We start from the raw sequence: 41,459 nt of genomic DNA, 5'->3' as shown, positions 1-41,459 counted from the left end.
GGCGCAGGTGTGACGGGTGTGGCGGGCGGCGCAGGCTGGGCGGACTGTGCGGAGGTGAAGGGCGGCGCCGGTGCGGCGGGCTGCGCGGGCGGGTGCGGTGCGGCGGGCGGAGCCGATGGCTCGGGCGCGAAGGGCGGGGTCTGCGCGGCCGAGGGCTCGGGTGCGACGGGTGCCGCGGGCGTGACGGGTGCGGTGGGCGTGGCGGGTGCCGCAGGTGCGGCGGGCGTGGCCGATGGCGCGGGCGGCGCGGGCGTGGCCGGGGGTGGGCCGAAGCTGCCCTCGGGCTCGTCGGGGCGGCGGTCCTGAGGCTCGTCGGGACGACGGTCCCCGGTCTCGTCAGGACGGCGGTCCTGGGGCTCGCCTCTGGGCTCGTCACGAGGTCCATCGGTTGCCAACGTCGGCTCCCCCTAGCCGTAGGGCGCACACCTCGATCACGGGTGTGCGCACGGGCCGACGCTCCCCATCCCCACAGGGTCGACCCAACTCCCCTACATTCCGCCAAAGTTGGCGCTGCGTCAATCGCCCGTCACGGGCGGTTTCCGCTCCGGCGCGCGCCGGAGCGGGCCGTCTGCGGGTGTCGGCCACGCCGTACGTCGGTCGACCCCCTCGGCGAGGTCCCCGCCTCTACACTGAGGCCGGGCGGATTCCCGGTGGTGGAAGGGCGGTTGACGGTGCGTAAGACGTGGCTGCTCGCAGGTGTCGCGTTCAGTGGGTCCGTGGGGTTCATGGGGCTGCTCGTCGTCGGGACCTTCGTCGCGGCGGGGAGTCTGGCCGAGCAGTCGGGTGGTGGGGGGAACGTCGGGCTTGCCAAGGGGGCCGTGCCCGCCTCGTACCAGCCGCTGGTGCAGAAGTGGGGGAACCTCTGCAAGGCCATCAACCCGGCCCTGCTCGCCGCCCAGCTGTACCAGGAGAGCGGGTTCAACCCGCGCGCGCAGAGCCCGGCGGCGGCGCAGGGGATAGCGCAGTTCATCCCCGGCACCTGGGCCTCGCACGGGCTCGACGGCGACGGCGACGGCGACCGGGACGTGTGGGACCCCGAGGACGCCATCCCGTCCGCGGCCTCGTACGACTGCAAGCTCGCCAAGTACGTGAAGGACGCGCCGGGCGACCCGACGAAGAACATGCTCGCCGCGTACAACGCGGGTGCCTACGCCGTGATCAAGTACGGCGGGGTGCCCCCCTACACGGAGACGCAGAACTACGTCAAGATCATCACGACCCTGGAGAAGAGTTTCGCCCGGCCCATCGACCGCGTGAATCCCTCGCAGCAGGCGGCGGGCGCCATCTACTACGCGCAGAAGAAGCTCGGCACCGAGTACCTGTGGGGCGGCAACGGAACCGCCGGCCAGGGCGGCCGGTTCGACTGCTCCGGCCTCACCCTGGCCGCGTACCGCAGTGTCGGGATCACCCTGCCGCGCGTGGCCAACGACCAGTACAACGCCGGGCCGCACCCCAAGCGCGAGGAGCTGCTCCCCGGTGACCTGGTGTTCTTCTCGGACGACCTGACCGACTCGCGTGCCATCCGGCACGTGGGGATCTATGTCGGCGGCGGCTACATGATCGACGCCCCCCGGCCCGGCGCGGTGATCCGCTTCGACCCGGTCGATACGCCGGACTACTTCGGAGCCACGCGAGTCACCAAAGATGGCGCAAAAGCGCTCCCCGAGAAGCCGGTGGAGAAGCTCGTGGAGCGGCCCGGAGGGAAGCCCGGGAAGTCTGAGAAGCCGGGGGAGAAGGAGGAGGGTCCGGCCGAGGAGTCGGAGCGGCCCGGGGGGTCGGGAGTGGATCCCGAAGGTGATCCCGCCGAGGAGCCTTCCGGTTCGCCCTCGGGAGGGCCCGCGGCCCGTCCCTCCGGGCGGCCTTCGGACGGGGGCGTCGAGGTCTGACCGGGACCCGCGGCACCGCTCGATCCGGTGCTCGCGGAGGGCACTCCGAAGCGGAGCGGAGGGCGCGCGCACGGCGCGCACGGCGCCCGAGCTGGCTTGAACCCTCCGTTGAAGCAGCCCCCTGAGCTGCGGCGATGAATCTCTCTTCGATAACGTCTGAGTGATCTTTCGGTGGAGAGTGGAACGTATGGAAGGGGACCAGGCGTTCCCTTGTCTGGTACGGCACGTACGCGAAGAACAGCGCCATGGACGACGCGAAGGCAGCGCGGGGAGCACTGAACCAGCGGCACGACTGCACTGACCACGGGGGTTGATGGAAGGGCGCACGACCACGTGCGCTCGCGAGTGAGAAGACAAGGGGCCGCAGCATCATGGCTGGACTCGATGATTCCGGGTCGAACCCCGACGTCAGCCTGCTCTACGACATCAACGGCCTGGCCGAGGACGCCCCCGGCTGGCTCGCGCGGACCATGGAGTTCGTCGGTGAGTACGGACTCCTGCTCGCCCTGGTCCTGCTCGTCGTGTGGTGCTGGTGGGGTGCCCGCCGCCGCCCGGTCCTCGACGACGCGGCCTCGTCCGTCGCCGCCGTCGTGTGGGCGCCGCTCGCCGCCGGGATCGCCGTCCTGGTGAACGTGCCGATAAGAGGCTTCGTGGAACGCCCGCGCCCCTTCGTGGACCACCAGGGTCTCGAAGTCCTCGTCGACGGCAAGACCGACTACTCCTTCGTGAGCGACCACGCGACGCTCGCCATGGCCATCGGCGTCGGCCTCTTCGTCGCCAACCGCAAGTTCGGCGTCGCCGGGATCGCGCTCGCCGTCGCCGAGGGCTTCTGCCGGGTCTTCATGGGCGTGCACTACCCCACCGACGTGGTCGGCGGGTTCGCGCTCGGCACGGCGGTCGCGCTGCTCCTCTCGCCGCTCGCCATGGCCCTGCTCACCCCCGTCACCAAGGCCGTCGCCCGCTCCGGGAAGGCCTCCCGGCTGGTGTGGCGCGGCTCCGGCGAGGTCGAGCCGGTCGCCGCCCTGGCCGAGCAGGAGGCGGCGCCGGGGTCCGACGAGCGGGACCTGGCGGCCTAGGACCTGTCCGATGGGTCGACTCCCGCGACGGCTACAGGGCCTGCGGGAACGAGAAGAACCGCGTCGGGTCGTACGTCTTCTTCAGCTTCTTCAGGCGCGGCGCCGCCTGCCCGTAGTACGCCTCCCGCCAGTTGGTGAGCGTCGGGTCCGCGTAGTTCTGGTACGCCGCCCCGGACGCGTACCGCCGCATCCCGGAGTGGGCCGTGTTCAGCCAGGACTGGGCGGTGCTCCCCGAGGTGCCCGCGCGCCAGGACACGATGTACTGGGCGAGCATCCGCGAGCGGCGGTGGACGAACGCCGTGGCCGTCGGGTCGACGCGGTTGATGGCGCCGCCGAGCGCGGTCAGGGCGATGCTGCCCGCGGTGCCGCGCTCGCCGCGCACGCCCTCGATCTGGTGGAGCAGCGCACGGATGCCCGCGGCGGACAGGGAGCGGTCGAAGAAGTCCGAGCGGGCCGCGTACGTCTCCCGGCCGAGCGCGCCGCTCGGCGTGCGGCCCGGCGTCGAGCCCGGCAGATGGCACTGGGCGTCCGAGGCGAACGACGAGCAGCCCGCGTACACCTCCATCGCCTGCTCGTAGGTGCGCCGCTTCAGCGAGACGCTGCGCGCCGGTGAGCCCACCTTGTCGGCGAGGCGGTCGACGGCGTTCTGCAGCGAGCCGTACGTGCCGAGGGAGAACGCGGCGACGGAGATGGTGGGCGTGCCGCCCGGCACCGCCGCGAGGTGCGCGGAGGACCAGATCTCGTCCGGCTGCGAGGGCCCCCACTCCTGCCAGGCCTTGAGGACGGCGGCGGCCTTCGACCAGGGCCAGGTCAGATACGCGGAGACGGCCTGCGGGGCGGGGTGGGTGCGGAAGGTCAGCTCGGTGACGATGCCGAACTGGCCGTTGCCCGCGCCGCGCAGCGCCCAGAAGAGGTCCTTGTTCTCGCTCTTGCTGGCCCTTATTTGCTTTCCGTCCGCCGTGACGAGGGTCGCGCCGGTGAGGCTGTCGCAGGTCAGGCCGTAGGCGCGGGAGACCACGCCGTGGCCGCCGCCGAGGGTGAGGCCGCTGATGCCGACGGTGGGGCAGGAGCCCGCGGGGATGGTGACGCCCTTCGCGGCGAGCGCGCGGTAGACGTCGATGAGCTTGGCGCCGCCGCCGATGGTGGCGGTGGTGCCGCTGGAGCGGACGCGGTTCAGCTTGGAGACGTCGATGACGAGGCGGCCGGTGCCGGAGGACCAACCGGCGTACGAGTGGCCGCCGTTGCGGATGGACACGGGGGTGTCGTGGGCGCGGGCGTAGGCCAGGGTGGTGCGGATGTCGTCGACGCCCGCGACATAGGCGACGGCGGTCGGCTTCAGGTGGTCGAAGCGGGTGTTGTAGAGCTGGCGGGCGGTGGCCCAGGCGGCCTCGTTCGGGCGGACCAGGGTGCCGTCCAGGTCCCGGGCGAGGGCGGCGAGGCTGGCCGGGGCGGACGCCGCGGCCGTCTTGATCGGCGTGGTGCCGGTGCCGGTGCGCGTCGTCCGCGTCGTGGCGGTGCCGCTCGCCCCGCCGCCGGAGTCCGCGCCGCTGGTGCAGGCGGCGGTGGTGGCCGCCGCGAGCGCGGCGGTCGTCGTTCCGAGGAACGTACGTCGTTGCATGAGGCCCTCCCGTTGCTTCCCGCACAACGAGACGGTGCGGGCGCTTCGGGGGTTCCCGTCGGCGGCCGCCGTGAACGTTCCTGTCGCGGACGCCTCTTGCCCGGGGGCGTCCCGGGCGGGCTACACCGCCTGCGCCAGGTGATCCGCCGCGTCCGTGCGGGCCCTGCTGCGCGCTCTTCGGGCCGGGCCCCGCCAGCCGCAGGTGCACCGGGCGGCGCAGAACGGGCCGTTCTCGACGGTGGAGGTCCGGTGCGGTTCCGGAGGTCGCTGCTCAGCCACGCGACCACGGTACGCCCGTCGGGTGAACCCGCTCCCGCGTGACGACCCCTCGGACCGGTCGTTAAGCGAAACGGCAAGGGCCGGGCGGCCGACGCGGGAAAGGCTGGGGGTCGGCGGGGCGATGGGGCAGCAGCGCGGGCACAGGAGCAGAGCGGCCGCGGCGGGCGCGGCGGCGCTGATGGCGCTGGGTACGGCGTGCGCCGGTGGCGGGGCCGTTGCCAGCGACGACCCGGCGGCGGCCGACCCCGTCGGCACCGTGCGCGCCGCCCCCGACTCCCTGGTGCGCGCCGGGAGTTCCAAGGCGCGCACCGCCATGGAGATGGCCAGTGGTGGCACCCGCGTGACCGTCACGGGCCGGGGCGGGTACGACTTCCGGCGCCGCGTCGGCCGCCTCGACGTCGTCCTTCCGCAGGACCCCGCGGGCAGCCCGGCCGGGCGCAGGCCGCCGGTCACCGAACTGCTCGCGGGCGGCGACCTGTACATGAAGAACCGGGGCGCGGGCGTGCCCGCCGACAAGTGGGTGCACATCGAGACGGCGTCCCTGTCCGACGGGAACCTCGTCACCGGCGGCGCCACCGACCCGTTCGCCGCCGCCGAACTCCTGCGCGGCGCGGGCGAGGTGACGTATGTGGAGCGGACCAGGATCGGCGGCGTCGACGTGCGGCACTACCGCGGTGTGGTGGACCTGGCCCGGGCCGTGCGGACGGCCTCGAAGGAGCACAGGACCGCGCTGCGGACCGCGGTGGAGAAAGGGTTCAGCAAATCCGGGGTGCCGTTCGACGCCTACCTCGACGGGCGCGGGCGGCTGCGTGAGGTGCGCCACCGCTTCCGGGTCGCGGACGCGACGGTGGTGTCGACGACCTCGCTGTACGGGTACGGGGCGCCGGTGCGGGTGCGGCTCCCCGCGGCCGGTGACATCTTCACCGGGAAGATCGCCGAGCGCTGAGCCGTTGCACGGGTGAGGGGTGGAATATGGTCCGTCCGTGCCATGCGCGGTGCGTGGGCCGCTCCCTACTCTAGGAAGCCGATACCGGCACGAGTCTGGTCAGGAAGAGGTGGTGGACGTGGCCCCGATGGGCGGAACGGCAGTTCAGGACCACGTTGCCCTCGCCGAGATCGAGCTGTGCGGAGACCTGATCATCGCGGCGTCCGCCGCGCGCGGTGAGCGGCTCAGCGCCGACCGGATCGACGAGGTGCTCAAGGTCTCCGACGGGGTGGACGGTGGGGTGGGCCGGGACGAATCCCGGCCGTAGGCCCGGTTGCCGTGTCCGCCGCTGCGCGGCGGATTTCCCCCACCCGCCCGCCCTCATTGCCTGCTGCGGGCGGCCGCGCCCGAGCCGAGGTGCCCGGCGCGGGCGCCACCCCGCGTCACCTCAGGTGCGCAGCATCCTCGCGATCGCCTTCGTCGCCTCTTCCACCTTCGCGTCGATCTCGTCGCCGCCCTTGACCGCCGCGTCCGCGACGCAGTGGCGCAGATGTTCCTCCAGGAGCTGCAGGGCGAAGGACTGCAGGGCCTTCGTGCCGGCGGAGACCTGCGTGAGTATGTCGATGCAGTAGACGTCCTCCTCGACCATCCGCTGCAGGCCCCTGATCTGGCCCTCGATGCGGCGCAGCCGCTTGAGGTGCTCGTCCTTCTGCTTGTGGTAGCCGTGCGTCTGGTGGACCTCGCCCGTCGCCGCCGCCTGGTCCTCGCCGGAGGGCGCTTCGGTCGTGGCCGCCGCGGCTGCCTCTGTGGTCGTCATCGCGTCCTCCTGTGCATACCCCTGGTGGGTATAGGGTAGCCGATTCCTCGGGTGGTGTGCTGATCACTGTGCCTGATGGGCGACACTGGGGTCCGGCCGGTTAGCCGTGGCCGGATGATGCGCCTAGCATCAGCCTGACCGCATCCAGAGCATCCCGAGGACCCCACGTGCGATTTCGTCTGACCCCCAGGGAGACGAGCTTCTACGACATGTTCGCCGCATCCGCGGACAACATCGTCACAGGCTCCAAGCTCCTGATGGAACTGCTCGGGGCCGATCCTTCGGCCCGGGCCGAGATCGCAGAGCGTATGCGGGCCGCGGAACACGCGGGGGACGACGCGACGCATGCGATCTTCCACCAGCTGAACTCCTCGTTCATCACGCCGTTCGACCGCGAGGACATCTACTCCCTCGCGTCCTCGCTCGACGACATCATGGACTTCATGGAGGAGGCCGTCGACCTGGTCGTCCTCTACCAGGTGGAGGAGCTCCCCAAGGGCGTGGAGCAGCAGATCGAGGTGCTCGCCCGCGCCGCCGAGCTGACGGCCGAGGCCATGCCGCACCTGCGCACCATGGACAACCTCACCGAATACTGGATCGAGGTCAACCGCCTGGAGAACCAGGCCGACCAGATCCACCGCAAGCTGCTCGCCCACCTCTTCAACGGCAAGTACGACGCCATCGAGGTGCTGAAGCTCAAGCAGATCGTCGATGTGCTGGAAGAGGCGGCCGACGCGTTCGAGCACGTCGCCAACACCGTGGAGACCATCGCGGTCAAGGAGTCCTGAGGCACCTCCATGGACACCTTCGCGTTGGTCGTGACCATTGGCGTCGCGCTCGGTTTCACGTACACGAATGGCTTTCACGACTCCGCGAACGCCATCGCCACCTCCGTCTCCACGCGTGCCCTTACGCCACGCGCGGCGCTCGCCATGGCCGCGGTCATGAATCTCGCCGGTGCCTTCCTCGGCAGCGGCATCGCCAAGACCGTCAGCGAGGGTCTGATCGAGACGCCGCACGGCACCAAGGGGATGTGGATCCTCTTCGCCGGTCTGGTCGGCGCCATCGTCTGGAACCTGATCACCTGGTACTACGGCCTGCCCTCCTCCTCGTCGCACGCGCTGTTCGGCGGTCTGGTGGGCGCGGCGCTCGCGGGCGGCATCGGGGTGATCTGGTCCGGGGTCGTCGAGAAGATCGTCATCCCGATGTTCCTGTCACCCCTGGTCGGTCTGCTGGTCGGCTATCTGGTGATGTGCGCGATCATGTGGATGTTCCGCAAGTCCAACCCGCACAAGGCCAAGCGCGGCTTCCGGATCGCGCAGACCGTCTCGGCGGCCGGCATGGCGCTCGGCCACGGCCTCCAGGACGCCCAGAAGACCATGGGCATCGTGGTGATGGCCCTGGTCATCGCCGATGTCGAGGACGCGGGCGACCCGATCCCGATCTGGGTCAAGATCTCCTGTGCGGTGATGCTGTCCCTCGGTACGTACGCCGGTGGCTGGCGCATCATGCGCACCCTCGGCCGCAAGATCATCGAGCTGGACCCGCCGCAGGGCTTCGCCGCGGAGACCACGGGCGCGGGGATCATGTTCACCACCGCGTTCATGTTCCACGCGCCGATCTCGACCACCCACGTCATCACGTCCGCGATCATGGGCGTCGGTGCGACCAAGCGGGTGAACGCGGTGCGCTGGGGCGTCGCCAAGAACATCATCCTGGGCTGGTTCATCACGATGCCCGCCGCGGCGCTGGTCGCGGCGCTGAGCTTCTGGATCGTGAATCTGGCGTTCCTGTAGGGGCGCGGATGCGGGAGTGCCCCGGTCCGGATCGTGGTGATCCGGGCCGGGGGCACTCGTGTGTACGGGGCTGTTCTCCGCGTACGTCCCTACTTCGCGAAGTACTCGCCGAAGTGGGCGGAGCCGTAGCCGCCGCCGAGGTTGAAGCTCTTGGCGCCGGTGCCGGTCATGCCGCTCGCGTCGGTCTGGAGCTGCCAGGTGCGGCCCACCCAGGTGTCCTCTCCGTTGCCGCCCACGTAGACCTCGGGGGTGCCGTTCTTGTCGCCGTCGACGACGGCGACGGCCTCACCGAAGTGGTCCGACTTCTCCGAGGTGCTGGGGATGCCCTTGGAGTTCTGCGTGAGGACCTTGGCGCCCTCGGTGGTCACGCCGGTCTTGCTGCCGCGCAGCATGGTGACCGAGCCGGACACGGCCGTGGCCGGGTCCGTGGCGGACTCCCAGGACGCGCCGACCACGATGTCGCCGTAGCCGTCCTTGTCCAGGTCGCCGATGGTCACGTCGGTGCCCCAGCGGTCGCCCTTCTCGTTGACGCCGGGGACACCCGGGCTGTCCTGGTCGTAGACGCGGGCGGGCAGGGTCTTGCTCACGCCGTCCGGGCCGCCGTACGTGACGGAGATGCCGCCGTAGTTCTTGACGTCGGACGCCTGCGGGGTGCCGACGAAGTCCTGGTAGCCGTCGCCGTTGAGGTCGCCGAAGGTGCCGGTGTGGCGGGAGTCGAGCGTGCCGCCGGGGACCAGGCCGTCGCGGGTGCCCTTCAGGACGCGGGCCTCGGATTCCCAGTAGGGCCTGCGGATGGAGCCCGTGACCACCACGTCGTCGATGCCGTCGCCGGTCATGTCGCCGATCTCGGCGCCGCCGAGGGAGTACCCGTCCTCGGCCGCGGTGTCCTTGAAGGCGATGTCGGCCGGCTTGCCGGTGGTCCGGCTGATGGGGCCGTACATCATGCCCAGGCCCCACTTGGACTCGCCCTCCCACGGGCCGACCTGGGCGCCGCCGACGATGTCGGCCTTGCCGTCGCCGTTGATGTCGCCGATGCCGTGCCAGGCCGTGCGGAAGGCGGGGGACTCCGTGGAGGTGCCGTCGCCGCCGACGGCCTGGGTGCCGCCGGAGATGCCGTCCTTGCCGCCCCACAGCACGAGCATGTCGCCGCTGTCGCTGACCAGCACGTCGTCGTAGCCGTCGTCGTCGAGGTCGCCGTAGTCGGCCTTGATGCCCCAGCCGTAGCTCGTCTCCTTGGGCTCGCCCGGGACGCCGGGGGTGGCCCGGCTGATCAGCTGCTGCTTGTCGTGCTTCAGGCCCTCGGCGGAGCCGTAGACGATCGAGACGAGCCCGGCCCGCTTGAGGCCGTCGATCTTGGCGCTGGGCGCGCCGATGGCCAGGTCCGGATAGCCGTCGCCGTTGAAGTCGGCGGCGGGCTTGACGGCGGCGGGCTTCGCGGGTGCCGCGGGGGCGGCCTGGGCCGGGGCGGTGATGCTCAGCAGGGCCGCGGCGCAGGCCGCGGCTGTGAGGTAGGTGGTGCTGCGCAAGAGAGGGTCCCCCCAGGGTGTGTGCCGGGCCGGGAACGGATTCCGGCCAGGTCCTGATGCCGAAGTTGACCAACGGGGGGCGCGGATAGTTGTGGTGACGCCGAAGACGGGAGAGGTGGAAAGGGCGGCTGGGGCCGGACGGGAAAGTGATACGGGCCCGCCCCCCGGGAGCCAGGGGGCGGGCCCTTTTCGTCCCTGCGGTGGCACCGCCATGCAGCACCGCGGGGAGTTCTGTCCGGCCGGTGAGGTCTAGCCGAAGCGGCCGGAGATGTAGTCCTCGGTGGCCTGGACCGACGGGTTGGAGAAGATGCGCTCCGTCTCGTCGATCTCGATGAGCTTGCCGGGCTGGCCGACCGCCGCGAGGTTGAAGAAGGCCGTGCGGTCCGAGACGCGCGCCGCCTGCTGCATGTTGTGCGTCACGATGACGATCGTGAAGCGCTCCTTCAGCTCGCCGATCAGGTCCTCGATGGCGAGGGTGGAGATCGGGTCGAGCGCCGAGCACGGCTCGTCCATCAGGAGCACCTGCGGCTCCACGGCGATGGCGCGGGCGATGCACAGACGCTGCTGCTGGCCGCCGGAGAGGCCGGAGCCGGGCTTGTTCAGACGGTCCTTGACCTCGTTCCAGAGGTTGGCGCCCTTGAGGGACTTCTCGACGACGTCGTTCAGCTCGCTCTTCTTGTACGAGCCGTTGAGCTTCAGGCCCGCCGCGACGTTGTCGTAGATCGACATGGTCGGGAAGGGGTTGGGGCGCTGGAAGACCATGCCGATGGTGCGGCGCACGTTCACCGGGTCCACGCCGGAGCCGTACAGGTCGTCGCCGTCGAGGAGCACCTTGCCGTCGACGCGGCCGCCGGGGGTGACCTCGTGCATGCGGTTCAGGGTGCGCAGGAACGTGGACTTGCCGCAGCCGGACGGGCCGATGAAGGCCGTCACGGAGCGCGGCTCCACGGTCATGGAGATGTCTTCGATCGCCTTGTGGGAACCGTAGTAGGCGTTGAGGCCCGATACGTCGATTCGCTTGGCCATGGAGATCACTGCTTCTTTCGAAAGTCTGCTGTCGGTCGCTGGACGGCCCCACTCGGCGGAGCCGATGGGTCGCCTCAGCGACCGGTCTTCGGGGCCTTCCAGCGGGCGATGCCGCGGGCCACGAGGTTGAGGATCATGATGAAGGCGATCAGGGCGAGCGCCGCTGCCCAGGCACGGTCGTAACCGGCGTTCGTGCCGGACGCGTACTGCTGGTAGATGTACAGCGGCAGCGAGCCCTGCGGTCCGTTGAACGGGTCCGTGTTGATGAACGGGTTCGTCCAGACCAGGAGCAGGACGGGCGCGGTCTCGCCCGCGATGCGGGCGACGGCCAGCATGACGCCGGTCGTGATGCCGCCGATCGCGGTGGGCAGGACCACCTTCAGGATGGTGCGCCACTTCGGTACGCCGAGGGCGAGCGATGCCTCGCGCAGCTCGTTCGGGACGAGCTTCAGCATCTCCTCGGTGGAGCGGACGACCACCGGCATCATCAGGATCGACAGCGCCATGGCGCCGGCCCAGCCGGAGAAGTCGAAGCCCAGGATCAGGATCCAGAAGCTGAGGACGAACAGACCGGCGACGATGGACGGGATGCCCGTCATCACGTCGACGAAGAAGGTGACGGCCTTGGCGAGCTTGCCCCGTCCGTACTCGACGAGGTAGATCGCGGTGAGCAGGCCGATCGGCACGGCGATCAGGCAGGCGAGGCCGACCTGCTCCAGGGTGCCGATGATCGCGTGATAGATGCCGCCGCCGGGCTCGTCGTCGGCGACGACGCCCATCGAGTGGCTCAGGAAGTACCCGTCGAAGACCTTCGTGCCGCGCTGGACGGTCTCGAAGATGAGCGAGGCCAGCGGCACGACGGCCAGCAGGAACATGACCCACACCAGCGAGGTGGCCAGGCGGTCCTTGGCCTGCCGGGTGCCTTCGACGGACGCCGCGAGGAAGTACGAGACGCCGACGAACAGGATCGCCGAGATGAGGCCCCACTGGAGGCGGGAGCTGAGGTCGGCCGCGAGGCCGATGCCGCTGCCCACGGCGAGGGAGCCGACGGCGATGACGTAGGGCGCCCAGCGGGGCAGGCGCGCCCGCTGCAGCTCGGACGGGGCGGGCTTGCCGCCGGGGGTACCGGTGGGCTTGACGGTCGTGGTGCTCATGCGTTGGCCCCCGAGTACTCCTTGCGGCGGGCGATGATGAGCCGGGCCGCGCCGTTGACAAGGAGAGTGATGACGAAGAGGACGAGACCGGAGGCGATGAGGGCGTCCCGGCCGTACTCGCTGGCCTCACTGAACTTGCTGGCGATGTTCTGCGCGAACGTGCCGCCGCCGTAGTCGAGCACGGAGGCCTGGATCACGAAGGTCGGGGAGAGCACGGTGGCCACGGCGATCGTCTCGCCGAGCGCGCGGCCGAGGCCCAGCATCGAGGCGGAGATGATGCCGGAGCGGCCGAAGGGGAGCACCGACATGCGGATGACCTCCCAGCGCGTGGCGCCGAGGGCCAGCGCGGCCTCCTCGTGCATCTTCGGGACCTGGAGGAAGACCTCGCGGCTCACGTTGGTGATGATCGGCAGGATCATGATCGCGAGCAGGATGCCGACGGTCATGAGGGAGCGCGGGGCGCCGCCCTGGTACTCGAAGATGCCGGTCCAGCCGAAGTAGTCGTCGAGCCAGCTGTAGAGCCCGGTGAGGTTCGGGGCGACCACGAGGGCGCCCCACAGGCCGTACACGATCGAGGGCACGGCGGCCAGGAGGTCGATCACGAAGGCGATGGGGGCGGCGAGCCTGCGCGGCGCGTAGTGCGAGATGAACAGCGCGATGCCGATGGCCACGGGTACGGCGATCACGAGCGCGATGATCGAGCTCACGATGGTGCCGAAGACCAGGACGGCGATGCCGAAGTAGGGCTTGCCGTCGTGCAGGGCGCCCGCGGGGTCCCACTCGAAGGTGGTGAGGAAGCTGCCCTCGTTGTCCGCGAGCGCGATCGACGCGCGGTAGGCGAGGAAGGCCGCGACGGCGGCCATGATCAGCAGCAGCGTGATGCCGGAGCCCCGGGAGAGCGCGAGGAAGATCCGGTCACCGGGTCGGGTGGCGCCGCGCGCGGCGCGCTTCTGCTCGGTGGTCGTCGGCTTGGCGTCCTCGACGTGCGAGGGCGGGGGAGGGGTGTCGGTAGGTATGTCCATGGGGTTCTCCGGTCTGCGGAGCCGGCCGCGCGGTCGGCGCGGGTGGCTCCTGGCGGCGGTGCACCGGACGGCGCGGCCCGCCGGGGAGGCGGGCCGCGCTCAGGTTCAGCTCAGGCCCTTGACGGTCTCTCGGACCTTGGTGATGATCTCGGTCGGCATCGGGGCGTACGCCTCGTCCTTCAGGACGGACTGGCCGTCCTCGCTGGCGATGTAGTTCAGGAAGGACTTCGTGGTCTCGAGGGTGTCCTTCTTGTTGTTCTTCTCGCAGACGATCTCGTACGTGACGAGGATGATCGGGTACGCGCCCTCGGCCGTGGGCTTGTAGTTCAGCTCCATGGCGAGGTCCTTGCCCTTGCCGACGACCTTGGCCTCGGAGATGGCCTTGGAAGCGTTGTCGACGGTGGCCTTGACCGGCTCCTTGGCGTCCGTCTTGATGTCGACGGTCTTGATGCCCTCGGTGGCGTACGACAGCTCCATGTAGGAGATGGCGCCCTCGGTCTGCTTCACCTGCTGGGCGACGCCGGAGGAACCGCTCGCGGACTGGCCGCCCTTGGCCGCCCAGACCTTCGCGGGCTCGTGCGGCCACGCGGAGGGCGCGGCGCCCTTCAGGTACTTGGTGAAGTTGTCCGTGGTGCCGGACTCGTCGGAGCGGTGGAAGGCCTGGATCTTGGTGCCGGGGAGCTTGGCGTCGGGGTTGAGCTTCTCGATCGCCTTGTCGTCCCAGGTCTTGATCTTGTCGTTGAAGATGTCGGCGATGGTCTTCGCGTCCAGGGTGAGGCTGTCGACGCCCGGGACGTTGAAGGCGACCGCGATCGGGCCGCCGACCATCGGCAGGTCGATGGCCTGGCTGCCCTTGCAGACCTTCTTGGACTCGGCGATCTCCTCGGGCTTCAGGGCCGAGTCGGAGCCCGCGAAGGCGGTCTGGCCCTGGAGGAAGGAGGTGATGCCGGCGCCGGAGCCGTCCGGCTTGTACTGCAGCTGCACGTCCTTGCAGGCCGCGCGGTACTGCTTGACCCAGGCGTCGATCGCGCCCTTCTGCGCGGACGAGCCGGAGGCCATGAGCTGGCCCTTGGCGCCGTCGCAATCGATGTTGCTGTTGGCGTTGGTCTTCTTGCCGCCGTTGCTGCTGCCGTCGTCGTCCGAGCCGCACGCCGTGAGGGCCAGGGCGCCGGAGACGGCGAGAGCACCGAGGGTGAGGGCCCGCCGGTTCATGCGCTGAAGCTTCACTGTCGGGAGTTCCTTCCGGGAGCCGCCGGGCGGCGGCGTGCGAGGTCTGTACGAGTGGCCGTAGGTGGCCGTGGGTTCTGGCACGGGCTGCCCGGGCGGTCTGTGCGATCGCGCCACGCATCACGTAGGGCCGAAATTAGGCAGATCAGGTGAAGTGACCGATGGCCGTAAATGAACGCGCGGTGAACCTACGCGGACGTTGTGGTTAGGTCACGGTCGTATTACGTCGCCGTGGGCACGGCGAGGCGGCGGCACCCCGTGGGCGGGATGCCGCCGACCAGCACGGCGTGACCGCACGCGTCCGACCGGGCACCCGCAGTCTCCGGCGCCCGCCCGGTGCCCACACCTCGGTCAGGACTCGTCCACCGGGTGCAGCGTGGTGAGCAGGGCGTCCAGGAGCTCGCGGTCGTGTATCTGGGTGAGGCGGTCGCGGGCCTCGGCAGGGGGGAGCCAGCGGAGGCGGTCGACCTCGCGGTTGGGGGTGAAGTGGCCGTCGGTGGCCTCGGCGGCCCAGTAGTGGACCACCTTGGGGCGGCCGCCGGTGCGGTAGTGGACCGTGGGCAGGGGCGGGCCCGGGACGCAGCCGTGGCCGGTTTCCTCCCCCACCTCGCGCACGGCGCCCGCCAGCGGGGACTCGCCCGGCTTCAGCTTGCCCTTGGGGTGCGACCAGTCGTCGTACTTCGGCCGGTGCACCACGCAGATCTCCAGGCCGCCCGGTACCGCCGCGCGGCGCCACAGCACGCAGCCCGCCGCGCGGATCAGGTCCGGCGGCCCCGTCATGGCGCCGTGACCGCCTCACGGAGCCAGGCCTGCTGGAAGGCGAACCTCGCCGCCTCCACCTCGTGGCGCTGGTCGGCGTGCAGCACGCCGAGGGCGTACGCGGTGGCCGGGGCGATGCGGGGGGTGCGGGCCGCCGACGCGGCGGCCGCCGCCGCGTCCGAGGCCTCGCGGTGCAGGTCGAGGGCCTGGCCCGCCTGGAGGATGCGGGGGTCGACGGGGGCCCCGCCGAGGAGGACCTCCTGGGCGTAGCGGTGCAGGCGCAGCAGGGAGCGGACCTGCAGCCAGGGGGCGTCCTGGGCCTCCGGCGCGGTCTCCGCGGCGAGGCCGTGGACCAGGGCCTCCGCGTTGTACGGGTGGCCCGCCCTGAGCAGGGGGAGGTCGGCGACCGCCTCCGCCAGGTGCTGTTCGGCCGTCGCGGCCAGGGGTTTGAGGTCGGCGTCCGGGGCGGCGCGCAGGGGGACCTCGCTGGCGAGGACGGCCACGTTGTCCGCCACCGCGTGGAAGCGGGAGGAGCCGAAGGCCTGGAGCGCGGCGGAGTGGGCCCGGGTGCGGGCCAGGGTGAGCTGGCGCTCCAGGAGGGCCGCGGCCTTGGCGGCGCCTATGGCGAGGGGGCCTGTGGGTTTCTTGGCGGGGCCCGAGCCGGGGGCTTGCGCGGGGAGGCCGGACTGGCGGGACCTGGACGTGTCGGCACCGTCGGCCTGGGGCCCCGCCCACCCTCCGCCGTTCTCGGCTTCGCCCGAGCGCGGCGACCCCCATCGCCCCGCGGAGCGCCTGCCCACGGCACCGGCGGCAGCAGGAGCGGCGGGCGCCGTGCTCCTTGGGCCGCCGCCCGCAGCACCCGCGGCACCCGCAGCACCCGCAGAACCCGCAGCACCCGCGCCGACGGCGCCACCCCCGCCACCCACGAGCCCCCCACCCTGCTGTTCCGTGAGCTGTGAAGGGTGGGTGGGTGGGGGAAAGCCGCCGCGCAGCGGCGGGGCCGCCGGGCTCGGCAGGGGCGCGGGGGTCGGTGGCGGTGGCGTCGACAGGCGGTGCAGGGCGCCCAACAACCGCTCGAGCCGCGCGGCGTACGCGTGCTCGCGGGCCAGCGTGCCGGAGAGCCAGGCAAGCTCCGGCCGCAGCGACTCCGTCCACTCCGGGTCCAGGAGGGGCCGGAAGGTGTGCAGCGTGGCGCCGACCCTGCGGGAGGCGCGCCGCAGGGCCCGCGCCGCCTCCAGGGACTCCTCGGCGCCGGCCGCGTCCGTCGAGGACTCGCGGTGCAGCCGCAGGGAGCGGAGGAAGTCGGTCGCCTGGTCCTGCAGGTAGACCGACAGCGTCTCGCCCGCCGTCATCTCATGGTGTTGCTGTGCCACGCCGGCGCCTCCGGGCGTCTATGAGCATCTCCTGTACGTTCCGCAGGGGCTGGCCGTCCGGGTCCGTGGCATGCCGCGTCCAGTTGCCGTCCGCCCCCAGGTGCCACGAGGCCGTGGTGTCCGACATGCCGGTCTCCAGGAGCCGGTTCAGGGTCGCCCGGTGCGCCGGGGCCATCACCCTGACCAGCGCCTCGATACGGCGGTCGAGGTTGCGGTGCATCATGTCGGCGCTGCCGATCCACACCTCCGGCTCGCCCCCGTTGCCGAAGGCGAAGATCCGGGAGTGCTCCAGGAAGCGGCCGAGCACGGAGCGCACGCGTATGTTCTCGGACAGGCCCGCGACCCCGGGCCGTACCGCGCAGATCCCCCGCACCCACACGTCCACCGTCACCCCGGCCTGCGAGGCGCGGTACAGCGCGTCGATGACGGCCTCGTCCACGATCGAGTTGACCTTGATGCGGACGTAGGCGGGGCGGCCCGCGCGGTGGTGCTGGATCTCCCGGTTGACGCGGGTGATCAGGCCGTCGCGCAGGGACTTGGGGGCGACGAGCAGCCGCCGGTAGGTCTCGCGGCGTGAGTAGCCCGAGAGCCGGTTGAAGAGGTCGGAGAGGTCGGCGCCGACTTCCTGGTTGGCGGTGAGCAGCCCCAGGTCCTCGTAGAGGCGGGCGGTCTTGGGGTGGTAGTTGCCGGTGCCCACGTGGGAGTACCGGACAAGGTTGTCACCCTCCTGCCGGACCACGAGCGACAGCTTGCAGTGGGTCTTCAGGCCGACCAGGCCGTACACGACGTGGCAGCCGGCCTCCTCCAGCTTGCGGGCCCACTTGATGTTGGCCTGCTCGTCGAAGCGGGCCTTCAGCTCGACCAGGACGAGGACCTGCTTGCCGGACTCGGCGGCGTCGATGAGCGCGTCCACTATCGGGGAGTCGCCCGAGGTGCGGTACAGCGTCTGCTTGATGGCGAGGACGTTGTCGTCGGCGGCGGCCTGTTCCAGGAAGGCCTGCACGGACGTGGAGAACGAGTCGTACGGGTGGTGCAGGAGCACGTCGTGGTCGCCGCGCAGGGCCGCGAAGATGTCGGGCGCCTGCGCCGACTCGACCTCGGCGAGGTCGCGGTGGGTGCCCGCGACGAACTTCGGGTACTTCAGCTCGGGCCGGTCCAGGCCCGCGATGGAGAACAGTCCTGTGAGGTCGAGGGGGCCCGGCAGCGGGTGCACCTCGGACTCGCCGATCTTCAGCTCCCGCATCAGCAGGTCGAGCACCTTGCGGTCGATGGACTCCTCGACCTCCAGGCGCACCGGCGGCCCGAAGCGGCGCCGCATCAGTTCCTTCTCCAGGGCCTTGAGGAGGTTCTCGGCGTCGTCCTCCTCGACCTCCAGGTCCTCGTTCCTGGTGAGGCGGAACATGTGGTGCTGCTTGATGTTCATGCCCGGGAACAGTTCCTGGAGGTGCTTGGGCGCGGCGATGACGTCCTCGATGGGGACGTAGCGCTGCGGAGAGGCCTCCAGGAAGCGGGACAGGAGCGGCGGGACCTTGACGCGCGCGAAGTGCTCGTGGCCCGTGACCGGGTTCTCGATCACCACGGCGAGGTTCAGGGAGAGACCCGAGATGTACGGGAAGGGGTGCGCGGGGTCCACGGCCAGGGGAGTGAGGACCGGGAAGATCCGGTGCATGAAGAGGGTGTAGAGCCGGGACTGCTCCTTGTCGGTGAGCTCGTTCCAGCGCACCACGTGGATGCCCTCGTCGGCGAGCGCCGGGGCGACCTCTTCCTGGTAGCAGGCGGCGTGCCGGGCCATGAGCTCGCGGGAGCGGGACCAGATCAGCTCAAGGACCTCGCGGGGCTGCAGGCCCGAGGCCGAACGGGTGGCGACGCCGGTCGCGATGCGCCGCTTCAGGCCGGCCACCCGGACCATGAAGAACTCGTCCAGGTTCGAGGCGAAGATCGCGAGGAAGTTCGCCCGTTCCAGGAGTGGGGTGTTCGGGTCCTCGGCGAGTTCGAGGACGCGTTCGTTGAAGGCGAGCCAGCTGCGCTCCCGGTCCAGGAAGCGGCCCTGCGGCAGCTCCGCGCCGCCGTACCCGGCCTGGGCGTCCTCGTCGTACCCGTCGAGGTCGGCGTCGATGTCGGGGTCCAGGTCGGAGACCGTGGCCGCGATGGTGTGCGGCCGGTGGGCGGCGAGGGAGCCGACGGACGGCTGCGCGTGGCGCACTCCGATGTCGGCGCGGTCGTCGGCGTGCTGGTTGTCGGACTGCGCGGTGGGCTCGCTCATGCGCCCATTGTTCCGCGTGGTGCCCGCTCCGGGCGCGCCGAAGGCCTCGGGCGTGAGACGGGCCCGGCCGTTCGGGCGCGCTCCGTCCTGCGCGGGTTCGGGCACGGTGGGGGGCTGCATTGGCTGAGCGTCGCAAGGCTGTCTGAATCAGTGGTTACGCCGACATGACGCCTGGGGGATGGCGTGGCGGCTCCCAGGCGTCTGTCAGGCGGGCGTCTCAGGGGGTACGGCGACGCAGTACCCGGAAGGCAACGTATCCGGCCGCCGCCGCGAGCGCGAGAACGATCCCGGACTCGATGAGCTGTACGTACCAGAAGTGCGACCGGGGACGGAAGTCCACCCACGCCTGGACGACGTGGGTGTCGGCGGGGCAGGAGTAGTCGTTCTTCCCGGGCCCCGCCCACGACAGGCACTGGCCCGGCTGGAAGCGGTCTCCGGCGGCGTTGCTGACGCCCATGTCCACGATGCGCACGTCGTCCGGGATGCCGCCGGGCACCCAGGCCTCCCGGGCGCGGGCACTTGAGTCGGTGAGGGTGCGGGCCGGGACGAGGTCCCAGCGGACGCTGCTCAGCAGCCACAGGACGCCGCCGGTGACGGCGCTCGCGGCGGACATGGCGAGCAGGGTGCGGCGCAGCAGCAGCCCGGCGAGCGCGCCGACGGCGACCGCGAGCAGGCAGTACGCGACGACGACGGGCCCGGTCACGGCGTAGACGGTGCTGTGGGACCAGCTCAGGCTTCCCTGGGCGTGCACGAGTCCGGAGCCGCCGAGCCAGAACACGCCCAGGACCGCGAGGCCCGCGGCCACGGCGAGGGCGGCGGCGACGGTGAGCCGCGCGGAGAGCCAGCGGGCGGGCGGGTCGGCCTGTGTCCAGGCGAACTGGTGCAGCCCGGCCTCCAGTTCACGGGCGACGACCGGGCCCGCGGTGAAGGCGGCGACGAGCAGCGGTACGAGGAGCAGGGCGACGGCGCCCCGCTCCATGTACGTGAACAGCAGGTCGTCCTCGTTGGAGACGCCGAGGAACGTGATGAGTCCCGGGCGTCCTTGGGCGGCCAGGTGCAGATAGCCGGTCACGGCGGTGGCGAGGACGACGAGCCCGAGGGCGGTCCACAGGGTGGTCCGGTGCAGGCGCAGGACGGTCCGGTGGGCGCCGGGCAGAAGCGGGCGGCGGGCGGTGCGGGTCGCGGGCGGGGTCAGGGACGCGGTCGTCATGCCGCCACCGCCGTGCGGTCGGCGGGGTTCGCGCCGGGGGTGAGCAGGGGCGGCGCGTCGGGGGAGCGGAGATGGGCGAGCAACAGCTCCTCCAGGGAAGGCTCTTCGACGCCCCAGCCGCTGTCGAGGAGCAGGGGTCCTTCGGGGCGTACGAGGGCGGTGAGACCGCGGCCGGTGGCGTGCGACTCGACGACGGTGTGCGCGGCGAGATCGGTGAGCGGCCGGGCGCCGGTGACCAGGGCATGGGCGTTGACCAGGTCGTCGATGCCGCCGCCGAGCCGGACCCGGCCGCCGGAGACGAGGAGCAAGTGGTCGCAGGTCTCGGCCAGTTCACCGACGATGTGGGACGACATGACGACGGTGGTGCCGTGCTCGGCGGCCTCGGCCATCAAGGTCCCCATGAGCTGGTGGCGCGCGAGGGGGTCCAGGTCGGCCATCGGCTCGTCCAGGAGCAGCAGTTCGGCGCGCTTGCCGAGCGCGAGGGCCAGCGCGACGCGGGTGCGCTGGCCGCCGGAGAGGGAGCGGACGCGGGCGCCGGGGTCGAGTTCCCCGTCGGCCACCACCCGGGCGGCGAGGGCGGCGTCCCAGCGGTCCGGGTTCAGCTCGGCGCCGAGCCGCAGCGTCTCGGCGACGGTGAACCGCGGGTAGAGCGGCTTGTCCTGCGCCACGTACGCGATCCGGGCGCGGACCTCGGCCGGGGCCGCGCCGAGCACGGCGAGCCGTCCTGAGGTGGGCCGCAGCAGGCCCGCGGCGAGCGCGAGCAGCGTGGACTTCCCGGCGCCGTTGGGGCCGACGACCGCGCAGACGCGGCCCGCGGCGAGGCGGAAGGAGCAGTCGCGCAGGGCGGGTTCGCGGCGGCGGCCGTAGGCCAGGGCGAGGTCGGCCGCCTCGATGGCGGTGTCGGTCATGCGGGGTCCCCCTCGGTGGGTGTTCCGTGCTGCGGTACGGGCTGCTGCCGCGCACCGCTGGACGCTTGCGGGAACTTCTCCTCCAGTACGGCCGTGAACAGCGCGGCCACGTCGTCCCGGTCGAGCCCCTCGGTGCGGGCGCGGGCGGCCCACTCCAGGAGCTCGCCGTGCAGCGGGGAGTCGGCGGGCGCGCTCCCGAGCGACCTGCGGACGAAGGTGCCGAGGCCGCGGCGGGCCTCGACCAGGCCCTCGCGCTCCAGCTCCCGGTAGGCCTTCAGGACCGTGTTCGGGTTGATGGCGGTGGCCTCCACCACCTCGCGTGCCGTGGGCAGCTTGTCGCCGGGCTCCAGCAGGCCGAGGCGCAGGGCCTGTTGGGTCTGCTGGACGATCTGGAGGTAGGTGGCGACGCCGCTGCGCCGGTCGATGCGGTACTCGACCACTGCCTTGCACCACCCTTTCACTAATTGAGTAGTGAAAGGGTGGTGCACAAGAGGGGGCGGCGTCAAGTGACGCCGCCCCCTGGGTCGTTGCGCGCTCGCCCGGAGCCCGGGTTCAGGACTCCGTGCGGTACATCAGGTCCGTCTCGTGCGTCACGAAGCCGAGGCGCTCGTACACGCTCACCGCCGCCTTGTTGTCCGCGTCGACGTACAGCATCGCCGTCGGGAGCCCGGCCGCCGCGAGGTGCCGCAGGCCGATGGTGGTGAGCGCCTTGCCGAGCCCGCCGCCCTGCGCGCCGGGCCGCACCCCGACGACGTACACCTCGCCGAGCCGCTCCGCCGCGTGCGTCTTCGTCCAGTGGAAGCCGACCAGCTCACCGTCCGCCTCCCGCTCGGCGAGGAAGAACCCGGCCGGGTCGAACCACGGCTCGGCCTTGCGGTCGTCGAGGTCGCGCTGGGTCAGGGAGCCCTGCTCGGGATGGTGGGCGAAGGCGTCGGCGTTCACCGCGAGCCAGGCGGCGTCGTCCTCGCCGGGCACGAAGGCGCGCACGCGCACGCCCTCCGGCAGCACCGGCTCCGGCAGGTCGAGGTCCGCCAACGGGCGCCGCATCTGCCGCAGTTCCCGGAACAGCGTGAGGCCGAGCACCTGGGCCAGGTGCCGCGCCGCCGAGTGCCCGCCGTGCGCCCACACCCGCAGCCGCCGCCCCGACTCCGCGAGCAGCGCGGTACCGAGCGCCCGCCCGTGCCCGTGCCCCCGGTGCGCCGGATGCACGACCAGCTCGGCGGCGGGGGCCTCGACGGGGTCGGTGTCCTCCAGCTGGGCGTAGCCGACGAGTTCACCGCCGACGGTGAGCAGCAGATGCCGTACGCCTTCCCGGCCGCCGCCCCGCAGCTGCAGCCGCCCCTGCTCGGACACGGCCTGCTGCCCGTCCGTGCGCGCCGCCTCCCCGAGGAGCCCGAGCACGGCCTCGGCCTGCTCGGCCGCGAGTACGTCGAGGGTGTCGATCTGGCGGAGGGGGGCGGGGGCGTGGTCGTCAGTCATGGGTCCGAGGGTACGGCGACGGAGAGGCTCAGCAGTATCGAGCGCGTCGAGCGTCAGATGACGGACGGGGCAGGGGAAAAAAAGCCCGTCCGGCGATTGAGGACGAGCGCGAAGCGCGATCAACCTCAGCCGAAGAACCCCCGCAGGCAAAAGGCAACCTCCCTGTAACCACCGGGCCCCTGTTGCGCTACGCGCGTTGACCTTAGGCTTCCCGACGGCCCAAGTCGTCCCAAACGCCCCCGGGGGGAACCCGTGTCCGCCATACCCAAACACCGAAGGCCCAGGCGCCGAGCCACCCGCGTCCTCGCCGTCGCGGCGGGCATCGCCACCGTCGGGGCGCTCGCCGTAGCCCTGCCCGCGAGCGCCGGGCAGGACGCGCCGGGCGGCGCCGAGGCGAAGGCCAAGAAGCGCACGGTGGACGTACAGCTCCTGTCCTTCAACGACTTCCACGGCAACCTCCAGGCCCCCGCGGGCTCCTCGGGCCAGGTCACCGAGAAGCAGCCGGACGGGACCGAGAAGAAGATCGACGCGGGCGGCGCCGAGTACCTGGCGACGTCCCTGCGCGAGGCCCGCAAGGGCCACCCGTACTCCATCACCGCCGCGGCCGGCGACCTCATCGGCGGCAGCCCGCTGCTCTCGGGGCTCTTCCACGACGAGCCGACCGTCGAGGCCCTGAACAAGATGGACCTCGACGTCTCCAGCGTCGGCAACCACGAGTTCGACGAGGGCGCGAAGGAACTGGCGCGCATCCAGAACGGCGGCTGCCACCCCAAGGACGGCTGCTACGAGAAGGACAGGCACGGCAAGCCGAAGAAGTTCAAGGGCGCCGACTTCCCCTACCTCACGGCGAACGTCACCAAGGAGAAGTCCGGCAAGCCCCTCCTCAAGCCCTACTCGGTGTGGAAGCACAAGGGCGTGAAGATCGGCTTCATCGGGCTGACCCTGGAGGGCACCCCGGACATCGTCTCGGCCGACGGCATCAAGGGCCTGAAGTTCCACGACGAGGTCGAGACGATCAACAAGTACGCGAAGATCCTCGACAAGCAGGGCGTGAAGTCGATCGTCACGCTCATCCACGAGGGCGGCTCCCCGGCGAGCCAGGCGTACAACTACAACTGTGACTCCCCGGGCGCGGGCGACGGCATATCGGGCCCGATCACCGCGATCGCCAAGGCCGCTTCGCCCAAGGTGGACGCGTTCGTGACGGGCCACACCCACCAGGCGTACGTCTGCACCATCCCGGACCCGTCCGGCAAGCCGCGCATGGTCACCTCGGCGTCCTCGTACGGAAAGCTCTACACGGACACCACGCTGACGTACGACCGCAGGACCAAGGACATCGTCCGCACCAGTGTGAAGTCCGCGAACCACGTCGTCAGCCGTACGCAGCCGAAGGCCGCCGACATGACGCGCCTGATCGGCCGCTGGGACAAGCTGGCCGCACCCATTGCGAGCAGGCCCGTCGGCTACATCTCCGGCGACATCCCCGGCCGCGGCGCCACCTCGCCCGAGTCCCCGCTCGGCGACCTGATCTCCGACGCGCAGCTCGCGCACGCCAAGTCCCTGGATCCCAAGGCGAGCCTGACCCTGATGAACCCGGGCGGCATCCGCTCCGACCTCGTCCACAAGGCGAGCGGCGGTGAGGGCGACGGGGTCGTGACGTACGGCGAGGCGTTCACCGTGCAGCCGTTCAGCAACACCGTGAACCTCGTCGACCTCACCGGCGCGCAGCTCCTGACCGCGCTGCGGCAGCAGGTCAGCGGCCCGAACGAGGCCTCGCCGAAGATCCTCCAGGTGTCGGACGGCTTCACGTACACGCTCGACATGACGAAGTCCGGCGCCGACCGTATCGTCACCGACTCCGTGAAGCTGAACGGCAAGGCGCTCGATGTGAACGCCACCTACCGCGTCGCCCTGAACTCCTTCCTCGCGGGCGGCGGCGACGGCTTCGCCGAACTGGGCAAGGGCAAGAACCCGCTGGTCGGCGCGGACGACCTGAAGGCGCTCAACGACTACTTCGCCGCCAACTCCTCGGCGGACAAGCCGATCGCGCCCCCGAAGGCGGACCGCATTACCGTTGTGAAGTAGCTCTCCGGCGAACGAGCTTGGGGTGGGGTGTGAACGTATGGTGAGATCGCTTGATGCGTTCCCCCCACCGCATGGCCGTTTCTGATCAGTCCCCAGCCGATCCGCACGAAGAGATATCCCGCCACGAACACCCTCCGTACGAAGAGACATCTCCCCGCAATCCGTACGAAGAGCTCGGCGCCCTCGCGCCCAGCCCCTTGGAGGACTTCCTCCGGGAGGACCCGGGCGACGAGAACGCCGCCGAGCCCCCGTGGCAGCCGCCCAACCACCGGCGCGGCAGCCGTCGCCGCCGCACCCGGTTCGCCGGGCTCCCGCTGGCCGCGAAGGCCCTCGTCGCCCTCGCCGTCGCCGCCGCGTTCCTGGTCCTCGCCGACCGCTGGGCCCTGCTCTACGCCGAGCACGAGGCCGCCGACAAGCTCAAGGACCAGCTGAACCTGAGCGCGGCCCCCGAGGTCGACATCGAGGGCTTCCCCTTCCTCACTCAGGTCCTCGACCAGCGCCTGGACGAGGTGAAGGTGACCGTGCCCGACGTCGCCGCCGACCGCGTCTCGCTCGCCAAGGTCTCCGCGACCGCCACCGACGTCACCATGAAGGGCGACGGGCCCACCTCCCTGACCGGCGCCGTCATCGGGCAGATGCGCGGCGAGGTGCTCCTCTCCTTCGACGACCTCAACCGGGAGCTGGGCGCCTCCCAGGTCACCTTCACCGGCCACGGCCGCGACAAGGTGTACGCCCGCGGCACCCTGCCCGTCGCCGGGCACGACCTGAAGGTCCGCGCCGACGCCCGCATCGAGCGCAACGGCGAGCGCGGCGTCGCCACCGACATCGACCGGATGCGCCTCGACATCGGCGACATGGCGACCTACCGGCCCGGCGCGCGGGAGTCCGAGGGCCTGCACCTCAGCCGCACCGGCGCGCGCCGCGTCGCCGAGCAGTCGTCCCAGGCCAAGGCCCTGCTCGCGGTGCCCGAGATCGCCCGCCGCCTCGGGGTGCCGGACGGCGCCGTGCGCGAGGCGCTGCGCAGCGACGCCAAGCTCAACGACGTCACCGGGTCGCCGGAGTTCGTCGACGACGTGATGCGCCTCAACCTCATCGACGTGGCGATGGGGCACCCCGCCCTCCTGAAGCGCCTCGGCCTCGACCCCGCCCTCCTCAAGGGCCTCGACGACCTCACCCGGCCCGTCCTCGTCGACCGGCTCTCGCTCTCCTTCGAGCTGCCGAGGCTTCCGGGCGAGGGCGCCATGCGGTTGCAGGGTGTGAAGGTGGAGGAGGACGGGATCCGGGTGGGGGTCGAGGGGTACGGGATCGGGTTCGGGAGCACCGCGTCCTGACGCGCCGGGCGGGCTAGCGGGGCACAGGCCTGCCCGCCAGGGTCAGGGTCTGGCCCCGGTACCCCGCCCGCAGCCGCCGGTCGTGCGTCACGACGACCAGCGTGCCCGCGTACGTCGCGAGTGCCGCCTCCAGGTCCTCCACAAGCGCGGGCGAGACGTGGTTCGTCGGCTCGTCCAGGAGGAGCAGGTCGTACGGGCGTGTGACCAGGCGGGCCAGTTCGAGGCGGCGGCGCTGGCCCGTGGACAGGGTGCCGACCGGGCGCCGCAGGTCCGACTCGTGGAACAGGCCGAGCGCGAGCAGCTCGTCGCCCCGGTCCTCGCCGAACGCCGCGAGCAGCGAACGCGCGCCCTCCGCGCGGGACACGGGCGCCGCGACCTGCCGCAGCAGCCCCACCCGCGCGGGCCGCCGCACGGTGGCGCCCGGCTCCGGCTCGACCTCCCCCGCGAGCACCCGCAGGAGCGTGGACTTGCCCGCCCCGTTGGGCCCGGTCACGAGGAGCCGCCCGCCGGCCGGAACCCGCAGGGAGTCCAGGGCGAGCCGCCCCGGCACCCGAAGGTCGGCCACCTCGACCGCGCCGTCGGCCGCTCCCGCGACGCTCGCAGCGAACCGCAGCGGCTGCGGCGGCGCGGACACCGGGTTCTCCGTGAGCCGCCCGAGGCGTTCGCGGGCGTTGCGGATGCGGCTCATCGCGCCGTGCGCCCGCGACCGGGCCCGGAAGGCGCCCGCGCCGCTGAAGGCCGCGGGGGCCTTGCGCGGGATGGCGTCGAGTCGCCCGATGTGCGAGTCGGCGAGCCGCGACTGGCGCCCCACTTCGGCACGCCACTCCTCGTACTCCCGCTCGTGCCGGGCCCGTTCGGCGGCCTTGGCGGTCAGGTAGCCCGCGTAGCCGTCGCCGTGGCGGCGGACGGATCGGGTGACATGGTCGACCTCCAGGACGGTGTCGGTGACGCGGTCCAGGAAGGTCCGGTCGTGGGTGACGGCGACGAGGGTGCCGCGGTGGGCGCGCAGCCGCTCCTCGAGCCAGGCCACGGCCTCGTCGTCGAGGTCGTTGGTCGGCTCGTCGAGGAGCAGCAGTTCGGGGGCGGAGGCGAGGGTCGCGGCGAGGGCGAGCCGGGAGCGCTGCCCGCCGGAGAGCGTGCCGAGCCGCCGCGAGCGGTCGAGGCCGGTGTGCTCGCCCAGGTGCCGCAGGGCGATGTCGACGCGCCGGTCGGCGCCGTAGCCGCCGCGGGCCTCGAAGCGGGCGACGAGCGCGGAGTAGGCGTCGTACGCGGCCGGGTCGGCGCCGTCCAGGTCCGCGCCCGCGGCCTGGATCCGGCGCTCCAGGTCCCGCAGGTCGGCGAGCGCGAGGTCCACGGCGTCGCCGACGCGGGCGGAGTCCGGCAGGTCCAGGGTCTGGGCGAGGTGCCCGGTGCCGCCCGGGGCGACGACGGTGACCGTGCCGTTGTCGGCCCGCTCCCGCCCGGCGAGCAGCCGCAGCAGCGTGGACTTGCCCGAGCCGTTGTCCCCGATGACTCCGGCCTTCTCGCCGGGCCGGACGGTGAGACGGACGCGGTCGAGGACGAGGTGGTCGGCGTAGCGCTTGGTGACGTCGGTGAGGGTGAGCTGGGAGGTGGCGGGAGCGGTGACGGTGGCGGCAGAGGTGGCGGCGGGTGCTGCTGGGGCACGGAACAAGTGGGGCTTCTTTCGTGGACGACGGTGGCTGGGGCGCGGAGGTGCGTGCGCCCTTCGTGAGTGACGAGACGTCTCGTCTCGCTTCAACGAGATGGAACGTACCACCCATGAGCCACCGATGCAAGACGCGCCGTCTCGTTGGTGATGTCTACGGTGTCGAGGGCGGCGGCGTCCCCGCCCCCGGCAGCCGCACCCGGGCCACCGTGCCACCGCCGTCCGCGGGCCCGAGGGCGACCTCGCCGCCCGCCTGGCGCACGGTCCGCGCCACGATGGACAGGCCGAGCCCGGAGCCCGGCAGGCTGCGGGCGGTGGGGGAGCGCCAGAAGCGGTCGAAGACGTAGGGCAGTTCATCGGCGGGGATGCCGGGCCCGTGGTCCCGTACCGTCAACTCGCCGCCCTTGAGCCCGACTTCGATGACCGTGCCCGCCGGGCCGAACTTCACCGCGTTGTCGAGGACGTTCACGATGGCCCGCTCCAGGGCCGCGGGCTCCGCCCGTACGAACCACGGGGTGAGGTCGGCCTCGAAGGTCAGCTCGGGGCCGCGCAGCCGGGCCCGCTCCAGGGCCGCGTCCACGACGTCGTGCAGGGCGACCACCTGCACCTTGCCGCCTCCCTGGGCCGCGTCGGGGCGGGACAGCTCCTGGAGGTCGCCGATGAGGGAGGCGAGTTCGGTCATCTGCGCCTTGACGGAGGCGAGGAGGGCGCGGCGGTCGTCGGGCGGGATGGCGCGCCCGGTCTCCTCGCTGCGGGCGAGCAGTTCGATGTTGGTGCGCAGGGAGGTGAGCGGCGTCCGCAGCTCGTGGCCCGCGTCGGCGATGAGCTGCTGCTGGAGGTCCCGGGACGAGGCCAGGGCGGACGTCATCGCGTTGAAGGACCGGGACAGCCGGGCGATCTCGTCGTCGCTGTCGTCGTCGGCGGGCAGCCGCAGGTTCAGGTCCTCGGTACGGGCGACGTGCTCGACGGCGGCGGTCAGTTCGTCGACGGGGCGCAGGCCGGTGCGGGCCACCCAGAGCCCGGCGGCGCCCGCGCCGAGGACGCCCACGCCGGCGACGAGGGAGAGGACGAGGACGAGGTTGTTGAGGGTGTCGTTGACCTCGTCGAGGGGGCGGGCCACGGAGACGGCGAGGGGCGCGTTCTGCAGCGGGTAGGTGAAGACGCGGTACTCGACGCCGTTCGCCGCCCGCGTGTTGTGGTACGTCTCCGCCGACTCCTGGCGGGCGACGGCGAGGTCGGAATCCTTGATGTCGATCTTCTGCCGCCCCATGATGACGCAGCTCGCGTTGTTCGCGAAGACGACCTGGATGGTCTGTTTGTACAGGTCCGGGTTGCTGGGGAAGGTACGCAGACACCGCCCGCCCTGGACGTCGATCTGGTCGACGACGTCGGAGTCCGACGGGCGATTGCTCCGCAGCGCGTCGTCCAACGAGCTGACGAGGACGTTCCGTACGACGAACCAGCACGCCACCGCCGCGGCCGCGACCGCCACCGCGACCGCCGTGGCGACGAGCAGGGCGAGCCGGGAGCGCAGCGGGAGTGCGCGGAAGCGGCGGACGAGACGGTTCACGCGCCGCCGCCGGATCCCGAGGCGTCGGCGCGCAGCACGTACCCCACTCCCCGCACCGTGTGCACGAGGCGCGGCTCGCCGCCCGCCTCCGTCTTGCGCCGCAGGTACATCACGTACACGTCCAGGGAGTTGGACGACGGCTCGAAGTCGAAGCCCCACACCGCCTTCAGGATCTGCTCGCGCGTCAGGACCTGGCGGGGGTGGGCGAGGAACATCTCCAGGAGCGTGAACTCCGTGCGGGTCAGCTCCACCGTGCGCGTCCCCCGGGTCACCTCGCGCGTCGCCAGGTCCATGCGCAGGTCGGCGAAGACCAGGGCCTCGGCCTCCGTCGCGCTCTGGCCGGACGCCGTCGCGTAGGTGCTGCGGCGCAGCAGGGCGCGGATGCGGGCGAACAGTTCGTCCAGCTCGAACGGCTTGACCAGGTAGTCGTCCGCCCCCGCGTCCAGGCCCGTCACCCGGTCGCCGACCGTGTCCCGTGCGGTCAGCATCAGGATCGGTGTCGTCGAGCCCGCCGACCGCAGCCTCCGCGCGGCCGTCAGGCCGTCCATCCGGGGCATCTGGATGTCCAGTACGACCAGGTCGGGGCGGTAGGCCGTGGCCTTCTCCAGCGCGTCGGCGCCGTCCACGGCGACCTCCGTGCCGTAGCCCTCGAACGCGAGGCTGCGCTGCAGGGCCTCGCGCACGGCCGGCTCGTCGTCCACGATCAGGATGCGCTGCGAATCGCCTTCGGCGGGGCTCATGGGGGTTCGGCTTTCTGGTGGGTGGTGGGCGGGGTGGTCGGTATCAGCGTCGCATGGGCTTTCCCCAACCCCGCCCCTTCCCGAAACTGGGGCTCCGCCCCAGACCCCGCTCCTCAAACGCCGGAGGGGCTACATATGTCGCCGGTGCGGCAAAGTTTTAGCCCGTCCGGCGATTGAGGACGAGGCGCGGAGCGCCGATCAGCGGGGTCTGGGGCGGCAGCCCCAGTTTCGGGAAGGGGCGGGACTGGGGAATGCCCCGCAGGGCTCACCCCTCTGCCCCGGCCCGCAGCTTCCCCAGGTCCGCCTTCACCGTGTTGATGGGAATCGCGAACCCGAGCCCCACACTCCCCGACTCGGACCCACTCCCGGCCCCCGACCCGGAACCGGCCGAGTACATGGCCGAGTTGATCCCGATGATGTTCCCGTTCATGTCGATGAGCGCACCCCCGGAGTTCCCGGGATTGAGCGACGCATCGGTCTGCAACGCCTTGTACGTCGTCTTCGAGGACCCCGTGTCCCCGTTGAACTGCTCCCCACCGAACTCGAACGGCCACCCCCCACCAGGCCCCTGCCCCTGCCCCTGCTCCTGCCCACGCCCGGGATCGGCGGAGACGGTCACGTCCCGGTCGAGCGCGGAGACGATGCCGCTGGTGACGGTCCCGGTCAGCCCCTCGGGCGAGCCGATGGCGACGACCTCCTGCCCGACCTGCACGTCGTCGGAGTCACCGAGGTTCGCGGCCTTCAGCCCGGACGCCCCCTCCAGCTTGATCAGGGCGAGGTCCTTCTTGCTGTCGGTGCCGACGGTCCTGGCCTTGTAGGTCTTGCCGTCGCTGGTCCGGACGGTGATGTCGGTGGCGCCGGAGATGACGTGGTTGTTGGTGACGATCTCGCCGTCGGAGGTGATGATCACGCCGGACCCGGTGGACTTGCCGGAGCCGGTGGTGGCGTTGATCTCGACGATGCTGGGCGAGACGGCGGCGGCGACCCCGGCGACGGTGCCCTTGCTGCCGGCGGAGACGCTGGTCCCGTTGACGTTCCGGGTGCCACCGCTGCCGCTGTCGTCACCGGTCAGCGTCTGGAAGGCGTACGCGGTACCACCACCGACGGCCGCGGCGGCGAGGGCGACGGCGGCGAGGAGAGCCACGGGGCCGCGGGCGCGCCGACGCCCGGAGTGAGCGGGCCCACCGGCGGGGCCGGGCCCGAAGGCGGGCGGCGGCGGAAAGCCGGGCTGCTGCGGGGCCGACGGGGCCGGGGCGGCCGAGGGGGCCGGGGCGGCCGAAGGGGCCGGGGCCTGCGCGTGCGGGCCGGACGGGTTCTCATCGCTCTGGCGGAAGGGTTCTGTCATGTCTCCGATCGTGTTCCCGCCACATGAGAGCCCCCTGAGGACGCCCTGAGAACCCCGACAGAACCGCGTTTGCCCGATATAAAGGCGCCGCGCGCCTCTCTGTGAAAGGTCGCCGCGCGTACCCCTCAGAGATCAGCCGCAGCCTCACACCCGCACGACTGCCGCACCACGAGCCGCGAGGGAAACACCTTCAGCCGCTCCCGCCGCGACCCGGCCACCCGCAGCCCGTCGTCGAGGACCAGGTCGACCGCCGCACGGGCCATCGCCGGGCGGTCGGAGGCGACCGTGGTGAGGGGCGGGTCGGTGAGCCCGGCCTCCTTGACGTCGTCGAAGCCGGCGACGGCCAGCTCGCCGGGCACGTCGATGCGCAGCTCGCGGGCGGCCCGCAGGACGCCGATCGCCTGGTCGTCCGTGGAGCAGAAGATCGCGGTGGGGCGGTCGGGGCGGGAGAGGAAGCCGAGGGCGAGCTGATAGGCGTCGTAGCGGTTGTAGGGGGCCTCGAAGAGGCGGCCCTCGACCGGCAGACCGGCCTCGCGCATGGCGCGCCGCCAGCCCTCGACGTGGTCGGAGACGGGGTCGCCGACGGTCGGGGTCTCGGCGGTGCCGCCGACGCAGGCGACGTACGCGTGGCCGTGTTCGAGCAGGTGCCGGGTGGCGAGCTGGGCGCCGCCGACGTCGTCGGTGACGACGGCGACGTCGTCGATGGCCTCGGGGCGCTCGTGCAGGAGCACCACGCGCGCGTCCCAGGCGTCGATCTCGGCGGCGGCCTGGTCGGTCAGGCCGTGGCTGACGAGGATCAGGCCGGAGACGCGCATGCCGAGGAAGGCGCGCAGGTAGTGCGTCTCACGTTCCTCGACGTAGTCGGAGTTGCCGACGAGCACCATTTTTCCGCGCTCGGACGCGGCCTGCTCGACGGCGTGGGTCATCTCCGCGAAGAACGGCTGCCGCGCGTCCGGCACGATCATGCCTATGAGGTCCGTGCGCCGGGACGCCATGGCCTGGGCGACCCGGTCCGGGCGGTAGCCCAGCTCCTTGATCGCTGCGAGTACGCGCTCGCGCGTGGCCGGGGCGACCGGCCGGGGTCCGTTGTTGATGACGTAGCTCACGACCGCGGTCGAAGTACCCGCCAGTCGCGCCACATCGTCCCGCGTCACCTTGGCCACGCGCGCAGTCTACGCGGATGGACTCAACCCTGAGCAGGGCGTGCGACGGCTTCCTTCGCCCGTTCGGCGGCGGCCCCCGGCGCCCGCCCCGCGGCGGGCTTCGCGGCGGCCGCCCCGGCGCCGTCGGAGTGGCCCGTGCGCGCGGCCCGATCGGCCTTCTCCGTGGTGTCACGGGCGTCCCGTGCGGCCTTCTCGGCCCGCTCGGGCTTCTCCGGGACGACGAAGCGGTAGCCGACGTTGCGGACGGTGCCGATCAGCGACTCGTGCTCGACGCCGAGCTTGGCCCGCAGGCGGCGTACGTGCACGTCGACCGTCCGCGTACCGCCGAAGTAGTCGTAGCCCCAGACCTCCTGGAGCAGCTGGGCGCGGGTGAAGACCCGGCCGGGGTGCTGCGCGAGGTACTTGATCAGCTCGAACTCCTTGAAGGTCAGGTCGAGGACCCGGCCCTTCAGCTTCGCGCTGTACGTCGCCTCGTCCACGGACAGGTCGCCGCCCCGGATCTCCATGGGGGAGTCGTCGGCGGTGATCTGCTGGCGGCCCATGGCCAGGCGCAGGCGCGCCTCGACCTCGGCGGGGCCGGCCGTGTCCAGGAGCACGTCGTCGATGCCCCAGTCCGCGGTGACGGCGGCGAGGCCGCCCTCGGTGACGACCAGGACCAGCGGGCAGCCCGGGCCGGTGGAGCGCAGGAGCTGGCAGAGGCTGCGGACCTGGGGCAGGTCGCGCCGCCCGTCGATCAGGATGACGTCGGCACCGGGGGTGTCGACGAGCGCCGGGCCCTCGGCGGGGGCCACCCGCACCTGGTGAAGGAGCAGACCGAGGGCGGGAAGCACCTCCGTCGACGGCTGGAGGGCGTTGGTCAGGAGCAGCAGAGAACTCATCGCGGCCCACCTGCCCGGGTCGTCTTACGGCTGTGCACGTTTCGCTCGCCCATAACGTCGGTTCCTCCTCGGTCCCTGGGGAGGGGGTCCCCCCTGCTCGAACGGAGTTGAGAGCTTGGGGGAGTTTGCGGCACTGCTTCGTACTGCTTCGCGCTGTTTCGTACCTGTCGTACACCTCCCGCGCCCCGGGTGGTGGCCGTGCGCGCCGTTCTTGAGGCTTCGTTTACGGGGCCTTGGTGGGCCTCGTGCGCGAGTCTGCCGGAAAGCACGAAAGGACCCGGGGGCTTCGCTGCCCGGATCCTCTGCGCAGCAGAATAGCCCACATGAGTTCCGGTCCGGCAGGTCAAACGGCGCGATCTTCTGTGCAGCCGATCACTCGCGTTCAGCCGCGCGCCACGTCGCGTTCCACGCTCCTTACCTCGGACGGGGTGCGCATCGAAGCCGCGTACGACCCCGGTCCGGGGCCGGTCGGCGGGCCCGCGATCGTGCTCGCGCACGGCTTCACGGGGGACCTGGGGCGGCCGCACGTGCGCCGGGCCGCGACGGTGTTCGCGCAGCGTGCGGCCGTGATCACGTTCTCGTTCCGGGGGCACGGCGGGTCCGGTGGGCGCTCCACGGTCGGCGACCGCGAGGTGCTGGACCTGGCGGCGGCCGTGGCGTGGGCGCGCTCGCTCGGGCACACGCGCGTGGTCACGGTCGGCTTCTCCATGGGCGGCTCCGTGGTGCTGCGGCACGCCGCGCTGCACGGGGGGCGCACGGAAGCGCGGGTCGACGCGGTCGTGTCGGTCAGCGGACCGGCCCGGTGGTTCTACCGGGGTACGGCGCCGATGCGGCGGCTGCACTGGGTGGTGACGCGGCGGGCGGGTCGGGTCGTCGGGCGGCTCGGTCTGCGCACCCGGATCCACCCGCACGAGTGGGCTCCCGTCCCGCTGTCCCCGACGGAGTCCGTACCTCTCATCGCCCCGACCCCGCTCCTGATCGTGCACGGCGACCGGGACCCGTACTTCCCCGTCGACCACCCCCGGATGCTGGCCGCCGCCGCGGGCGACGCGGCCGAGCTGTGGCTGGAACCCGGCATGGGGCACGCGGAGCACGCGGCGGACGACGAACTGCTTGGGCGGATCGGCGCCTGGGCCACGGCATCATGGACGTCGGCAACCGCCGAGTGACTTGAGCGAAAGGAGGGGAGCCATGGCATCGGGGACCATCCGGTACTGGGCCGCCGCCAAGGCCGCCGCGGGGATCGCCGAGGAGCCGTACGCCGAGGCCACGCTGGCCGAGGCGCTCAGCGCGGCCCGTGCGCGACACCCCGGAGAACTCGACCGCGTGCTGCTGCGTTGCTCGTTCCTCATCGACGGCGACCCCGTGGGTACCCGCGCCCATGAGACGGTACGGCTTGCCGAGGGCGGCACGGTCGAGGTGCTCCCGCCGTTCGCAGGAGGATGACCCGTACGCGATGAGCAACGAACCGTACGACCCTTATCAGCAGTACCCGCAGCAGCAGCCTCAGCAGTTCGAGGGCCAGCAGCAGCCCTACGACCCGCAGTACGGGCAGTACGCGCAGTACCCGCAGGAGCCCGCCGCGCAGCAGGGGTATCCGCAGGACCAGAGTGAGTGGGGGTACCAGGAGCCCTACGCGCAGCAGCAGTACGCCACTCAGCAGTGGGAGGGGCAGACCTGGGACACGCAGGTGTCGGCTCCGCTGCCCGCGGTGGACGTGACCGAGACCGCGTATCTGCCGCCACAGGCGTACGCCGAGCCGCCGCAGGGGTACCAGGCGCAGGCGTCCGGGCCGGACCACTCGGGGTCGTACCCGCAGGAGCCCGCCCTCGCCCCCGCAGCCGCACCCGCGGCCGCAGGGCCCGCCCCCGTGGGTGAGCCCGCCCCCGACGCCTCCGGATACGGCCCCGCCACCCTCACCGGCAACCCCCGCGTCACCGACGCGCAGCGGGCCCGGGCCGAGGGGCGGTCGCCGATCATAGAGCCGGGGATGCAGCCCGCGCTGCTGACCGCGGTGCTGGGGCTGCTGTTGGCCGGGGGTGCCGCCGCGGGGCAGTACGCGCTGCTCGTACCGCTGGTGATCCTGCAGGCCGTGACGGCCGCCGGATGGTTCCGGCTGAACGGGATGTGGCCCGCCCGGCAGGGCATCGCGCTGGCCTTCCTCGGCGGTGTCGCCGCCGACGTCGCGCTGCTCGCCACCGGCGAGGGCAACGCCCCGGCCGCGATCCTCGGCACCCTCGGCGTGTGGGTGCTGCTCGTCCTGGTGCTCCAGCTGCGCAGCCGCGCCGGCGCGGACGAGCGGATGGCCGGGCTCATGGCCACCCTCGCCTCCTCCGCGCTCGCGATCATCGCGGCCGGGCACCTGGCCGCGCTGGACGACGCCGCGACCGTCGGCGGGGTCGCCGTCGCCGCGGCCGTGCTCGCCCGCGCGCTGCCGCTGCCGACGCCCGCCTCGGTGGTCGTGGCGCTGCTCGCGGCGGCCGGCGCGGGCATCGCGGTCGGCGGTGCCACCGACCTCGGCAGCGAGGGCGCCCTGCTCGGGCTCGCCGCGGGCGTCTGCGCCGTGATCGGGCACCGGGTCGCCTCCTACGACTACCCGTCGCGGTTCGTGCACTTCACGGCCGGTGTCGCGCTGCCGCTCGCGGCCGCGGCGCCCGCCGTGTACCTGCTGGGGCGCGCTCTCGGCTGAGCCGGGGCGGGCGCCGCCCGCAGCGTCACAGTCGATCTACAGGTCCCCGGCCGGGCACAGCGGCCGGGGACTTGTCCTTTAGGCTCGCGGCAACGGAACAGCCGAGGCGGGGGACGGGGAACAGCAGGCATGAGCAAGCGCGCGATACGCATACTTCTGATCGTCGTGGTGGTCCTCGGGGGCCTCTTCGTCGCCGCCGACCGCTTCGCGGTGTCCTTCGCCGAGAGCGAGGCCGCGGAGAAGATCAAGGCCCAGGAGGGCCTGAGCAGCACGCCCGACGTGTCCATCAAGGGCTTCCCGTTCCTCACCCAGGTCCTTGGCGGCAAGCTCGACGACGTCGAGATCGGCATCAAGGACTACGACGCCAAGTCCGACGGCGACACCATCCGCATCGCCAGCCTCAACGCCACCGCGCACGGCCTCGACTTCTCCAGCGACTACAGCTCCGCCACCGCCGACTCCGCCGCGGGCGTCGCCCGGATCTCCTACGACGAGCTCCTGAAGGCCGCCAAGGCCGAGCCGGTGCAGCTGCCGCTCGGCGCCACCGGCGAGGTCGTCGGCCTCTCCGACGGCGGCGACGGCAAGGTCAAGGTGGAGGTCGAGATCAGCAAGGGCGGCACGAAGCTCCCCAAGCCCGTGCACGTCCTCAGCTCCCTGAGCGTCGAGGGCGACACGATCAAGGTGCACGCCGACACGATCCCGGACAGCCTCGAAGTGCTCGGCGTGAAGATCCCGCTGCCCGAGGGCATCGCCCGCGACATCACCGACTTCGAGGAGAAGGTCACCGACCTGCCGGGCGGCATCAAGCTCGACACCGTGCAGGCGGCCCCCGACGGCGTGGACGTGGCCGTGAAGGGCGAGAACGTGGACCTGGTGTCCTGATTGCCCCGGCAGATCGGCTCCCCGGCCGATAGTTGTCCGTAGTACGAGACAAGGGCGTCCGTCCCTCAGATGGTGGGCGGGCGCCCTCGGTGCGTCCAGGGGCCGCCGGGCCCCGGCGACCGGCCGGAAAGCATCCACGTGACCACATCCTGGACGAATACGTCTCAGTATCCGACACGCCGGTGACACGGCCACCCCTGCGTCCCTACGATCGGACGCATGCACCGACAGGCGGACCTCACGAAGCGGCGGGCAGTGGACCTGTGCCGCGTCGCCGCCATGCTCTGTCGCACCTTCTGAACCGGACTCCCGACTCCGGTGATCCCCGGGCCTGTTGACCCCCTCACGGTCACCAGCGCCACCCGTGCCGTATGCCCGGCGCCTCCCCGCGTACCCATACGCGCACATTCCCGCACGATCCCGCACCATCCCGTGCAATCCCCGCCGCAACTGCCCCGAACTGCCCCGGAGGAGAACAGCATGAGCCGCAGCGACGTCCTGGTAGACGCCGACTGGGTCGAGGCCCGCATCGACGACCCGAAGGTCGTGATCGTCGAGGTGGACGAGGACACCTCGGCGTACGACAAGAACCACATCAAGAACGCCGTCCGGATCGACTGGACCAAGGACCTCCAGGACCCGGTCCGCCGCGACTTCATCGACCAGGAGGGCTTCGAGAAGCTGCTCTCCGCCAAGGGCATCGCGAACGACTCCACCGTGGTCCTCTACGGCGGCAACAACAACTGGTTCGCCTCCTACGCCTTCTGGTACTTCAAGCTCTACGGCCACCAGGACGTGAAGCTCCTCGACGGCGGCCGCAAGAAGTGGGAGCTGGACTCCCGCGACCTGGTCGACGGCGCGCAGGTGCCGAACCGCCCCGCCACCTCGTACAAGGCCAAGGCCCAGGACACCTCCATCCGCGCCTTCCGTGACGACGTCGTCGCCGCGATCGGCTCCAAGAACCTCGTCGACGTCCGCTCGCCCGACGAGTTCTCCGGCAAGCTGCTCGCCCCGGCCCACCTCCCGCAGGAGCAGTCGCAGCGCCCCGGCCACGTGCCGAGCGCCCGCAACATCCCGTGGTCGAAGAACGCCAACGACGACGGCACCTTCAAGTCCGACGACGAGCTGAAGGCCATCTACGAGGACGAGCAGGTCGACCTCGCGAAGGACACCATCGCGTACTGCCGCATCGGCGAGCGCTCCGCCCTGACCTGGTTCGTCCTGCACGAGCTGCTCGGCCAGGAGAACGTCAAGAACTACGACGGCTCCTGGACCGAGTACGGCTCCCTCGTGGGCGTGCCGATCGAGCTCGGCGCCAACAAGTAACCCCCGACCTTCCTTCTTCCCCAGGAGTACCCATGTGTGGAGCAAAGGCCGGCGGCCCGGACGCTTCGACGATCAAGCCCGGTGAGACCACCATCCAGGGCCAGGTGACCCGCGACGGCGAGCCCGTCACCGGTTACGTCCGCCTGCTGGACTCGACCGGCGAGTTCACCGCGGAGGTGCCCACCTCCGCCACCGGACAGTTCCGCTTCTACGCGGCCGAGGGCACGTGGACCGTACGGGCCCTGGTGCCCGGCGGCTCGGCGGACCGCACGGTCGTCGCCCAGACGGGCGGCCTCGCGGAGGTCGCGATCGCCGTCTGAGGAGACAGGCCGTAGGGCCTAGGGCCGCACCCCGGGGGTTGGACGCCACTGGAGGGGTGCGGCCCTTCGGTTCTACGCTGGACATATGTACGTGCGACGGCGCCATATGGCCCCTCCTTGATGCGCCGCTCGCACTGCTCGGCCCTGGCGGGCCTCCCAGGCTTCGTGGCGCTGCGCCGGACTCCGTCCGTCGGCCGGGGCGGTGGTTACTTTTCCCCTGCGGGCTGGTGACTCGGTCGTAGGCTGGACATATGTACGCGCGACGGCGCCATGTGTACTTCGCCATGATGGGCACCTGCCTGCTCCTCTTCGTCCTGGCGTGGGGTGTCGTGCGGCTCTGGTCGATCCCTGTCGCCGTCGGCATGTGCGTGGTGGCCATGGTCATTCCGCCGCTCGCCGCGATGGTCGCCAACCGGCGCGGCCCGGACGACCGCTGGTGGGACGACCCCTCGGGGGACCCGAAGTCCGACGAGTGGTGGGACGAGCTGGACGGCAAGCGGCGCCGCTAGCCGGGTGGCCCACCTCGGCGGGAGGGGGCGGCGCGGCCCGACTACAGTGGGACCCGGCTCTGTACCGCCCACATACCGCTCACCAAGGAGCTTTAAGTGCTTGAGGCCTTCTTCTCCGCCCTCCTTGTCCTGGTCTGCGTCGGCGTCCTCGCCTTCGCGGGTCTGACCGTGAAGAAGCTGTACCAGGGCCAGCGCTGACCGCACCCCCCACCGAGAGACTCCTGAGCACCCCATGATCGAGATCCCGTCCGACCTGCACCGTGACCTCGTCCCCCTCGCCTGGCTCCTGGGCAACTGGGCCGGCGCGGGCGTCACCGACTTCCCCGGCTCCGCCAAGGCGAATTTCGGCCAGGAAGTCTCCTTCTCGCACGACGGGCGGGACTTCCTGGAGTACCACTCGCACACCTGGGTGCTCGACGCCGACGGCAACAAGGTCGAGCCGCTGGAGTCCGAGTCCGGCTTCTGGCGCATCGGCAAGGACCGCAAGGTCGAGACCGTCATGGTCCGCCAGGACGGCGTCGTCGAGGTCTGGTACGGCGAGCTGGCCGACCAGAAGCCGCAGATCGACCTGGCCACCGACGCCGTCGCCCGCACCGCCGCCTCCGGCCCGTACAGCGGCGGCAAGCGGCTGTACGGCTATGTGAAGGGCGACCTGATGTGGGTCGGAGAGAAGCAGACGCCCGAGGTGCCGCTGCGGCCGTACATGTCCGCGCAGCTCAAGAAGGTCGTCTCGCCCGAGGACGTCGCCGAGATGGCACGCAACCTGGGCGACCTGCCCGACGACGGGATCGCCTTCTTCAAGTAGGCCGTTCCCGGTGGGCCTAGACTTCGGGGTGTGGTGAGCACCGACTCCGACTGGAAGAGCGACCTGCGGCAGCGCGGATACCGCCTGACGCCGCAGCGCCAGCTCGTGCTCGAAGCCGTGGACACACTGGAGCACGCGACCCCCGACGACATCCTCTCCGAGGTCCGCAAGACGGCGTCGGGGGTCAACATCTCCACCGTCTACCGCACCCTGGAGCTCCTGGAGGAGCTGGGCCTGGTCAGCCACGCCCACCTCGGCCACGGCGCCCCCACGTACCACCTCGCGGACCGCCACCACCACATCCACCTGGTGTGCCGGGACTGCACGCACGTCATCGAGGCCGATCTGGACGTGGCCGCCGAGTTCACCGCGAAGCTGCGCGGGATGTTCGGGTTCGACACGGACATGAAGCACTTCGCGATCTTCGGGCGCTGCGAGAAGTGCGCCGCGGTCGCTGCCGCCGGGGACCCCGCCGATCGGGAACAGGTCGCCGAGGCCACTGCGGAACAAGCCGCCGAGGCCGCCGCGGAATAAGCGGCCCGGTCCTCGGGTCGTAGTCTTTGTGAACATGAAGAGCCCCCTGCTTTCGCTGCCCGGCGCCGTCCCCGCCGAGGGAGTGGACGAAGGTGTCGCCGCGCACTACGGCGACCTGTTCCGCGAGCAGCGTGCCCTCGCCGACGGCACCGGATTCGTCGACCTCTCCCACCGCGGCGTGGTCACCGTCACCGGAGCCGACCGGCTGAGCTGGCTGCATCTGCTGCTCACCCAGCACGTCAGCGATCTGCCCCCGGGGCGGGCCACCGAGGCGCTGATCCTCTCCGCGAACGGGCACATCGAGCACGCCCTGTACCTGGTGGACGACGGCGAGACCATGTGGGCGCACGTCGAACCCGGCACGCAGGACGCGCTCATCGCGTACCTGGAGAGCATGAAGTTCTTCTACCGCGTCGAGGTCGCCGACCGCACCGCCGAGTTCGCCGTGGTGCATCTGCCCGCCGGGTCCATCGCGGCCGTCCCGGACGGCGCCGCCGTCCGCGAGACACCGCACGGCCGTGACGTCTTCCTGCCCCGTGCGGACCTCTCCTCCTACGCCGAGGCGCACGGGCCCGCCGTCGGGCTCCTCGCCCACGAGGCCCTGCGCGTCGAGCACCACCTGCCGCGGCTCGCCTTCGAGACCGACCACCGGACCATTCCGCACGAGCTGGGCTGGATCGGCAGCGCCGTCCACCTCCAGAAGGGGTGCTACCGCGGGCAGGAGACCGTCGCCCGCGTCCAGAACCTCGGCAAGCCGCCGCGCCGCCTCGTCTTCCTCCACCTCGACGGCAGCGAGGTGCACCTGCCGGCGCACGGCACGCCCCTCCACCTCGCCGCGGACGGGCCCGAAGGCCGCAAGCTCGGCTTCATCACCACGTCCGTACGCCACCACGAGCTGGGGCCCATCGCCCTCGCCCTCATCAAGCGCAACGTTCCCGTCGACGCGGAGCTTCTGGCCGGGACGACGGCCGCCGCGCAGGAGACGGTGGTCGAGCCCTGACCTCGGGGCGGTCGGCGCCTGGCCTCGGGGCGGTCGGCGCCTGACCTCGGGGCGGTCGGCACCCGGTGCGGGCAGGCCGGCTCCCGGCGGGCAGGACGGCCCTGGCGGGCAGGACGGCCTCCGGCGGGCAGGACGGCCCTCGCCGATCGGCCGCTCCGCGCCGTGTCCTCAATCGCCGGACGGGCTCCCTCCCACCCACCCGCCCAAACTCGCACCACCTGAGCAACGGCCCGGCACCCTCTGCCCTGCCGGGCGGGTTCGGTCCCACC

General features: G+C 71.7%; 40 protein-coding genes and 1 pseudogene. 20 read left to right on the top strand and 21 right to left on the bottom strand.

Annotated features, from left to right (window positions below; translation table 11 throughout):
* The 3 genes and pseudogenes from OO63_RS45750 to OO63_RS35715 form a co-directional block, all read left to right on the top strand.
* Positions 1-306 (top strand): hypothetical protein (locus tag OO63_RS45750; protein ID WP_211271478.1); only part of this gene is annotated, 306 nt, incomplete at its 5' end.
* 365 nt (positions 307-671) lie between these two features.
* Positions 672-1,673 (top strand): annotated as a pseudogene (locus OO63_RS35720) (C40 family peptidase); the annotation flags it as partial.
* Positions 1,674-2,257: 584 nt separating this feature from the next.
* Positions 2,258-2,962, top strand: coding sequence for a phosphatase PAP2 family protein (locus OO63_RS35715; protein WP_030362259.1), 705 nt, complete (start codon positions 2,258-2,260; stop codon positions 2,960-2,962).
* Between the two features lie 31 nt (positions 2,963-2,993).
* Here OO63_RS35715 and OO63_RS35710 read toward each other — a convergent pair whose 3' ends face one another.
* Both OO63_RS35710 and OO63_RS46170 read right to left on the bottom strand, forming a co-directional pair.
* Positions 2,994-4,580, bottom strand: a complete 1,587-nt coding sequence (locus OO63_RS35710; RefSeq protein WP_030362258.1) for an FAD-binding oxidoreductase — start codon at positions 4,578-4,580, stop codon at positions 2,994-2,996.
* A 120-nt stretch (positions 4,581-4,700) separates the two neighbouring features.
* Positions 4,701-4,859, bottom strand: coding sequence for a hypothetical protein (locus OO63_RS46170; protein WP_169786654.1), 159 nt, complete (start codon positions 4,857-4,859; stop codon positions 4,701-4,703).
* Between the two features lie 121 nt (positions 4,860-4,980).
* Here OO63_RS46170 and OO63_RS35705 point away from each other — a divergent pair, with 121 nt between their 5' ends.
* On the top strand, positions 4,981-5,805 hold the full coding sequence (locus OO63_RS35705; protein WP_030362257.1) for an SCO4651 family lipoprotein: 825 nt from the start codon (positions 4,981-4,983) through the stop codon (positions 5,803-5,805).
* 118 nt (positions 5,806-5,923) lie between these two features.
* Entirely contained in the window at positions 5,924-6,112 is a 189-nt protein-coding gene (locus tag OO63_RS35700; protein WP_051811497.1) for a hypothetical protein, read from the top strand.
* Positions 6,113-6,232: 120 nt separating this feature from the next.
* On the opposite strand, the gene OO63_RS35695 is transcribed toward OO63_RS35700, so the two are convergent.
* Positions 6,233-6,601 carry a metal-sensitive transcriptional regulator gene (locus tag OO63_RS35695; RefSeq protein WP_030362255.1) on the bottom strand — a complete coding sequence of 123 codons (369 nt, stop codon included), beginning with the start codon at positions 6,599-6,601 and terminating at the stop codon, positions 6,233-6,235.
* Between the two features lie 167 nt (positions 6,602-6,768).
* Here OO63_RS35695 and OO63_RS35690 point away from each other — a divergent pair, with 167 nt between their 5' ends.
* Entirely contained in the window at positions 6,769-7,389 is a 621-nt protein-coding gene (locus OO63_RS35690) for a DUF47 domain-containing protein (protein ID WP_030362254.1), read from the top strand.
* A gap of 9 nt (positions 7,390-7,398) precedes the next feature.
* On the top strand, positions 7,399-8,397 hold the full coding sequence (locus OO63_RS35685; RefSeq protein ID WP_030362253.1) for an inorganic phosphate transporter: 999 nt from the start codon (positions 7,399-7,401) through the stop codon (positions 8,395-8,397).
* A gap of 89 nt (positions 8,398-8,486) precedes the next feature.
* Here OO63_RS35685 and OO63_RS35680 read toward each other — a convergent pair whose 3' ends face one another.
* The 12 genes from OO63_RS35680 to mshD all read right to left on the bottom strand — a co-directional run bounded on the left by OO63_RS35680 (position 8,487) and on the right by mshD (position 22,344).
* Positions 8,487-9,923, bottom strand: coding sequence for an FG-GAP-like repeat-containing protein (locus OO63_RS35680; RefSeq protein WP_030362252.1), 1,437 nt, complete (start codon positions 9,921-9,923; stop codon positions 8,487-8,489).
* A 249-nt stretch (positions 9,924-10,172) separates the two neighbouring features.
* Positions 10,173-10,949 carry a phosphate ABC transporter ATP-binding protein PstB gene (pstB, locus tag OO63_RS35675; protein WP_030362251.1) on the bottom strand — a complete coding sequence of 259 codons (777 nt, stop codon included), beginning with the start codon at positions 10,947-10,949 and terminating at the stop codon, positions 10,173-10,175.
* A gap of 74 nt (positions 10,950-11,023) precedes the next feature.
* Positions 11,024-12,103, bottom strand: coding sequence for a phosphate ABC transporter permease PstA (gene pstA / locus OO63_RS35670; RefSeq protein WP_030362250.1), 1,080 nt, complete (start codon positions 12,101-12,103; stop codon positions 11,024-11,026).
* Positions 12,100-13,125, bottom strand: coding sequence for a phosphate ABC transporter permease subunit PstC (gene pstC, locus OO63_RS35665; RefSeq protein WP_030362249.1), 1,026 nt, complete (start codon positions 13,123-13,125; stop codon positions 12,100-12,102). The genes pstA and pstC overlap by 4 nt, the downstream gene beginning before the upstream one ends.
* A 105-nt stretch (positions 13,126-13,230) precedes the next feature.
* On the bottom strand, positions 13,231-14,352 hold the full coding sequence (gene pstS, locus OO63_RS35660; RefSeq protein WP_030362248.1) for a phosphate ABC transporter substrate-binding protein PstS: 1,122 nt from the start codon (positions 14,350-14,352) through the stop codon (positions 13,231-13,233).
* A gap of 351 nt (positions 14,353-14,703) precedes the next feature.
* Positions 14,704-15,132, bottom strand: a complete 429-nt coding sequence (locus OO63_RS35655; RefSeq protein ID WP_030362247.1) for an NUDIX hydrolase — start codon at positions 15,130-15,132, stop codon at positions 14,704-14,706.
* Positions 15,129-16,484, bottom strand: a complete 1,356-nt coding sequence (locus OO63_RS35650) for a CHAD domain-containing protein (RefSeq protein ID WP_030362246.1) — start codon at positions 16,482-16,484, stop codon at positions 15,129-15,131. The genes OO63_RS35655 and OO63_RS35650 overlap by 4 nt, the downstream gene beginning before the upstream one ends.
* Entirely contained in the window at positions 16,465-18,867 is a 2,403-nt protein-coding gene (locus OO63_RS35645) for an RNA degradosome polyphosphate kinase (RefSeq protein ID WP_397622166.1), read from the bottom strand. The genes OO63_RS35650 and OO63_RS35645 overlap by 20 nt, the downstream gene beginning before the upstream one ends.
* A 97-nt stretch (positions 18,868-18,964) precedes the next feature.
* Positions 18,965-19,957, bottom strand: coding sequence for a hypothetical protein (locus tag OO63_RS35640; RefSeq protein WP_051811493.1), 993 nt, complete (start codon positions 19,955-19,957; stop codon positions 18,965-18,967).
* On the bottom strand, positions 19,954-20,865 hold the full coding sequence (locus tag OO63_RS35635) for an ABC transporter ATP-binding protein (protein ID WP_030362243.1): 912 nt from the start codon (positions 20,863-20,865) through the stop codon (positions 19,954-19,956). Before OO63_RS35635 ends, OO63_RS35640 begins: the two co-directional genes overlap by 4 nt.
* Positions 20,862-21,305 (bottom strand): GntR family transcriptional regulator, encoded by a 444-nt coding sequence (locus tag OO63_RS35630; protein ID WP_030362242.1) that lies wholly within the window; start codon positions 21,303-21,305, stop codon positions 20,862-20,864. Before OO63_RS35630 ends, OO63_RS35635 begins: the two co-directional genes overlap by 4 nt.
* A gap of 112 nt (positions 21,306-21,417) precedes the next feature.
* Positions 21,418-22,344 carry a mycothiol synthase gene (mshD, locus tag OO63_RS35625; RefSeq protein WP_030362241.1) on the bottom strand — a complete coding sequence of 309 codons (927 nt, stop codon included), beginning with the start codon at positions 22,342-22,344 and terminating at the stop codon, positions 21,418-21,420.
* A gap of 252 nt (positions 22,345-22,596) precedes the next feature.
* On the opposite strand from mshD, the gene OO63_RS35620 reads away from it, so the two are divergent.
* Both OO63_RS35620 and OO63_RS35615 read left to right on the top strand, forming a co-directional pair.
* Positions 22,597-24,432 carry a bifunctional metallophosphatase/5'-nucleotidase gene (locus OO63_RS35620; protein WP_030362240.1) on the top strand — a complete coding sequence of 612 codons (1,836 nt, stop codon included), beginning with the start codon at positions 22,597-22,599 and terminating at the stop codon, positions 24,430-24,432.
* 53 nt (positions 24,433-24,485) lie between these two features.
* Positions 24,486-25,763, top strand: coding sequence for an LmeA family phospholipid-binding protein (locus OO63_RS35615; protein ID WP_030362239.1), 1,278 nt, complete (start codon positions 24,486-24,488; stop codon positions 25,761-25,763).
* Between the two features lie 13 nt (positions 25,764-25,776).
* On the opposite strand, the gene abc-f is transcribed toward OO63_RS35615, so the two are convergent.
* From abc-f to OO63_RS35585, 6 genes are all read right to left on the bottom strand, one after another.
* Positions 25,777-27,435 (bottom strand): ribosomal protection-like ABC-F family protein, encoded by a 1,659-nt coding sequence (abc-f, locus tag OO63_RS35610; protein ID WP_030362238.1) that lies wholly within the window; start codon positions 27,433-27,435, stop codon positions 25,777-25,779.
* A 148-nt stretch (positions 27,436-27,583) separates the two neighbouring features.
* Positions 27,584-28,999, bottom strand: coding sequence for a sensor histidine kinase (locus tag OO63_RS35605; RefSeq protein WP_030362237.1), 1,416 nt, complete (start codon positions 28,997-28,999; stop codon positions 27,584-27,586).
* Positions 28,996-29,739: a response regulator transcription factor gene (locus OO63_RS35600; protein ID WP_030362236.1), complete on the bottom strand. Its 744-nt coding sequence runs from the start codon at positions 29,737-29,739 to the stop codon at positions 28,996-28,998. The genes OO63_RS35605 and OO63_RS35600 overlap by 4 nt, the downstream gene beginning before the upstream one ends.
* Before the next feature lie 265 nt (positions 29,740-30,004).
* Entirely contained in the window at positions 30,005-31,084 is a 1,080-nt protein-coding gene (locus tag OO63_RS35595) for a S1C family serine protease (protein ID WP_030362235.1), read from the bottom strand.
* Positions 31,085-31,209: 125 nt separating this feature from the next.
* Positions 31,210-32,247, bottom strand: coding sequence for a LacI family DNA-binding transcriptional regulator (locus OO63_RS35590; protein ID WP_030362234.1), 1,038 nt, complete (start codon positions 32,245-32,247; stop codon positions 31,210-31,212).
* A gap of 23 nt (positions 32,248-32,270) precedes the next feature.
* Positions 32,271-33,125: a response regulator transcription factor gene (locus OO63_RS35585; RefSeq protein ID WP_030362233.1), complete on the bottom strand. Its 855-nt coding sequence runs from the start codon at positions 33,123-33,125 to the stop codon at positions 32,271-32,273.
* A gap of 323 nt (positions 33,126-33,448) precedes the next feature.
* On the opposite strand from OO63_RS35585, the gene OO63_RS35580 reads away from it, so the two are divergent.
* From OO63_RS35580 to ygfZ, 11 genes are all read left to right on the top strand, one after another.
* Positions 33,449-34,294, top strand: coding sequence for an alpha/beta hydrolase family protein (locus OO63_RS35580; RefSeq protein WP_078619570.1), 846 nt, complete (start codon positions 33,449-33,451; stop codon positions 34,292-34,294).
* A gap of 22 nt (positions 34,295-34,316) precedes the next feature.
* Entirely contained in the window at positions 34,317-34,571 is a 255-nt protein-coding gene (locus OO63_RS35575) for a MoaD/ThiS family protein (RefSeq protein WP_030362231.1), read from the top strand.
* Between the two features lie 10 nt (positions 34,572-34,581).
* The gene (locus OO63_RS35570) at positions 34,582-35,814 is read left to right on the top strand and encodes a hypothetical protein (protein WP_030362230.1); all 1,233 of its coding nucleotides are present in this window, start codon (positions 34,582-34,584) and stop codon (positions 35,812-35,814) included.
* Between the two features lie 129 nt (positions 35,815-35,943).
* Entirely contained in the window at positions 35,944-36,696 is a 753-nt protein-coding gene (locus OO63_RS35565; RefSeq protein WP_030362229.1) for an LmeA family phospholipid-binding protein, read from the top strand.
* A 219-nt stretch (positions 36,697-36,915) separates the two neighbouring features.
* On the top strand, positions 36,916-36,996 hold the full coding sequence (locus OO63_RS47855; RefSeq protein WP_350893136.1) for a putative leader peptide: 81 nt from the start codon (positions 36,916-36,918) through the stop codon (positions 36,994-36,996).
* A 180-nt stretch (positions 36,997-37,176) separates the two neighbouring features.
* A complete protein-coding gene (locus OO63_RS35560; protein ID WP_030362228.1) occupies positions 37,177-38,022 on the top strand; it encodes a sulfurtransferase in 846 nt (281 codons plus the stop codon).
* Between the two features lie 32 nt (positions 38,023-38,054).
* Positions 38,055-38,342 carry a DUF1416 domain-containing protein gene (locus OO63_RS35555; protein ID WP_030362227.1) on the top strand — a complete coding sequence of 96 codons (288 nt, stop codon included), beginning with the start codon at positions 38,055-38,057 and terminating at the stop codon, positions 38,340-38,342.
* 251 nt (positions 38,343-38,593) lie between these two features.
* Complete coding sequence (locus tag OO63_RS35550) at positions 38,594-38,851, top strand: DUF3099 domain-containing protein (protein WP_030362226.1); 258 nt, start codon at positions 38,594-38,596, stop codon at positions 38,849-38,851.
* Positions 38,852-39,083: 232 nt separating this feature from the next.
* Positions 39,084-39,656, top strand: a complete 573-nt coding sequence (locus OO63_RS35540) for a heme-binding beta-barrel domain-containing protein (RefSeq protein WP_030362225.1) — start codon at positions 39,084-39,086, stop codon at positions 39,654-39,656.
* A 30-nt stretch (positions 39,657-39,686) separates the two neighbouring features.
* Positions 39,687-40,190, top strand: coding sequence for a Fur family transcriptional regulator (locus tag OO63_RS35535; protein ID WP_051811491.1), 504 nt, complete (start codon positions 39,687-39,689; stop codon positions 40,188-40,190).
* 34 nt (positions 40,191-40,224) lie between these two features.
* Positions 40,225-41,190, top strand: a complete 966-nt coding sequence (gene ygfZ / locus OO63_RS35530; protein WP_030362223.1) for a CAF17-like 4Fe-4S cluster assembly/insertion protein YgfZ — start codon at positions 40,225-40,227, stop codon at positions 41,188-41,190.
* Positions 41,191-41,459: the final 269 nt, after the last annotated feature.

The sequence above is a fragment of the Streptomyces alboflavus genome (genome assembly GCF_000716675.1).
Lineage (GTDB): Bacteria > Actinomycetota > Actinomycetes > Streptomycetales > Streptomycetaceae > Streptomyces > Streptomyces alboflavus.
This window is presented reverse-complemented; position numbering and strand designations above follow the sequence as displayed.

Bases quoted from the DNA above. Each gene is read 5' to 3' on its own strand.
- OO63_RS35705 (WP_030362257.1), top strand. From the start codon at position 4,981: ATGGGGCAGCAGCGCGGGCACAGGAGCAGAGCGGCCGCGGCGGGCGCG.
- OO63_RS35655 (WP_030362247.1), bottom strand. From the start codon at position 15,132: ATGACGGGGCCGCCGGACCTGATCCGCGCGGCGGGCTGCGTGCTGTGG.
- OO63_RS47855 (WP_350893136.1), top strand. From the start codon at position 36,916: ATGCACCGACAGGCGGACCTCACGAAGCGGCGGGCAGTGGACCTGTGC.
- OO63_RS35560 (WP_030362228.1), top strand. From the start codon at position 37,177: ATGAGCCGCAGCGACGTCCTGGTAGACGCCGACTGGGTCGAGGCCCGC.
- pstC (WP_030362249.1), bottom strand. From the start codon at position 13,125: ATGGACATACCTACCGACACCCCTCCCCCGCCCTCGCACGTCGAGGAC.
- OO63_RS35715 (WP_030362259.1), top strand. From the start codon at position 2,258: ATGGCTGGACTCGATGATTCCGGGTCGAACCCCGACGTCAGCCTGCTC.
- OO63_RS35600 (WP_030362236.1), bottom strand. From the start codon at position 29,739: ATGAGCCCCGCCGAAGGCGATTCGCAGCGCATCCTGATCGTGGACGAC.
- OO63_RS35595 (WP_030362235.1), bottom strand. From the start codon at position 31,084: ATGACAGAACCCTTCCGCCAGAGCGATGAGAACCCGTCCGGCCCGCAC.
- OO63_RS35685 (WP_030362253.1), top strand. From the start codon at position 7,399: ATGGACACCTTCGCGTTGGTCGTGACCATTGGCGTCGCGCTCGGTTTC.
- pstA (WP_030362250.1), bottom strand. From the start codon at position 12,103: ATGAGCACCACGACCGTCAAGCCCACCGGTACCCCCGGCGGCAAGCCC.
- mshD (WP_030362241.1), bottom strand. From the start codon at position 22,344: ATGACTGACGACCACGCCCCCGCCCCCCTCCGCCAGATCGACACCCTC.
- OO63_RS35585 (WP_030362233.1), bottom strand. From the start codon at position 33,125: ATGAGTTCTCTGCTGCTCCTGACCAACGCCCTCCAGCCGTCGACGGAG.
- OO63_RS35570 (WP_030362230.1), top strand. From the start codon at position 34,582: ATGAGCAACGAACCGTACGACCCTTATCAGCAGTACCCGCAGCAGCAG.
- OO63_RS35580 (WP_078619570.1), top strand. From the start codon at position 33,449: ATGAGTTCCGGTCCGGCAGGTCAAACGGCGCGATCTTCTGTGCAGCCG.
- OO63_RS35540 (WP_030362225.1), top strand. From the start codon at position 39,084: ATGATCGAGATCCCGTCCGACCTGCACCGTGACCTCGTCCCCCTCGCC.
- OO63_RS35635 (WP_030362243.1), bottom strand. From the start codon at position 20,865: ATGACCGACACCGCCATCGAGGCGGCCGACCTCGCCCTGGCCTACGGC.
- OO63_RS35695 (WP_030362255.1), bottom strand. From the start codon at position 6,601: ATGACGACCACAGAGGCAGCCGCGGCGGCCACGACCGAAGCGCCCTCC.
- OO63_RS35575 (WP_030362231.1), top strand. From the start codon at position 34,317: ATGGCATCGGGGACCATCCGGTACTGGGCCGCCGCCAAGGCCGCCGCG.
- pstB (WP_030362251.1), bottom strand. From the start codon at position 10,949: ATGGCCAAGCGAATCGACGTATCGGGCCTCAACGCCTACTACGGTTCC.
- OO63_RS35710 (WP_030362258.1), bottom strand. From the start codon at position 4,580: ATGCAACGACGTACGTTCCTCGGAACGACGACCGCCGCGCTCGCGGCG.
- ygfZ (WP_030362223.1), top strand. From the start codon at position 40,225: ATGAAGAGCCCCCTGCTTTCGCTGCCCGGCGCCGTCCCCGCCGAGGGA.
- OO63_RS35565 (WP_030362229.1), top strand. From the start codon at position 35,944: ATGAGCAAGCGCGCGATACGCATACTTCTGATCGTCGTGGTGGTCCTC.
- OO63_RS35645 (WP_397622166.1), bottom strand. From the start codon at position 18,867: ATGCAGCCCCCCACCGTGCCCGAACCCGCGCAGGACGGAGCGCGCCCG.
- OO63_RS35555 (WP_030362227.1), top strand. From the start codon at position 38,055: ATGTGTGGAGCAAAGGCCGGCGGCCCGGACGCTTCGACGATCAAGCCC.
- OO63_RS35615 (WP_030362239.1), top strand. From the start codon at position 24,486: ATGCGTTCCCCCCACCGCATGGCCGTTTCTGATCAGTCCCCAGCCGAT.
- OO63_RS35550 (WP_030362226.1), top strand. From the start codon at position 38,594: ATGTACGCGCGACGGCGCCATGTGTACTTCGCCATGATGGGCACCTGC.
- OO63_RS35640 (WP_051811493.1), bottom strand. From the start codon at position 19,957: ATGACGACCGCGTCCCTGACCCCGCCCGCGACCCGCACCGCCCGCCGC.